The 57,671-nt window shown below is 65.0% G+C and carries 47 protein-coding genes, 1 tRNA gene and 1 pseudogene (1 of these 49 running past the window's edge); 29 read left to right on the forward strand and 20 right to left on the reverse strand.

Going from position 1 to position 57,671, the window contains the following annotated elements:
- Nucleotides 1-431: 431 nt before the first annotated feature.
- The gene (locus tag QX121_RS18335; protein ID WP_315812678.1) at nt 432-2,210 is read right to left on the reverse strand and encodes an acyl-CoA dehydrogenase; all 1,779 of its coding nucleotides are present in this window, start codon (nt 2,208-2,210) and stop codon (nt 432-434) included.
- Between the two features lie 288 nt (nt 2,211-2,498).
- Between QX121_RS18335 and QX121_RS18340 the strand changes: the two genes are divergently transcribed.
- Nucleotides 2,499-2,573, forward strand: a tRNA-Gln gene (locus tag QX121_RS18340).
- 268 nt (nt 2,574-2,841) lie between these two features.
- On the opposite strand, the gene QX121_RS18345 is transcribed toward QX121_RS18340, so the two are convergent.
- Nucleotides 2,842-3,843, reverse strand: coding sequence for a UDP-glucuronic acid decarboxylase family protein (locus QX121_RS18345; protein ID WP_315741074.1), 1,002 nt, complete (start codon nt 3,841-3,843; stop codon nt 2,842-2,844).
- Nucleotides 3,844-4,016: 173 nt separating this feature from the next.
- On the opposite strand from QX121_RS18345, the gene QX121_RS18350 reads away from it, so the two are divergent.
- The gene (locus QX121_RS18350) at nt 4,017-5,099 is read left to right on the forward strand and encodes a glycosyltransferase family protein (RefSeq protein WP_315812679.1); all 1,083 of its coding nucleotides are present in this window, start codon (nt 4,017-4,019) and stop codon (nt 5,097-5,099) included.
- Here QX121_RS18350 and QX121_RS18355 read toward each other — a convergent pair.
- Together QX121_RS18355 and QX121_RS18360 are read right to left on the reverse strand one after the other, a co-directional pair.
- The gene (locus tag QX121_RS18355; RefSeq protein WP_315812680.1) at nt 5,044-6,177 is read right to left on the reverse strand and encodes a glycosyltransferase; all 1,134 of its coding nucleotides are present in this window, start codon (nt 6,175-6,177) and stop codon (nt 5,044-5,046) included. The two genes, QX121_RS18350 and QX121_RS18355, sit on opposite strands and share 56 nt — an antisense overlap.
- Nucleotides 6,174-7,316, reverse strand: coding sequence for a glycosyltransferase (locus tag QX121_RS18360; RefSeq protein WP_315812681.1), 1,143 nt, complete (start codon nt 7,314-7,316; stop codon nt 6,174-6,176). Before QX121_RS18360 ends, QX121_RS18355 begins: the two co-directional genes overlap by 4 nt.
- A 353-nt stretch (nt 7,317-7,669) precedes the next feature.
- On the opposite strand from QX121_RS18360, the gene QX121_RS18365 reads away from it, so the two are divergent.
- The 4 genes from QX121_RS18365 to QX121_RS18380 all read left to right on the forward strand — a co-directional run bounded on the left by QX121_RS18365 (nt 7,670) and on the right by QX121_RS18380 (nt 13,138).
- Nucleotides 7,670-8,923 (forward strand): LptF/LptG family permease, encoded by a 1,254-nt coding sequence (locus QX121_RS18365; RefSeq protein ID WP_315812682.1) that lies wholly within the window; start codon nt 7,670-7,672, stop codon nt 8,921-8,923.
- A 44-nt stretch (nt 8,924-8,967) separates the two neighbouring features.
- On the forward strand, nt 8,968-10,173 hold the full coding sequence (locus QX121_RS18370) for a pyridoxal phosphate-dependent aminotransferase family protein (protein WP_315812683.1): 1,206 nt from the start codon (nt 8,968-8,970) through the stop codon (nt 10,171-10,173).
- Between the two features lie 76 nt (nt 10,174-10,249).
- A complete protein-coding gene (locus QX121_RS18375; RefSeq protein ID WP_315812684.1) occupies nt 10,250-11,467 on the forward strand; it encodes a radical SAM protein in 1,218 nt (405 codons plus the stop codon).
- Between the two features lie 135 nt (nt 11,468-11,602).
- Nucleotides 11,603-13,138: a B12-binding domain-containing radical SAM protein gene (locus tag QX121_RS18380; protein ID WP_315812685.1), complete on the forward strand. Its 1,536-nt coding sequence runs from the start codon at nt 11,603-11,605 to the stop codon at nt 13,136-13,138.
- Nucleotides 13,139-13,164: 26 nt separating this feature from the next.
- On the opposite strand, the gene QX121_RS18385 is transcribed toward QX121_RS18380, so the two are convergent.
- The 7 genes from QX121_RS18385 to QX121_RS18415 all read right to left on the reverse strand — a co-directional run bounded on the left by QX121_RS18385 (nt 13,165) and on the right by QX121_RS18415 (nt 19,860).
- Nucleotides 13,165-14,298: a glycosyltransferase gene (locus QX121_RS18385; protein ID WP_315812686.1), complete on the reverse strand. Its 1,134-nt coding sequence runs from the start codon at nt 14,296-14,298 to the stop codon at nt 13,165-13,167.
- Nucleotides 14,299-14,310: 12 nt separating this feature from the next.
- Nucleotides 14,311-15,105, reverse strand: a complete 795-nt coding sequence (locus tag QX121_RS18390; protein WP_315741082.1) for an SDR family NAD(P)-dependent oxidoreductase — start codon at nt 15,103-15,105, stop codon at nt 14,311-14,313.
- A 12-nt stretch (nt 15,106-15,117) separates the two neighbouring features.
- Complete coding sequence (locus tag QX121_RS18395) at nt 15,118-16,068, reverse strand: MaoC family dehydratase (RefSeq protein WP_315741083.1); 951 nt, start codon at nt 16,066-16,068, stop codon at nt 15,118-15,120.
- On the reverse strand, nt 15,974-17,188 hold the full coding sequence (locus tag QX121_RS18400; RefSeq protein ID WP_315741084.1) for a beta-ketoacyl-[acyl-carrier-protein] synthase family protein: 1,215 nt from the start codon (nt 17,186-17,188) through the stop codon (nt 15,974-15,976). Before QX121_RS18400 ends, QX121_RS18395 begins: the two co-directional genes overlap by 95 nt.
- A 1-nt stretch (nt 17,189) precedes the next feature.
- A complete protein-coding gene (locus QX121_RS18405) occupies nt 17,190-17,456 on the reverse strand; it encodes an acyl carrier protein (protein ID WP_315741085.1) in 267 nt (88 codons plus the stop codon).
- A gap of 68 nt (nt 17,457-17,524) precedes the next feature.
- Nucleotides 17,525-18,724 carry a hypothetical protein gene (locus QX121_RS18410; RefSeq protein WP_315812687.1) on the reverse strand — a complete coding sequence of 400 codons (1,200 nt, stop codon included), beginning with the start codon at nt 18,722-18,724 and terminating at the stop codon, nt 17,525-17,527.
- Nucleotides 18,721-19,860, reverse strand: coding sequence for a glycosyltransferase (locus QX121_RS18415; protein WP_315812688.1), 1,140 nt, complete (start codon nt 19,858-19,860; stop codon nt 18,721-18,723). The genes QX121_RS18410 and QX121_RS18415 overlap by 4 nt, the downstream gene beginning before the upstream one ends.
- Before the next feature lie 319 nt (nt 19,861-20,179).
- Between QX121_RS18415 and QX121_RS18420 the strand changes: the two genes are divergently transcribed.
- Genes QX121_RS18420 through QX121_RS18435 form a run of 4 tightly spaced genes read left to right on the forward strand, consistent with a single transcriptional unit; the run spans nt 20,180 to nt 25,248 of the window.
- Nucleotides 20,180-21,442 (forward strand): ABC transporter ATP-binding protein, encoded by a 1,263-nt coding sequence (locus QX121_RS18420; protein WP_315812689.1) that lies wholly within the window; start codon nt 20,180-20,182, stop codon nt 21,440-21,442.
- Nucleotides 21,439-22,317 carry a class I SAM-dependent methyltransferase gene (locus tag QX121_RS18425; protein WP_315812690.1) on the forward strand — a complete coding sequence of 293 codons (879 nt, stop codon included), beginning with the start codon at nt 21,439-21,441 and terminating at the stop codon, nt 22,315-22,317. Before QX121_RS18420 ends, QX121_RS18425 begins: the two co-directional genes overlap by 4 nt.
- A gap of 25 nt (nt 22,318-22,342) precedes the next feature.
- Entirely contained in the window at nt 22,343-23,233 is an 891-nt protein-coding gene (locus QX121_RS18430) for a glycosyltransferase family 2 protein (RefSeq protein ID WP_315776290.1), read from the forward strand.
- A gap of 2 nt (nt 23,234-23,235) precedes the next feature.
- On the forward strand, nt 23,236-25,248 hold the full coding sequence (locus tag QX121_RS18435; RefSeq protein WP_315812691.1) for a hypothetical protein: 2,013 nt from the start codon (nt 23,236-23,238) through the stop codon (nt 25,246-25,248).
- Here QX121_RS18435 and QX121_RS18440 read toward each other — a convergent pair.
- Complete coding sequence (locus QX121_RS18440) at nt 25,207-26,607, reverse strand: hypothetical protein (protein ID WP_315812692.1); 1,401 nt, start codon at nt 26,605-26,607, stop codon at nt 25,207-25,209. The two genes, QX121_RS18435 and QX121_RS18440, sit on opposite strands and share 42 nt — an antisense overlap.
- 130 nt (nt 26,608-26,737) lie before the next feature.
- Between QX121_RS18440 and QX121_RS18445 the strand changes: the two genes are divergently transcribed.
- The 9 genes and pseudogenes from QX121_RS18445 (at nt 26,738) to QX121_RS18485 (ending at nt 37,638) form a co-directional block, all read left to right on the forward strand.
- Nucleotides 26,738-27,586, forward strand: coding sequence for an ABC transporter permease (locus tag QX121_RS18445; RefSeq protein ID WP_315741093.1), 849 nt, complete (start codon nt 26,738-26,740; stop codon nt 27,584-27,586).
- A 201-nt stretch (nt 27,587-27,787) separates the two neighbouring features.
- The gene (locus tag QX121_RS18450) at nt 27,788-28,960 is read left to right on the forward strand and encodes an alpha/beta hydrolase (RefSeq protein WP_315812693.1); all 1,173 of its coding nucleotides are present in this window, start codon (nt 27,788-27,790) and stop codon (nt 28,958-28,960) included.
- A 133-nt stretch (nt 28,961-29,093) separates the two neighbouring features.
- Entirely contained in the window at nt 29,094-30,107 is a 1,014-nt protein-coding gene (galE, locus tag QX121_RS18455) for a UDP-glucose 4-epimerase GalE (RefSeq protein ID WP_315812694.1), read from the forward strand.
- Between the two features lie 55 nt (nt 30,108-30,162).
- Nucleotides 30,163-30,450 (forward strand): annotated as a pseudogene (locus QX121_RS18460) (methyl-accepting chemotaxis protein); the annotation flags it as partial.
- 581 nt (nt 30,451-31,031) lie between these two features.
- Complete coding sequence (locus tag QX121_RS18465; RefSeq protein ID WP_315741096.1) at nt 31,032-32,360, forward strand: dicarboxylate/amino acid:cation symporter; 1,329 nt, start codon at nt 31,032-31,034, stop codon at nt 32,358-32,360.
- Nucleotides 32,361-32,661: 301 nt separating this feature from the next.
- Complete coding sequence (locus QX121_RS18470) at nt 32,662-33,984, forward strand: NAD(P)/FAD-dependent oxidoreductase (protein WP_315812769.1); 1,323 nt, start codon at nt 32,662-32,664, stop codon at nt 33,982-33,984.
- A 139-nt stretch (nt 33,985-34,123) separates the two neighbouring features.
- Nucleotides 34,124-35,926 (forward strand): ATP-binding protein, encoded by a 1,803-nt coding sequence (locus QX121_RS18475; protein WP_315776315.1) that lies wholly within the window; start codon nt 34,124-34,126, stop codon nt 35,924-35,926.
- 12 nt (nt 35,927-35,938) lie between these two features.
- Nucleotides 35,939-37,315 (forward strand): sigma-54 dependent transcriptional regulator, encoded by a 1,377-nt coding sequence (locus tag QX121_RS18480; RefSeq protein ID WP_315812695.1) that lies wholly within the window; start codon nt 35,939-35,941, stop codon nt 37,313-37,315.
- A gap of 86 nt (nt 37,316-37,401) precedes the next feature.
- Nucleotides 37,402-37,638: a hypothetical protein gene (locus QX121_RS18485; RefSeq protein WP_315741100.1), complete on the forward strand. Its 237-nt coding sequence runs from the start codon at nt 37,402-37,404 to the stop codon at nt 37,636-37,638.
- A gap of 20 nt (nt 37,639-37,658) precedes the next feature.
- On the opposite strand, the gene QX121_RS18490 is transcribed toward QX121_RS18485, so the two are convergent.
- A complete protein-coding gene (locus QX121_RS18490; RefSeq protein ID WP_315741101.1) occupies nt 37,659-38,009 on the reverse strand; it encodes a RidA family protein in 351 nt (116 codons plus the stop codon).
- Nucleotides 38,010-38,300: 291 nt separating this feature from the next.
- Between QX121_RS18490 and QX121_RS18495 the strand changes: the two genes are divergently transcribed.
- The 6 genes from QX121_RS18495 (at nt 38,301) to QX121_RS18520 (ending at nt 44,752) form a co-directional block, all read left to right on the forward strand.
- Nucleotides 38,301-39,278: an ABC transporter substrate-binding protein gene (locus QX121_RS18495; protein WP_315812696.1), complete on the forward strand. Its 978-nt coding sequence runs from the start codon at nt 38,301-38,303 to the stop codon at nt 39,276-39,278.
- A gap of 24 nt (nt 39,279-39,302) precedes the next feature.
- Nucleotides 39,303-41,009, forward strand: a complete 1,707-nt coding sequence (gene ilvD / locus QX121_RS18500) for a dihydroxy-acid dehydratase (RefSeq protein WP_315812697.1) — start codon at nt 39,303-39,305, stop codon at nt 41,007-41,009.
- Between the two features lie 288 nt (nt 41,010-41,297).
- Nucleotides 41,298-42,143 (forward strand): ABC transporter ATP-binding protein, encoded by an 846-nt coding sequence (locus QX121_RS18505; protein WP_315782577.1) that lies wholly within the window; start codon nt 41,298-41,300, stop codon nt 42,141-42,143.
- Complete coding sequence (locus QX121_RS18510; protein WP_315812698.1) at nt 42,140-42,916, forward strand: ABC transporter permease; 777 nt, start codon at nt 42,140-42,142, stop codon at nt 42,914-42,916. Before QX121_RS18505 ends, QX121_RS18510 begins: the two co-directional genes overlap by 4 nt.
- Nucleotides 42,913-43,674, forward strand: a complete 762-nt coding sequence (locus QX121_RS18515) for an ABC transporter permease (protein WP_315812699.1) — start codon at nt 42,913-42,915, stop codon at nt 43,672-43,674. Before QX121_RS18510 ends, QX121_RS18515 begins: the two co-directional genes overlap by 4 nt.
- Before the next feature lie 31 nt (nt 43,675-43,705).
- Nucleotides 43,706-44,752: a peptidase M29 gene (locus tag QX121_RS18520; RefSeq protein ID WP_315812700.1), complete on the forward strand. Its 1,047-nt coding sequence runs from the start codon at nt 43,706-43,708 to the stop codon at nt 44,750-44,752.
- A gap of 1,043 nt (nt 44,753-45,795) precedes the next feature.
- On the opposite strand, the gene QX121_RS18525 is transcribed toward QX121_RS18520, so the two are convergent.
- The 5 genes from QX121_RS18525 to QX121_RS18545 are packed head-to-tail and all read right to left on the reverse strand — an operon-like array spanning nt 45,796 to nt 51,523.
- Nucleotides 45,796-46,782 (reverse strand): 3-hydroxybutyryl-CoA dehydrogenase, encoded by a 987-nt coding sequence (locus QX121_RS18525; RefSeq protein ID WP_315812701.1) that lies wholly within the window; start codon nt 46,780-46,782, stop codon nt 45,796-45,798.
- On the reverse strand, nt 46,779-47,873 hold the full coding sequence (locus tag QX121_RS18530) for an NAD/NADP octopine/nopaline dehydrogenase family protein (protein ID WP_315812702.1): 1,095 nt from the start codon (nt 47,871-47,873) through the stop codon (nt 46,779-46,781). The genes QX121_RS18525 and QX121_RS18530 overlap by 4 nt, the downstream gene beginning before the upstream one ends.
- A 19-nt stretch (nt 47,874-47,892) precedes the next feature.
- Nucleotides 47,893-49,407: a long-chain fatty acid--CoA ligase gene (locus QX121_RS18535; protein ID WP_315812703.1), complete on the reverse strand. Its 1,515-nt coding sequence runs from the start codon at nt 49,405-49,407 to the stop codon at nt 47,893-47,895.
- Between the two features lie 2 nt (nt 49,408-49,409).
- Nucleotides 49,410-50,696, reverse strand: coding sequence for an acyl-CoA dehydrogenase family protein (locus QX121_RS18540; protein WP_315776321.1), 1,287 nt, complete (start codon nt 50,694-50,696; stop codon nt 49,410-49,412).
- Nucleotides 50,696-51,523 (reverse strand): alpha/beta hydrolase, encoded by an 828-nt coding sequence (locus tag QX121_RS18545; protein WP_315812704.1) that lies wholly within the window; start codon nt 51,521-51,523, stop codon nt 50,696-50,698. The genes QX121_RS18540 and QX121_RS18545 overlap by 1 nt, the downstream gene beginning before the upstream one ends.
- Nucleotides 51,524-51,691: 168 nt before the next feature.
- On the opposite strand from QX121_RS18545, the gene QX121_RS18550 reads away from it, so the two are divergent.
- The 4 genes from QX121_RS18550 to QX121_RS18565 all read left to right on the forward strand — a co-directional run bounded on the left by QX121_RS18550 (nt 51,692) and on the right by QX121_RS18565 (nt 57,070).
- Nucleotides 51,692-52,453, forward strand: a complete 762-nt coding sequence (locus QX121_RS18550) for an SDR family oxidoreductase (RefSeq protein ID WP_315812705.1) — start codon at nt 51,692-51,694, stop codon at nt 52,451-52,453.
- A 42-nt stretch (nt 52,454-52,495) separates the two neighbouring features.
- The gene (locus tag QX121_RS18555; RefSeq protein WP_315812706.1) at nt 52,496-53,332 is read left to right on the forward strand and encodes an enoyl-CoA hydratase family protein; all 837 of its coding nucleotides are present in this window, start codon (nt 52,496-52,498) and stop codon (nt 53,330-53,332) included.
- An 87-nt stretch (nt 53,333-53,419) separates the two neighbouring features.
- Nucleotides 53,420-55,768: a bifunctional salicylyl-CoA 5-hydroxylase/oxidoreductase gene (locus tag QX121_RS18560; protein WP_315812707.1), complete on the forward strand. Its 2,349-nt coding sequence runs from the start codon at nt 53,420-53,422 to the stop codon at nt 55,766-55,768.
- A gap of 54 nt (nt 55,769-55,822) precedes the next feature.
- Nucleotides 55,823-57,070, forward strand: coding sequence for a flavin-dependent oxidoreductase (locus QX121_RS18565; protein ID WP_315812708.1), 1,248 nt, complete (start codon nt 55,823-55,825; stop codon nt 57,068-57,070).
- Between the two features lie 10 nt (nt 57,071-57,080).
- On the opposite strand, the gene QX121_RS18570 is transcribed toward QX121_RS18565, so the two are convergent.
- Together QX121_RS18570 and QX121_RS18575 are read right to left on the reverse strand one after the other, a co-directional pair.
- A complete protein-coding gene (locus tag QX121_RS18570) occupies nt 57,081-57,539 on the reverse strand; it encodes a cupin domain-containing protein (RefSeq protein WP_008963203.1) in 459 nt (152 codons plus the stop codon).
- Nucleotides 57,540-57,559: 20 nt separating this feature from the next.
- On the reverse strand, nt 57,560-57,671 hold the 3' portion of the coding sequence (locus QX121_RS18575; RefSeq protein WP_315812709.1) for an ABC transporter substrate-binding protein. 1,073 nt of this gene lie beyond the right edge of the window; the window shows 112 of its 1,185 coding nt (coding positions 1,074-1,185); its start codon lies off the right edge, out of view; the stop codon is at nt 57,560-57,562.

The following is a 57,671-nucleotide window of genomic DNA, read 5'->3' on the forward strand; positions in this document are numbered from 1 at the left end:
GGTGGTGTGGGAGGGGTGGAGTCGCGAGACTCCCCCCTATCCCGATCGGCCAGCGCCCGGCCTTCCCTGCGCCCTCCACTCGGTGAGGGCGGGTTTCGAGAGCATAGCTCGGGCGCGGAATGCGTCGCGAGGACGCGGATGCTCATCTCATCGCGACAGGCTGTTCGGATAGATGTTTGAGATGCGGATCAATGAAGCGGCGAACTCGGGACACCCTCCCCTGGAGGGGGAGGGTCGATCGCGCGCGTAGCGCGGGATCGGGGTGGGGTGATCTCTCCGTTGGCACAAGCATCCGCGGAGAGATCACCCCACCCCGCCTCACGCGTCGCTGCGCGCCCCGCGAGGCGACCCTCCAGGGGAGGGTGGGAGCCCGGCAGCGAGCTTTGGTGCGGGAGGCTGAACTCGCTGGTCTGGGTCGCGACGCTCGCCGCTCACGCCACCAGCACGGCCTCCGCCGCGAGCACGGCGTCGGCGCCGTCGGTGACGGTCTTTTCCAGGGACGGGGCCTGCACCGCGAAGGTCTCGGCGAAGAACCGGGCGAGCGCGACGTGACGCGCCCCCTCGGTCTCGTTCTCGCTGCGCGCGGCCAGCGCCTCGTTGGCCAGCATGCAGCCGCCGAGCGCCGAGCCGAACAGGCGCAGGTAAGGCGTGGCGCCGGCGAGCGCATCGTTCGGCGCGGTGCCGAGCTTGTCCAGCAGCCAGCGGCTGGAGCGGTCGAGCGCGCCGAGCGCCTCGCGCAGCTTGGCGCCAGTGGTGCCGAAGGCCGGATCGTTCGAGGCCTCGACGCGGCGGACGATCTCGGTGAGCTCGTCGAGCAGCTTGAACACCGAGGCGCCGCCGTTCGCACCCAGCTTGCGGGTGACGAGGTCGATCGCCTGGATGCCATTGGTGCCCTCGTAGATCGCGGTGATGCGCGCGTCGCGATAGTGCTGCGCGGCGCCGGTCTCCTCGATGAAGCCCATGCCGCCATGGATCTGCACGCCGAGATAGGCGACCTCGTTGCCGATGTCGGTGGAGAACGCCTTTGCGATCGGCGTCAGCAGCGCGCCGCGCGCGGCGGCTTCAGTGCGCACCGCCGGATCCTTGGCGCGCACGGACACGTCGAGCGCGACGGCGGTCGCGTAGCAGATCGAGCGAGACGCGGCGGTGAGGACGCGCATCTGCATCAGCATGCGCTTGACGTCGGGATGGGCGATGATCGCGTCCGAGCCAGTGCCCTTAGCTCCCACGGCGCGGCCCTGTTTGCGCTCCTGCGCGTAGGCCAGCGCCTGTTGATAGGCGCGATCGGCGACGCCGACACCTTCGAGGCCGACGCCGAGCCGCGCCTGGTTCATCATCGTGAACATGCAGCGCATGCCGGCGTTTTCTTCGCCAATGAGATAGCCGATGGCGCCGCCATTGTCGCCCATCGTCATGGTGCAGGTCGGCGAGGCGTGCATGCCGAGCTTGTGCTCGACGCCGGTGGCATAGATGTCGTTGCGGGCGCCGAGCGAGCCGTCGGCATTGACGAGGAATTTCGGGATCAGGAACAGCGAGATGCCCTTGGTGCCGGCCGGCGCATCCGGCAGCCGCGCGAGCACGAAATGCACGATGTTGTCGGTCATGTCGTGGTCGCCATAGGTGATGAAGATCTTGGCTCCGGTGACGCGGTAGCTGCCGTCCGCGGCCCGCTCGGCGCGGGTGCGCAAGGCGCCGACGTCGGAGCCGGCCTGCGGCTCGGTGAGCTGCATCGTGCCGGTCCATTCGCCGGAGATCAGCTTGCCGAGATAGATATCCTTCAGCTCCTCGCTGCCGTGGGCGTCGAGCGCCTCGATGGCCGACAAGGTCAGCAGCGGGCACAGGCCGAAGGCGACGTTGGCCGCGCTCCAGATCTCGGTGCAGGCGGCGTTGATGGCGAGCGGCAGGCCCTGGCCGCCATGCGCCTCGGGACCGGACACCGCGTTCCAGCCGGCCTCGGTCCAGCGCTTGTAGGCGTCCGGCCAGCCGGGCGCGGTGGTGACCTTCTTATCGGCGAGCTTGACGCCGTTCCTGTCGCCGATGTGGTTGAGCGGGGCGAGCACGTCGCTCGCGAATTTGCCGGCTTCCTCGAGCACGGCGGCGGTGATGTCGGGGTCGAAATCGCCGTAATGGCCGGCCTCGACCGCCGCCTTCAGCCCGGCGCCGTGGTTGAGGGCGAGCAGCATGTCGTTGAGCGGGGCGCGATAGGTCATGGCGTGTCCTCGGGGCTCGATGTGGCCGGTTTGGCCGCCGTCATCCCATGAAACCGGCCGGGTCTCAACTTTTTCGCGTGGCGCTGCGGCCGGGCGCCGCGGCGGCTTCCAACGAGCAGGATAAGGGCTTGCCGGCATTGACGAATTGGCCTGGGCGGCGGATCACCGGAGCGGCCTGCAAAATTCCTGCGGCGGCGCGGTTGAAATGGGCGGGCGCGCTCTGTAGACCACGGGCGCCGACCCGGAATCGCATGGCGCCCGCGCGCCACGCCGATCCGCCGGGCCTGATGGGGCGTAGCCAAGCGGTAAGGCAGCGGATTTTGATTCCGCCATTCGGAGGTTCGATCCCTCCCGCCCCAGCCAGATTTCTGAAGCGAAGTCAGTATTTTATATTTTCGCGATTTTGTTGTTCTGAAACTCTCAGGCGTCCCAGGAGTCTGGCCCTCCGAAGGCGGTTGCTGCGAAAAGATTGCCCTGCACTCTCATGATGCCCGCTTGTTTCTGGCAGCCAATTTACTTGGAGCTGAGCGAGAGTCTGTGCTCCGCCCAGCTCGTCTTGCCACTTCTCGCGCAGGCATCAGACGCTGGCGAGCGAGATTCCGTCGACCGATCCACACCGAGGCCCGTCACCTCAATCCGGGTCGTCCAGCAGGGATCGGCGGACAGCATCCTCGGACAGGAGCCGGTCGAAATAGGCGATGGTCCTGGTCAGGCCTTCGGTAAGGCCAATCCTCGGCTGCCATGACAGGACAGCTTCGGCGCACGCTATGTCGGGCCGTCGCCGACATGGATCATCCACCGGTCGCTTCCCGCATACGATGGCAGACCGCGAATTGCACAAGTCGATGATGGTCCTGGCGAGTTCCTGGATCGAGATCTCGGCGGGGTTGCCGAGATTGACCGGTCCGGTCACGTCGTCGGGGGTCGCGGCGAGGCGGACGAGCGCATCGACCATGTCGTCGACATAGCAGAACGATCGCGTCTGCGATCCGTTGCCATACAGGGTGATCGGCTTGCCGAGCAGCGCCTGGACGATGAAGTTCGAGACGACGCGCCCGTCGTGGGGGTGCATGCGAGGCCCGTAGGTATTGAAGATTCTGGCCACCTTGATCTGTAGTCGGTGCTGGCGCCAATAATCGAAGAACAGCGTCTCGGCGCAGCGCTTACCTTCATCATAACAGGACCTCGGACCGATCGGATTGACGTTGCCCCAATAATCCTCCGTCTGTGGGTGCTTCTCCGGGTCGCCGTAGACTTCCGAGGTCGAGGCCTGAAGGATCATGGCCTTGAGCCGCTTCGCCAGCCCTAGCATGTTGATGGCGCCGTGAACGCTGGTCTTGGTCGTCTGCACGGGATCGTGCTGGTAATGGACCGGCGAGGCGGGGCAGGCGAGGTTGTAGATGCTGTCGACCTCGACATAGAGAGGAAACGTCACGTCGTGCCGAAGCAGCTCGAAATTCCTATCGTCGAGAAGGGGCTCGATATTGCGGCGTGTGCCGGTGAAGAAATTGTCGACGCAGACGACCTGATGGCCGTCGGAAATCAGTCGCTCGCACAGATGCGAACCGATGAAGCCGGCGCCGCCCGTAACCAAACTGTTCTCGCTGATGCGCCTGGACGCTCTTCTCGACACGATCCTTGCTCGTTAGAATGTTCAGCAACCAATAACAACCATAAGATGAGTCGAAGGGCAAGGCGACGGTCCTGCGGGACTGTCGGCGCAAGGAATGAACGGGTCGATGGTGAATTGTCTTTCGCGGCGCTGGCCGCCGCTTCACCCGCCTGCCGGCGCGTCGGTCTGAAGTCATGGCGCGCATTCTCTATGGCGTGCATGGGACCGGCCGGGGGCACGCGATCCGCGCCTTGACCCTGGCTCAGCATTATTCCCAGCACGACTTCCTGTTCGTCTGTCATGGAGAAGCGGCGCGCCTGCTCGGGGGCCAATTCCGGGTATTCGAGTGTCCCAATCCGGTTACGCCCGTGGGCTCGCATCGGGTCGATGCTCCGGCGGCGTTGCTGCGTACCGCGGCGACACTCAGCAATGGCGCACATTGGCGCCGCCGGGTCGAGCAGGCGGCCGAGGCCTTCGTCCCGGACTTTGCCATGACCGACTACGAGTTCTTCGTGCCGCGGGTGGCGCGCAGGATAGGAGTGGCCTGCCTGTCGCTCGACAATCAACATGTCATCACCATGGGACGGATCACATGCCCTCTGGGCCAGATGTCGAGCCGGTTAGCGACGGCTGCGGCGGTCCGGCTTCTGTTCAGTTCGGCCGACCAGTACCTCGTCTGCAATTTCTTCGACGTTCCCGCGCGGGCGGCGAGCCCCTGGCTTCGGCAACTGCCGCCGCTGCTGCGGCGCGACGTCGTTGCGCGCCGGCCGACGACGGGTGACCACGTCGTCGCCTATCAGGGCTATCCGACGTTCCCGGCCTTCGTCGAGCATCTCGCCACGCTTGGCCGGCCTGTCCGCGTCTACGGCCTGGGCGAGCGCTGCAGCCTGGGTCGCGTCATCTTCAAGGCATTCGACGAGCAATCGTTTCTCGATGATCTGGCGTCCTGCGCCTTCGTCGTCTGCGGCGGTGGCCATACGCTCATCTCCGAGGCGCTGCATCTCGGCAAGCCGGTGTTGTCGATTCCGGTCCGTGGCGCCTTCGAGCAGTTTCTCAACGCGTACTATCTGGAGCGGCTCGGTTACGGCATGCGTGCCGATCTGGCGACTTTCTCGTCGCGGATCCTGCACGAATTCGAGGTGCGGCTGGAGAGCTATCGCGCCCGGATCGGTCACGGAGATTTCTGCGGCAACGATGCGGCCTTTGCTGCGATCGACGCGTTCATCGACGGCCGTTGGCGCCGCTCCCCGCGCTCCGGGCCTCGAGCACGGACTTGAACAGCGTTTCGTAGGCTTCGACCACGCGATCCGAGCCGTATTGCGACAGCGCGCGGATCGCGCCCGTCGCGGCAACGCGGGCCCGTTCCTCGGGATGGGCTATGACGTGGCCGATGACCTCGGCGAGCGCGTCGGGATTGCCGGGCGGCACCAGCCAGCCGTCGACGCCGGAGGTGATCAGGCTGCGAAGCCCATCGACCGGCGAGGTAATCACCGGTTTGCCCATGGCCATGGCCTCGAGGACCGCGAGCGGCAGACCCTCGAAATAAGTCGGATGAACGAAGATATCCATCGCGGCGATCCAGTCGCGAACGTTGCCGCGGTCGCCGGCGAAGACCACGTGATCGGCGATGCCGAGCGCGCGCGCCTGCTCCATGAGTTGCGCGCGATCGGGTCCGTCGCCGACCAGCCAGAGGCGAACGTCCGAACACGCCAGCTTTGCGAACGCCTCGAGGAGATCGGGGTGGGCCTTCTGTGGGTGCAACCGTGCGACCATGCCGAGGATGGTGGTGGCGCCGCCGCCATGGTCCCGGCGCAGGGCGGATGCTGCAACGGAACGGTCACGGTCGTCCGCATCGACCCCGTTCGGAATGACCTGAACCTGGTCGCGCCGGACACCTTCATGCGCGAGCGAGAAGGGAACGATTTCGGCGCTCTGGAAGGCCACGCGGTCGGCCCAGGCCGCGGTCTTGCGATCGAACCACAATTGCAGCCGCGGCTTGTCCGCGTAGCGGGCGGTCACAGTCGAGACAATCGGGGCGATGCCGGCGACGCGGGCGGCGGTACGTCCGATCAAATCGCCCCACGGGAGTTCGGTGTGGACGAGATCCGGCCGGCGCCGCCGCAATTCCGCGGCGAGGTGCCAAAGACCGATCAGGCCGTACAGGCGCGGCCGCCCGATGATCTCGACGCTGGCTCCGGCGGCGCGCATGGCAGCGACGACCTCTTCGTTGAATATCTCGTTGAGGCAAATGATGTGCTGGATGTGGCCGCGCGCCGTGAGGCCGGCCACCACGCTGCGCAGCATGGTTTGAGCTCCGCCGCGATCGAGATTGTCGAGGATATGAACGATCTTCATCGCAACGGGGCTCCCACGCGCAGTGCCGCGTCCTTCAGGCCGTCGCGATACAATGCCGCGTAGGCATCCGCCATGCCATCCAGTGAGAAATGCTCGCGAACGTGCCGCAAGCCTGCCTGGCCGATGTCGGCTGCCCGGGCGGGATCCGCCAGGATATCCATCATGCAGCGTGCAAGAGCGTCGGCGTCGCCCGGTCTGACCATCCAGCCGGTCTTGCCGTGGATCACCAGTTCGCGGATGGCGTCGACATCGGAAGCGACCACCGGCCGGCTCGCGGCCATGGCCTCCATCAGTGCATTGGGCATGCCTTCCCACAACGAGGGAAGCGCGAAGAGATCGATGGCATCGAGGATGTCGCGCACGTCGCGCCGGGTGCCCGCGAAGCGGACGAACGTCGTTATCCCGAGCTCGTCAGCTTCGCGCTCCAAGGCTGCTCGACACTCACCGTCGCCGACGAGCCACAGAACCGCGCCGGGGTAGCGCTCGCGAACGAGACGGAAGGCGCGCAACAGATATTGTTGTCCCTTGGACGGATGGAGGCGGGCGACGGTCGCGAGCACGGTCGCTTCCGCGGACGTCTGTAGTTCCCTGCGCACGTCGCCGGGTGGCCGGCGCGCCGTCGTGATCGAAACGCCATTGGGAATGTAGACGACTTGGCCTGCGCGTATACCCTCGTGGCGGATCGCAAACGGCACCGCCTCGCGGTCATTGAAGACGACCGCTCTGGCCAGATGTGCAGTGCGGCGATCAAGCCACCTCTGCCAGCTTGGTTTGTCGACGTTCCGGCCGCGGATGGTCGAAAAGATCGCCGGTACCCCCGTCAGCCATGCCAGCAAGCGGCCGATCATGTCGGAGGTCGGCAGTGCCGTCTGCACGACCTGTGCCGGCCAGGTCCGGAGCTCCTGCGCCAGGCGCAGCAATCCGGGTCCTGCCCACAGACGGCCTTCGCCGATGATTTGAACTTCGGCGTAAGGCGCCAGACGTTCGAGGATTTCGGGATGTGCGATTGCACGCATGCCGTAGACGCGCACTGCGAAACCGCGCGCGGCCAGCGCCGGCACCAGGAGAGTCAGCCAGTTCTGGGTCCCGCCGACACCAAGATCGTCGATGAAAATCGCGAGATTGATGAGCTTCTGCATTGCTGCTCAGTGAGCCTACGCTTCGTGACGACAGTACCGCGTCGGTCGGTTCCGTCGGCGGTTGGTCGGGGCGTCCACACGGCGGGGTCGGATGGCTGTGGACGTGGAAAATTGTCCAAAGACGTCATTGCCGCGAACCATTGACCGTATTCGGCCGCTGCCCGCAAGAGCGGCGCGAAATGTGGACGGCCGGCGGCGTTTTCATGACATGCTCGCCAAGATAGTATAATTTTCGTATGTCTAGTGTCGGCGGTAAGAGACAGTCGCCGGCAATACGGCTTTGGGGGCCGTGGTGGGAACGATTCCTAGGAAGGACCGTCCCCCCGGAGTGGAACTGCTGCCAGGGGCGAAGCGTGGTAGTTGGGGTCATTGACAGATATCTGACACGGCAGATTTTGCTCGCTTCGGCAGTCGCCGTTGCGGCTGTCGTCGCGCCGGTGATTCTGATCTCTCTGATCAGCCATCTGGGCGAAGAGGCGCTCTATACCAGCTTGGTGTGGCCCGCGCTCGCCAGCACTGGGCCGATGATCCTCTTCCATGTTCTCCCGGCGCTGGTTGCGATCGCGATCGTCTGGTCCTACGGCAGGTTTGCAGCAGATGGGATCCTGATCGTGATCTATTCGAGCGGTCGCTCGACCTTCGCTGCGCGGTTGCCGGGTTTTGCCGTCGCGTTCGCCGCGGTGGCGCTCGGCTATTTGCTGACCTGTTGGGTCGTTCCGCTAACCTCAGGGCATCTCCACGACGTGCTGTTCTCGCTGCGGCGCGGAGTAAATCCGGCGTTGCTCAAGGTCGGCGTTTTCAATCAGTTCGATCATGGTCGTCAGGTCTTCTATTTCAGGAACTACATCAAGGGCAATGAGCTGGCCGATGTCTTCATCCGGCAGGAGATGTCCGACGGCGAGGAGCGGGTCTTCAAAGCTCGTTACGCGGTGTTCGAAAGGCAGGGGGACGAAAGCGGCTTAGTGCTGCTCGACGGGACCGTTCAGAGCTTGCGGAACGGACAGTCGGAGGTCAGGGGCGTCGCCTATGCTCGTATATTCGTACCACTGAACGAATATGGCTTCGGAGGCGTCAAGCGTGACTATACGATCATCGACGAAGTGCCCCTGCAGGACTTCCTCGATGGCCGCTCCAAGGCCATGGCCGACCCGGGGACGGCGCGCGAATGGATTCATGAGGCTCTCAACCGCCTGGGAATCCCGATTCTCGCGCTCCTCCACACCTGGCTCGGCCTCGAACTGCTTCCCGTCTGGCGCAGCTTCGGCGACCGCCGAGGTCCGCGTGCCTTGCTCGTCTGCGCCGCGATCGGGGCGCTGCATTTCTTCATGGTGCTCACCATCGAGCAGACGCTGGTGGACTTGCGGACGACATGGGCGGTCGGCGGGCTCTTTCTGGCCGAGTTGGCGCTGGCACTCATCCTCGCCCTCAGGCGCCGCGGCGGGGCGATGGCCGCACCGTCCGCCACGCCCGCCGTTTCGATGCGGCTCGGAATGACCGGCGTGCCGGCGCTGCACGCCGGATTAGCTTTGTGGGACGGGGGCGCCGCCGTTCTTGCCAATGGACCGCACGATCAATTGCCGAACGCGATCGCGCCGCCGTGTCCTTGACAGGTAGTTCGGGCGACTCATCGATTACTTGGACGGATCGGCTTATGGACAACGGCGGAAACGGGATATTGGCGCGTGCAGATCGCCTCGGCAACTCGCTGGAGAGGCTGGCCGATTCGCGAACCAACCCGCTGAGCATCGTCGTCGATGATGTCGTGGACACCGTCACCGCTATGGTCGCAGGCCGCCGAACGTTGATGTTCGGTACCAACAGCTATCTTGGGCTCAACTTCAATCCGGCGTGCATCGAGGCCTCGGTCGAGGCTGCGCGACACTACGGGACGGGCTCCACGGCTTCGCGGGTCGCTGCAGGCAATCATCGTCTCCACGTGATGCTCGAGGAGGACATCGCGACCCTCTATGGTCGGCGCGACGCGGTGATTTTCAGCACGGGATTCATGGCCAATCTGGGCGTGACTTCGGCGCTCGCCCGCAAGGGCGACATGATTTTTGTCGATGCCCATTGCCACGCAAGCATATTCGATGCCTGTCGGTTGAGTGGCGCCCAGGTGGAGAGTTTCGCTCACAATGACCGCAGCGATCTCGACAGCCGATTTGTGCGCAGCAACGTCCCCGGACCGCAGACATTAGTGATCTGCGAGGGGCTCTACAGCGTTCGAGGCGACCTTGGCGAGCTCAAGGGGCTGACGGCCGTCGCGCGGCGCCATGGAGCGGTGGTCATCGTCGACGAGGCCCATTCGCTCGGCATCTATGGGCGCTACGGCCGCGGCATCGCCGAACATCTCGGCGTCGAAGCCAATGTCGATGTGATCGTCGGCACCTTCAGCAAGAGCCTTGGCGGAATCGGTGGCTACGCCGTGAGCGATTCGAGTGCGTTGCGCGCGCTGCGCTTCATGAGCAGGCCGTATCTCTACACCGCATCGCTCCCACCTCCGATTGTGGCGGCGGCGCGGCGGGCGCTTCACCTCATCGGAGGGGAGCCGAAATTGCGGGACGACCTCTGGCGCAACGCGCGAGCCATGCATGACGGCCTCGCCGGGATCGGCGTCCGGCCTTGCGCGGACCCCGGCCCCGTGGGGAGCATCCGGATGCCTGGGTTGGCCGCCGGCTATGAATTCTGGAAGGCACTGCTCGATCGCGGCATCTACGTCAATCTGCTGGTGCCGCCGGCGACACCCGACGGAGACGTGGTGTTGCGCTTCAGCGTCTCCGCTGCCCACACGCCGGATCAGATCCGGGCGGCGGTCGACGCCGTGGCCGAGGTGTCGAAGTTGGTGAAGCTGGCTTGATTGGAAGATGATGCTGGCGCCGCACGGCGTCGCGGCTTCGGATCGGGCTTGATGGGACGACGACGGTCGGGAAGTCATGGCAAAGACGAGCAGCCTGGGGATACTAACTGCGGCGCGCTACGCGCGACGAGTCCTTCCGCATCCATGGATCGCAACCAAGCTGATCCAGATGGAGGCTGACAAGCGGATTTTCAGCAAGTTCCGGATCAGTCGTGCGGAAGGCGAGGCCGGCAGGATTCGCCAAGCGAGCTTCCGTCTGACCGACCGCTGCAATCTGCGCTGCCATACCTGCGGCCAGTGGGGCGACAATGGCTATCTGCTCAACTCCAGCCTCCGGAATCTGAAGGAGCGCGAGATCCCGACCGGTCGCTATCTCGAATTGCTGCACGACCTCGTCGACCATGGTCATGGCCCGCTGGTCTACTTCTGGGGCGGCGAGCCGATGCTCTATGACGGCATCCTCGACCTGATCGAGGGCGCTACCGAACTCGGGCTGCCGGTGAGCATCGCGACCAACGGTACGCGGGTGGCTGCCTCCGCCGAACGGCTGGCCAAGGCGCCGCTCTTCCTGTTGCAGGTGTCGGTCGACGGTCATCGCGCTGACCTGCACAATGCGCTGCGACCGGCCGCGGGCGGCGGCGGCGATAATTTCCACGAGCTTTGCCGCGGGCTGGATGCGGTCGCCGAGGCGCGGGCGAAGCATGGCCGCGGGCTGCCCTTCATCGCCGCCTTGACCGTGATCTCGCAGGCCAACTGCAAGCATCTGGTCGACATCTACGATGCCTTTCGGGACAAGGTCGATCTGTTTGTCTTCTATCTGTCATGGTGGATCGACCAGGGTAACGCGGAGGCGCACGAGAAGGATTTCTTTCGCCGCTTCGGCTTCTATCCGACCCGCCACCACGGCTGGGTCGGAAACTGGAAGCCCAGCAGCACGGAGGCGCTGGACGATCAGCTACAGGCGGTGATGGAACGATCGTCCGGCTGGTCATCGCCTGCGGTCGCGTTGATTCCGCCGATCTCCGGCTCTGACAAGCTGACGACGTATTACACCGATCACCAGGAGCACTTCGGCTATGACGAATGCGCGGCGATCTTCCAGGCGGTCGAGATCAACAGCAACGGCGATGTCTCGCCGTGCCGCGACTACCACGACTACGTCGTCGGCAACGTCAAGACGTCGACGATCACCGAATTATGGAATTCCGAGCCATACAGGAAGTTCCGGGCGAGCATCGGTCGCGACGGGCTCATGCCCGTCTGCGCCCGCTGTTGCGGTCTGATGGGATACTGAGCGGCGGCGGTCGGCAGGATCGGGAGGGAATTCATGGCAGCGACACGATGCAACGTCCTCCTCGTCTATCCTCGCTTCGATCTGACGTCGTTCTGGAGCCTGACGACGACGTGCCGGATTGCCGGCAAGCGGCGCATGGAGCCTCCGCTCGGCCTGATCACCGTCGCGGCGATGCTGCCGAAGGAATGGTCGGTCCGCCTCATCGATCGCAATGCGGAGGAGGTCGGCGAATGCGATCTCGCCTGGGCCGACATGGTCATGACCGGCGGCATGATCCCGCAGCGAGCCGACACGCTGCGCCTGATCGAACTCGGTCAATCCCGCGGCAAACCGGTCGTCGTCGGCGGGCCGGACATCACCTCCAGTCCGGATGCCTACAGTCATGCGGACTTTCGCATGCCGGGTGAGGTCGAAGCGACGATGGCCGCCTTCATAGAGTCCTGGAATGCGGGCGAGCGCCGCGGGCTGTTCGAGGCGGAGAAATTCACCGTCGATGTGACCAGGAGCCCGCCCCCGCGTTTTGACCTTCTCAAGCTCGACCATTATCTGGCTTTGTCCGTCCAGTTTTCGCGGGGCTGTCCGTTCATCTGCGAGTTCTGCGACATCATCGAGCTCTACGGACGGGTGCCGCGCGCCAAGACCGTTGAACAGTTGCTCGGCGAGCTGGAGAATCTCTACCGGCTCGGTTATCGCGGCCATGTCGATTTCGTCGACGACAATCTGATCGGCAACAAGAAAGCGGTGAAGCAGTTTCTGCCGCATCTCTGTGCCTGGCAAAAGGCGCACGGCTATCCCTTCACGTTCAGCACGCAGGCCTCGATCAACCTCGCCGACGACGACGTCCTCCTGCACTTGATGCGCGACGCGAATTTCGGGGCGGTCTTCATTGGGATCGAAAGCCCCAACGAGGACGCACTGCTGTCCACCCAGAAGAAGCAGAATATGCGGCGCAATCTCGCCGACTGCGTCCACAAGGTCTACCGTGCCGGAATGTTCGTGACCGCAGGTTTCGTGGTTGGATTCGACAACGAACACGAGCGGATCGCCGACGAGATGGTCTCCTGCATCGAAACGGCCGGGCTGCCGATCTGTATGGTCGGCCTGCTGACCGCGCTGCCGCAGACCCAGCTCTCGCGACGACTCGAACGCGAGGGGCGGCTGAACCCTGACGTCGATTTCAGCTTCGTCAGCAGCGCCGATGGCGGCGATCAATGCACCGAGGGCCTCAATTTCCGAACCGCCCGGGCGCGGCGCGACGTGTTGGGCGACTACCGCTCGATATTGGAACGGGTCAATCGGCCTGCGGCCTTCTTCGGCCGGATCCGGGCGGTCGCCCGCCTGCTGGTCCCGGCTCGCATCAATGCCTCGGTGCCCTGGCGGGTGGTTTTGAACGATGCGGCGACGGTCGTGCGCCTGCTCTGGTTCGTGGCCGCGCGGCGGCCGGACCTCCTGAGCGGATTCCTTGCGACCATCGCCGAATGCGCAATCCGCAATCCGAGGGCGCTCAAACAGGTGGTCTCGCTATTTCTACTCTACCTCCATGTTGGGCCGTTCTCCAAAGAGGTGATCGCAAGCCTGAACCGGCAGATCGGATCAATCGATGCCGGCCTTGCGCGGCGGCATGAACCGCCGGTGGCGATCGGTCAGGCGGCGGTCCGATCGGGCCTCTGATCAGGCGGTCTTGTCAGGTGGTCTAGTCAGGTGGTCTTGGCGGGAACGTCGAACGGCAGTCCGGCCCAGGTCACACGGCGGTCGAGCAGCGCCTTCAGCCACATCACGGGAAGCAGGACTTCCCGGCACAATCCAGAGAGTGGGGACATCCAGGACCAGCCCCAGCCTTTGGCCGCGAAGAAGGTGACGTCGAGCAAGACCCAGCCGAGCAGGGTCCCGCCCGCCATCAGCCACCATGGCATTCCGAAGGCTGCAGCGCCCACGGCGCCGCACAGGGCTGTGAAAGCGCCACTGACCAGCGGCTCGCCGCAGAAGGCCAGCGGCGCCTGGATTCGACGAATGACCATCCAGCGCTGGTGGCGGTCCCAGACTTCGCTGAACGGCCGCCGACCGATCGCCTGACGGATCTCCTTGGCTGCGAACACCGTTCGCAGGCCGAGGCGTGCCAGCCCTTGCGACAGCGCGTGATCGTCGCCGAAGGCCGAAGCCATCAATCCGATGCCGCCCGCCCGCGTCAGATCTCGGCGGTCGAACAGCATGACCTTGCCGAAGCCGACGTTTGCGCCGGCGACGGACAGTGCCAGCGTCAGCGGAGCGGCCTGCCCATTGAGGAATGCTCGCTCGAGTTCGGCGGCGAATCCGGTCGGGGCGACGGCAACCGGGATCGCGCAGACGAGGCCGACGCCGGCGGTCAGGTTCGTCATCAGATCGGCGAGTTGGTCGGGGCTCAGGAGAATGTTCGAATCCTTGATCAGGATCAGGTCGTGTTGCGCCGCTGCGATGGCCGGCGCGAGATTGCTGACTTTCGGGTTCGGAGTGATGCGCTTGTTTCCGATCAGGATCCGCGCGCCGACCGCCGGGAATTGCGCAGCGACCTGCCGGGCGATCTCGATCATCGGCGAGCGGACTTCCGCGGCGGCGACCAGAATCTCGCTTTGCGGATAGACTTGCGCGAAGGCGGACGTGAAGGCCGCTTCGGCTTCGAACTCCAGCCGGCGGATTGGGATCACGATCGAGACCGGCGGTCGATCATGTCGCGTAGCCAACCTGTGCCGCAAGCGAGGGTGCGCCAATGCGGCAGAGATGGTCGTGATGCGAAGAGCACAGGAGATCGCCCACCATGCCGCTGCGGCGACCGGGAGCATCGAGAGCGCGTCCATCGCCGTCGCCTGTCACTCGTTGTAGAGTTCGGTGCGCTCGGGCACGTCGACATGGACTGCGGCGAACGCAAGGTCGGTCAAGCGCCGCGGCAACAGGCGGGTCAAATGCAGACCGAAGGCCAGCAGGCGGGGGAATGCGATGACCGCATCGCCGCGCTCCAGCCGCCGCCGTATGATTGCGGCTGCACGGTCGGCGCTCATGATGAGGGGCTTCGGACAGACGGTGTCGCGGTTGAGCGCCGTGTCGACGAATCCAGGCGCAATGGTGCTGATGGTAACGCCCTGGGCGGCAAGAGTGGGACGAAGCGACTCGGCATAGGCGTGAAGGCCGGCCTTGCTGGCGCTGTATGCGGGACAGGAGGGCAGGCCGCGCAAGGCGCCGATCGACCCGATGACGGCGATCGTCCCGCGCCCGCGCATGCACATCCGCTCCGCCAGGGGATCGATGGTGTTGATGGCGCCGATCAGGTTGATTGCGATCACGTTGCGCACGACGGCCGGATCTTCCCGCAGCCGGCCGATGCCGAGCCCAGCGGTGACCCCGGCGCCGGCGATCGCGAGCCCGATCGGGGCGGCGTCGTCGATGGCGCGGATCCATCCCGCCATTCGATCGCGATCCCGGACATCGATTGATGCGGTCGTGACGGCTGCGCCTTTGGCCCGGCATTGTGCTGCCGTTTCTTCCAGGCGGCCCTCGTCCCGACCGGACAGCGCCATGTGGATCCCCGGCGCGGCATAGTTCATCGCGAGCGCGCGGCCGATGCCGCTGCTGGCTCCCGTGATGACGATCGAGCTGGGGGCGGACATGATGTGCGATCCTCAGCCGTCGTGGCGCGCCGCGATTTCAGCGACGCATGCTGCGTACCCCGCATCGGTCGAGACGATGACGCGCAGGATCAACTGCTCGGCGCGACCGCTACTCGGCACGTCCGATGGCATTCGCTTGACAACACGACCGGAGAAGAGGAGGCGGCTGCCAACTGGAACGGGCAACAGGAAATTGCCATGGATGCGATTGATCCGCAGTGCCGGCATCCAGTCGCGGAGCGCGCCTTCGATCTGCCCCATCGCCAGCATGCCGTGGATTATCAGGCCGTCGAGACCCGCGGCGCGAGCCGTCGCGGGATCGCTGTGGAGCGGATTGTCGTCGAGCGATGCCGCCGCGTAGCTCTCGGTCTGCGCGATGTCGATCGGCCCGGTCTCGATCACCGGAAAGCTCGAGTCCGGCATCGGGCGCGAGCGGAGTGCGGCGTCGCGTGCTGCGTCGGGACGAAACGTGCGCAACAGCGTGTCGAGCGTTGCGACGATCCGCCCTTCGGAATCGCACACGGTCCCGCGCAAGAGCGTCCGGTCCGTTGGGGTCCGCTCGCGACGGGCTTCGACTGCGAAGCCGTAGTCGCGATCGGGGCCGAGGCCTTCATGATAGGTGAAGGTCTGCGATTGCTGCACGACGATTTCATCGGTGAGCCCGAGCCTGCCGATCACGGTTGGTCGGATTGCGGGAAGGCTGAGCCAGCGGATCGGAAAGGCAAACGGTACGGGGCCGAAGCGGCGCTGCAGCCCCAGCGCGGACACGAAGGCAGCGACGTCCGCCCTGTCAGCGCGGACCGCAATCGGACCGATGCTGACCTGATCCTGCGCGCTGTCCGGCCCGCTCACATCAGATCCCTCAGGGTCAATCCGCCCGCGCGACGGCGAGGCATGCGTTGACGCCTCCGAAGGCGAAGGAGTTCGAGATCGCGACGCGGATCGGCATTGCGCGCGCCGCATTGGCGACCGGGTCGATGCCGCATTTCGCATCGGCACCGAGCCAGTTGATGGTCGGCGGCGCAATGTTGTCGCGCATCGCCATGATGGTGATCGCCAGCTCGATCGCCCCGCCGGCGCCCAGTGCGTGGCCGTGGATCGGCTTCGTGGACGACACTGCGAGGCGGGGCAGCCGGTCGCCGAACACGCGCTGCAGCGCCTCGGCCTCGGCGATATCGTTGGCGACGGTGCCGGTGCCATGGGCGTTGACATAGTCGATATCGCCGGGCGTCAGCCCGGCGTCGGCGATGGCCTGTTCGATCGCGGACCGAGCGCCATTGGGGTCAGGACGAACGATGTCGAAAGCATCGCTCGACGTGCCATAGCCGACGATCTCGGCCAGCGGTTCGACGTTGCGTCGGCGCGCGGTCTCGAGTTTTTCGATCACCATGATGGCGGCGCCCTCGCCGAGCACCATGCCGTTGCGGCCGGTGGAGAAGGGCCGACAGGCATCCGGGGTCAGCACCCGCAGCAATTCCCAGGTGCGGATATTCAGCGCGGTCATTGACGATTCGCTGCCGCCAACGATCGCCCGCTCCACCGCGCCGGACCGGACCAGCGAGGTACCTACTCCGATCGCCTGGGCCGATGAGGCGCAGGCGCTCGTGATGGTGAAGGTCGGGCCAGTGCAGCCGTAGCGTATGCTCAGGTGCGAGGTGGCGGCGCTGCTCATGATGCGCGGAATGGCCAGCGGATTGAGACGGGACTTCGTCGCGTAGGCGCTGTAGCACTGCTCGTCGATGGTGGTGATGCCGCCGACGCCGGTTCCGAGAATCACGGCGGTCGTCGGCCCCTGGCGCTCCTCGCGCGCAAGGCCTGCCTGGGACAGGGCTTCGTCCGCAGCGACGATGGCAAGCTGCGCGTATCGGTCGCAGAACGGCAGAACCTTGGCCTCGACATAGCTCTCCGGGGCGAAGGATTTGATCTGCGCTGCGAGCTTGATCTGGTTCGAGCCCGGCCGCTCGAACTCGAGCGGTCCCACGGCGCTTTGTCCGTCGCGGGCTGCGCGCCAGAGGGCGTCAATGCCCTTGCCGGTCGCGCAAGCCGCGCCCATGCCAGTGACGACGACGCGAGGGCGCGACACGTCAGCTGCGCTCCACCAGAATGCGGGCTTCGATCTGTTGCACGAATCCGCTCAGGTCCTTGACGTCAGCGATGCCGCCGTCGATCGGCACATAGACGCCGAACTTCTCCTCGATCGCCATCAGGATCATGACGACGTCGATGGATTGGATCTCGAGACTCTCCAGCGTCGCATCGGGGGTCGTCTTGGCCGGGTCGATCTTCCCTTCGCTGACAATGACTTCAAGGATCTGGTCGGCCAGGGAGGCGGCAGGAGCGGCCTTTTCCACATTCGATTGGGTCAATCGTGCCTCCGATTGCGTGCCAAGTTGCGCTGCCTAGTTACGGCAACTTCAAGTCAGTCTACAATGCTCTTCTCGTAGACTCCATAGGTGTGGGACTGTCGCAATCCGATCCGGGTCAGGGATTGCGCCAGGGGGTTGTTGTCGAGAACCCACCCGGCTATTGCCCGGTCGATGCCCAGCGTCGATCCGCGCTTCCAGAGTTCCTCGACCATGACGGCCGCAATCGCTGCGCGGAGAGCGCTGCTGCGGTATTTCGAGGCCATGCCGAGTAGGACAATTCTGAAGGAACGGTACTTCGCGCGTTTGATGCGGATCAACAGCTTGAGCCAGCCGACGAGGCTCGGGACAGGCCCGAGCCCGGCGGCGACATCGAACAAGTTGGGAATCGCCAGCATGAATGCTGCGGGCTCGCCATCGACCTCGATGAAAAATCCAGCGTCCGAAAACAGCATCGGCTTGAATTGGGCCGTCAGTGCACGCACATCGGACTGCGTGGTCGGGGTGAAGCCCCAATTGTCCTGCCAACCATCATTGAAGATCTGCCTCGCCAGCTCCATGTCGGCGTCGAGGGCGTCGAGATGAATGTCGCGCGTGGTGATGCCGGCGTGACGTCGCATGGAGGAGAATCGTTCGAAACGCCCCTCGGTGCCGACGTCCATTCTATTGTACTCGAAGCAGAGCAACTCTCGGACGAGCGCGTATCCGGCGTCGCGAACGCGACCATCGAGATAGCCGGGATGCCATGGGAACAGCGTCATCGGCGGCTCCTGTTGCCCTTCCAGGAGAAGGCCAGATTCGCCATTGATCGACAGCAGGAACGGTCCCCGAGCCACCTTGCGCCGCTGCCGACGCAGCCAAGCCTCCGCGGCCACGAACAGCGCGTTGACGACGTCGCCGTCGTCGATCGCGTCGAGACACCCGAACAGTCCGATGTCGGCCGCTTCCGGCCCGGTGGCAGCGTGATCGATCTGGGCCGAGATGCGTCCCTGCGGCCGACCATTCCGCATGGCGATCCAATAGGCTGCCTGCCCATGCGTGAAGAATGAGTTGTGCCGGGGATCAAGCATCTGCCGCCGTTCGTAGTCGAGCGGAGCGACGAAACCCGGCATCCCGTTGTAGATCACTCGCGGCAGGACGATGAAATCGTGTAGTTGCGCGCGGGTGTGGACCTGCTCGATCGTCAGCGGCGACGAGGTCGTGCGGCGATGCACCACCGCAGAAGAGGAGCGGCTGTTCTCGCCGGTTGCGGTCATGTGCGGTCTCGGGGCAAGGCAGCGGGATGGGGGCTGCCGTGGCGGTCGGGCCCTTCGGCCCCACCGCCGAGGAACCAAAGCCACTGGGCCGCGGTTCGAGCCGTATTGTAATGCGCGCGCATCTGGGCATGTCCCTGACGCGCAATGCGATCCAGCCGCACATCATCGTTCCAGATCTGCCGAATCGCGTCGCGCCATTGATCCGCGGTCTGCGCCGACGGCATGCCGCAGATCTCGCTGAAGGCGACAACATCCGGCGACCGGGCGTCGCCGATGGCCGGACATCCCCGGGCGAACAGACCACGCATGCGGCCGGCAGACTTGAGATAGGAATCGGGAACTGACGGCCGCGCCGGGACGATGCCCAGCCGGGCCTGGGCTGCCAGCGCGCACAGCGCTTTGGGCGACCAGGCGGCGTAGCGGACTGGCAGAGCACCCCACCGTTCGCTCCGCTCCGGAAGGTTCGTGAGGATGACCAGTTCGGCATCGGTGTCGCGGCCGAGCGAAGCGAGCGCGTCCTTCAGGGCGACGAGACCATCGAGGCTTTCCCGCGTACCATGCCACAACAAGAGTGGCGGTCGTTGCGAGGGTGCCGCAGCGTCGAGCGCGGCGCCGCCGCTTTCGATGAGATCGACCGTTTCGGTCTCCTCGATGAACCAGGTGCGGGAATGGGCAGTCCCTAAGAACGATGCGAATACCGGAGAGGAAACCGAGACGACATGAGCGAAGCGGTCGAGATTCGCCCAGACCCGATCCGCGTCGTCGGGCTGCAGCAGGACGGTACGATGCGGTGAGCACAGGCCACGCGGCGGGACCGCCTTGAGGCAGAGCAGCCAATCCACCGGCGCTGTGGGGAGGCCTCCGGCATCGATCTGCCAAGGCAGACCGAGAGCTGCGACTTGACGGCGCAACTCCGGTACGACCCGATCGACATGGATGGCGGTGCTGGGCCACGGATTGGGTGTCCAGAAGTGAATGCGGAGTGGCGCGCGGCGCGGGTCGGGCGGCGGTTCCTCCGGGACAGGTACGAACCGGCCCGTTGTCCGTCCGCCGTGATGCGCCGCCAGCATGTGCCGGAAGCGAAGCTTGGCCGGCAGAAGCGGCGCCCAGCGGGGCAATGTGTTGTCCCAGATCAAGAAAGAATACCGGTACGAATTGTATTCAACGATTCCGTCGTTCTTCTCTACCGTTCTTCGCCCCGGATTGATAGATATCGGACATCTTCAAGGTTGCAATTGCCAGGGCCTGCTCGTTGATGTTTGATGGCATGGCCTTCGTCCGCAGTCTGCGCAGATGCCATCACTCGCCATCAAAGTCGAGAACGTCTCCAAAGCCTATACGGTCTGGTCGTCGCCGGCGGCGCGCCTACATGGGCCGATGCTCGGGCGGCTTGGCCAACTGCCGTTCCTGCCGGCCGCGGTGCGAGACACCTGCGAGCGATTGTCGCATGGCGCCGTGCGCAACTACTACGCCCTGCATGACGTCTCGCTCGAGGTGCGGCGCGGCGCCAGTGTCGGCATCATCGGCCGCAATGGTTCAGGCAAGAGCACGCTCTTGCAGCTGCTCGCTGGGACGCTGACGCCGAGCCAGGGCGAGATCGCCGTCGTCGGCAGCATTGCCGCCATGCTCGAGCTTGGCAGCGGCTTCGATCCGGACTTTTCGGGGCGTGAGAATGTCTATCTGAATGCGGCCATCCGCGGTATGAGCCGGCGGCAAACCGACGCGAAATTCGACGAAATCGCCGCGTTTGCGGACATCGGCGACTTCATCGACCAACCGACCAAGACCTATTCCAGCGGCATGACCGTCCGTCTGGCGTTCGCCACCTCCGCCTGTCTCAAGCCGGAGGTGCTGCTGGTTGATGAGGCGCTGAGCGTCGGCGACATCTTCTTCCAGCAGAAATGCATCCGCCACATGAGGGAGGCGATGGCCGATGTCACCAAGGTCTTCGTCACGCACGACCTCCAGGCGATCCGCAGCGTGACCGAATACGCCTATGTGCTCGACCGCGGCGAAATCGTCTTCGCCGGAAGCTCCAGGGATGCAGTCGATTTCTACATCAGGATGTCGCACCGCGTCTCCGACGGACGCGACCGTTCCGTGGCGGACGCCGGCTCCGCAGCGCTGGGCAGACGCTCCGCGCCGGGCGCGGACATGGACGCGAACAGGTTCGAGCGGCTGCCATGGATTGATCTCAAATCGTCGCAATTGAGCGGGGCGGGGGACGTTCTGATCAGGCGGGTCGCCGTCACCAAACCTGATCTTGCTCCGGCCGGTATGGTTCAGGCGGGGGACCGGATCAGCGTCGACCTGTTGCTGGGGTGCGCCGCAACGAAGACGCACGTGATCGTCGGCTATCTGCTCAGCGACCGTCACGGCAATCAAATCTGCGGCGAGAACAGTTGTAGCCTCGCTCGCGGCGTCGTCGCACTCGATCCCGGCGAACACCTCGTGCGGCTCGAATTTGTCTGGCCGGAAATCCAGCCGGGCGACTACACCCTTACGGTCGGCATTGGCGAGGGGACGGATCCGCTGCGGCACGTCGTCCAATGCTGGGCTCATAACGTCGTCAAGCTCAACGCCATCAGTCCTGGTCGGGCGATCCACGGCATCTTCAACAACCCGATAACGAAGCTCGACATCGTGCCGCTTGGCGGTTCCACGGCCTGGCCAGCCCCCGGTTCGGCAGCGCCTCCATCAATCCGGTGTGGCGTATGATCGAGCCCGAGCATTCCGCCGACTTGTCGCAGCAACCAGCCTGGGTCGTCAGCGAACCAGCTTACGAGTCGGATGTCCTGAACCCGCAGCTCGCGATATCCCCCTGGCAGGGGCACCGCGACTTCGCCTATGATCTGGTCGGCTTTTCGCGGCCGCGCCTGATCGTCGAACTCGGCGTTCACTACGGCTGCTCCTATTTTGCCTTCTGCCAGGCGGTCAAAGATCGCGATCTGCCGAGCCGGGTCGTCGGCATCGATACGTGGGAAGGCGACGAGCACTGCGGCCGCTATGGCGGCGAAGTGTACGAGACGGCCGCGAAGACGATGGCCGGCTCGTTCGCCGATGATCGCTTTGTGCTGCATCGCGCCCGCTTCGATCAGGCGACGGAAGCGTTCGACGACGATTCGATCGATCTGCTGCATATCGACGGCCTGCACACCTATGATGCGGTTCGCAGCGATTTCACCACCTGGTTGCCAAAGCTTGCCCCGGACGGAATCGTCCTGATGCACGATATCGCGCCGTCATCGGGCTACGAGTCCGCCCGTTTCTGGGCAGAGATCAAGCAGCGCCATCCGCACTTCGAATTCCTGAACCGGTGGGGGCTCGGCATCCTCTTTCCCAAGGGCGAACGCTGGTACCGCGCCGGGCTCGCGGAAGGCGTGCCGGACAAGATCCGCGGCTATCTCTACCGCGGCGAATGGCTCGTCGAGCGCTACCGCGCCGCCATCGACTTGCAATGGCAGAGGGAGCAGACCGACCGCTGGTGGCAGGAAAGCGAGAGATTCAAACAGCGCGTCGGCGAACTGGAAAGACGGCAGCCTTCTGGCTGGTTGCGCGCGATCGGCATCGTTCGTCGCTCCGACGGTGATTGACGGGATGGATTGGGGATATCATCAAATGGATGACACTGTTGCGGTGATCACGCGGACCAGGAACCGTCCGTTGCTGTTGCCGCGCGCCCTGGACAGCGTGTTGGGCCAGAGCTTCGAGAATTGGATTCACGTCGTGGTCAACGACGGCGGCGATCCTGCCACGGTCGACGGACTGATCGCCCAGCGCACGGGCCGCTATGCAGGTCGTTGCCACGTCATCCACAATAATACATCGCGCGGCATGGAAGCCGCGTCAAATCAAGGCGTTGAAGCGACATCCAGCCGCTATATCGTTATTCACGACGATGACGACGCATGGCGACCGGACTTCCTCAGTAAGACTGTGGCCTATATGGAGGCGAATGCGACGTTTCCGAAACTGGCCGGCGTGATCACCCACACGGAGAGAGTCGTCGAGTCCATCAGGGAGGACCGGATCGAGACCGTGCAACGACACGATTTCAATTCCTGGGTGAAGGGGGTGCATTTGTTTCGCATGCTGGCGCAAAACATGTTCCCGCCGATCTCGTTCCTGTTCAGGAGAGATGCGCTGGTGAAGATCGGCCCGTTCCGGGAGGATCTTCCGGTTCTGGGTGACTGGGAATTTAATGTCCGATTCCTGCAATCCTTCGAGATCGGAGTGCTGTGCGAATGCCTGGCCTATTATCACCATCGTTTGCCGGCAGGCGCGGTCGAATACAGCAATTCGGTCGTCGATCAGAGCCACCAGCATGAGAACTACAGCGTCTTCCTCCGCAACGAATGGCTTCGTCAGGAACTGAATAGCGGCCGCACCGGGATCGGCACCCTGGCCAATATTTCGTGGCAGATGTTTCTATTGGAGGCGTGGCTTCGAAAGCGGCGCCAGGACAAGGGCTTTCTTCATCGCGTCTTTCGCCGAAGAAAATTCGATTGAGCATGCAAAGCGACATGGACGCGGAACTCCAATCCAGACTTGATGACGCCGACGTCGTTTCATTCGACGTCTTCGATACGTCGATTCTTCGCGCGTTGGCGGAGCCCGATGATCTCTTTCTGTTGATGGAGCCGGCTGTGCGCCGCAGGCTCGGCGCCGATTCAATTCAGTTCGCGGCGGCGCGGCGCGATGCGGAGCGGTTGGCGCGCGAACGCGCCTGGCAAAGCCATCGTGCCCGGGAAGTCACGTTGGACGAAATCTACGACACTCTTTCCGAGTCCCTGGCTATCGATTCGGAGTTGTCTAAGGCCGTTGCTCAAATGGAGATCGAGGCGGAGCTCGACGTCTGCCGGCGCAATCCGTTCATTCATGATGCCTATCGCTGGTGCCGCGATCGCGGCAAGCGAATCGCCTTCATCTCCGATTCGTACCTTCCGGAGCACGTGATCGCCGATCTGCTGCGGAATGCCGGCTACGACGGCCATGAAGCCTTGCTGGTTTCGTCGGTCTCGAAGAAGACGAAGTCAACCGGCGAGCTCCATGCCGAAGCGCGAGCGCGCCTGCCCGGTGAAGGTCAGCGCTGGCTCCACATCGGCGACAATGTCCGCGCGGATATCGAGATGGGACGGAAGCATGGAATGTCGACCTGGCATTACCGGCGCTGCATGGACGCGTATATGAGCTCTCATCGCGCCTCGAAGGTGTGGAAGACATCGGAGCCTGCATCTGCGGCAAGGTCGGTCGCGCAGGGGCTGATCGCCAACCGGATCACTCATGCAAGGCGGAACGCCGTGCCGGTCTCGCGCGAGGAGAGCTTTTGGGAGGATTTCGGCTATGTAACGGCCGGTCCGCTGTTTGTCGGCTTCACGGAATGGTTGATTGAGCAGGCTAAGGCGCGCCAGTTGGACGCCCTGTATTTCCTGGCCCGTGAAGGGCTCGTTATGCAGCAGGTCTATGACAAGCTGGCCGCCGCGACAGATGGAGCGGTCAAAGAGACTCACTATCTTTATGGTTCGAGGCGTGCGCTTAACGTGGCGGCGATCAAGGACCTCAATGAGGATGTCATCCGGTTTCTGTCGGGCGGGACATCGGTGCTTACAGCGGCGCAATTCATCGAGCGCGCTGGCGTCGACTGGCGCAAACATGAGGGAGCTTTCGGTGCGGCTGGATTTAGCGGCCCCGACCACGAGGTCAAGACGGAAGCGGACTATGGGCGCCTGCGGCAATTGTTCCTCGGGCTTGCAGGACCGATCTGCGAGAACGCGCGCGAGGAACGTGAGGTTCTGCTGGACTATTTGAGCGCTTCCGGTCTGGTGGGGGGCCGCCGCGTTGGCCTGATCGACGTCGGGTGGCATGGTACGATGCAGCGGTCGATCACCGATATGCTGCGCGAGAGGGGGGATTGCCCGGAGATTACCGGACTCTACCTCGGCACATATGGGTTCGCGCACGAGATCGTTCTGCCCGACGAGAAATATCCCCACGACGCCTATCTTTTCCGGCGAGGCGAACCGGACGACTACCGGCGCTTGATCTGGGAGGGGGTCGAAGTCGTCGAATTGTTGTTTTCGGCGACGGAGGGCACGATCGTTCGTATCGAGCGCGACGTCGACGGCAACTATTTTCCGGTCAGGGCGTCCACCGATCTCGAGCCCTACAGGGTCGAGAGTATCGTGCGCATGCAACAAGGGGCGATGCAATTCGTTGACGATTATCTGGCGCTGAAGGTCCGGTTTCCGGACCTCGCCTTGTCCAAGGACGCGGCGGCGGCGCAATTGAAGCGCTTCCTGCAGTATCCGACCGAAGCCGAGGCGCGTCATGTCGGCGATATTCCGCACGGAGAAGGATTCGGTGCCGTATACGCAAGACGACTGCTGGCCTATCCGCACAGCCTGCGGATGCTGGCGCGACCGCAGTCGTTCCGATGGGTGCTCCGGCACGATTATTGGCACGCCGGCCGCAATCGTCGGGGCTCACCGGTGCAGCGCGCGGTTTATTGGCTTCTGACCCGGTAATCCCGCGGACGTCGACGCCGGCGCGGCCAACCCGCCGGCGACGCCCTCCGCCTTGGTCCCATGGTCATCGCCCACAGTCCGCGCTCGTTCCATCAGCGCGAGATCGCGCGACGTCAACCCAAGGATCAGGAAGAACAGGATCACGCCCGCATATCCGAACCGATAATCCGGCACGACGATGAGGGGAAGCAGCATGACCTGATAGGCGATAGCCACGACCAGATAGACCATCCACTCTGGTCGACGCCGATGCAGCTTCAGCCGCACTATGGCCGCCAGAAGGACGACGGCTCCGATCATCGGCAGCCAATGGCTGGAGAGCCATTGAGGCGCGGCATCGAGATAGGCATTCACCATTCCGTTCGCCTTCGGCCAAAAGAGGTGAATACGAGGATTTGAATCGATGCCGGGATGGTACGTCCAATGCCCGCGCAGGTACTCGCGCACGATGACGCTGCGGGTGTCGAGATATGCGAGCGGATAGGCCACAACGGCGCTCTCCCAGCGGCGACGCAGTTCTGCCAAGTCGTCGCCGACGACGAACCGCACCATTTCGCTTTCGGGATTCGCCCATGCGATCGGAGACAGGCTGTCGCTCCAGTAGTGCCGCTGCAGCACAGCAAGATCGTTGGCGGGAAAGCTCGCGGGAGTCAGCAAGAGCTGATCGGTCCGGATCGAAATGCCGGCGAGGTCGAACAGAAAGATCCCGCCCTCGGCATGCCGGGCTTCAGGCTTGACGACTTTTGCGACGAACAGGCCTAGCGCGGCGGCGGTGAGGAGCAAGACCCCGGCGAAGCGGGCGGCGGGGAGCAATTTTCGTCCGGCCAGGACGTACTCGCCCCAAATGAACAGCGGCAGCAGGAGAACGGTCTCCGGGCGTATCGATGGCGCGAGCGCAATCAGGGCTGCGCGCGTATGGACGAGCCTGGTTGGCGCGGCCGCCGAGGACATCGCGAAGGTCGCGACGAATAGCGCGGCCACCCAGGTGTCCTTCGAGACCGCAACGAGGTGGTTGAGTACGGGTGGGAACAACGCGAATCCGAACGCGGCCAGCAACGCCGCCGGCGACGAAAGGCCATTGGCGCGTAAGGTGAGGACGACCGCATAAACGATCGCAAAGACGATCAGCGTGGTATGCCCCGCGACCAGGGACGGAGAGGCGCCGATCGTTCTCCACAGCCAGGCCACGAGAGGAGCGTGCCAGTCGTGAAAGCGGTCGCCGAGTGCCTGGCCATACAGGTCGAGCGCATCGGCATTCATCCGTCCGGGAAACGAGGGCAACGCGATCAGCGCTGATCCGACGAAGGTCAAGAGCGCCAGAGCCCAAGCCGGAAAGCGATCCTGATGCTCGGTCGTCATGAGCGCTGTGCCTGAGAAGGGTGCGGAATCGTCGCTGTCGGCTTGCGAAATTCAGCTATTTGCTTGCACTCGTTTGGCGCTACTGTCAAACTTGTTGATACTTATGGTTTCGTAGCGGGGGCGACGTAACATGGCGGCCGTGCAGCAATCGCGAGATCATTTTTCCTGGCCGCAACTGCTGTTGCCGTGGGAAATCGTGCGCAGACTGGTCGCGCACGGCACGCTGCTTCGGCAGTTTACCTTGCGGGATATTCTGGCGCGCTACCGCGGCTCGTATCTGGGCGTTGTCTGGTCGCTGTTGCGGCCGCTGGGGATGCTGACTGTTTATGTGGTCGTCTTCGGCTTCATCCTGCAGCCGCAACTCGGCGGTGGCGCGGGCAAGCTGGACTTCGTGCTCTCGATGTTCTGCGGGCTGATCCTATTCGATTTCTTCGCCGAGGCGGTCGGACGCTCGCCCGCTCTGGTCGTCTCGAAACCTAACTTCGTCACCAAGGTGGTTTTCCCGCTGGAGATTCTGTCGCTGTCGGCCGTGGCGGCCGCGCTCGTGCAGATGATCGTCAGCTTCGTCCCATTCTTCTGTGGCGTCCTGCTGGCGCACGGTACGGTTCCGGCCACGGCGACGCTGCTTCCGCTCGTGGTCGCGCCGTTGATCTGCTTTGCATTGGGCTTGAGCTGGCTGCTGTCCAGTCTCGGCGTGTTTGTCAGGGATCTCAACGCGATGGTGCCATTGTTGCTGACAGTGCTCATGTTTGCCAGCGCGATCTTCTATTCGCTGAGCAGTGTCCCCTCGGAATTCCGATGGTTGTTCGATCTCAATCCGATTGCTGCGCTGGTCGATGATGCGCGCAAGGTCGCCGTGCTGGGGCTTGCGCCGGAATGGGGGAGGCTGGGCGCGATGTTCGCCGCTGGCGTCGTTGTCGCTGTTGCTGGCTATGCTTTCTTCATGCGCACGAAGCGCGGCTTCGCCGACGTGGTCTGACGGTCTGCGGACGCGATGAACAGCACAACGTGCGCTTCGGCCGGGGCGATGAAGGCGCCCACACCGTTCCGATTGGCAATTCTGTTCGACGATGCCGACGCGGCATCGCTGGCGCGAGCCGCCACCTTGTGCGACGGTTTCGATCCCACTTGGTTTGCGCCGGAACTCTGGCCGGCCGGACTCACGCGGTTCTCCGGCCTGATGCGGCTGGCTTGGCAGTTGCGTAGCCGTCGGCCCGCGGCTCTCTACGTGCCGTCGTCGCGCGGTGCGAACTGGGGCGCCATTTTGGGCGTCCTGTTCGGCATTCCCGTCGTGACGGACAGTCCCCAATCCGGCATTGCGCGCCTCCTGCGGCTGGTTCGCGGCCGCTATGCCGCTGTGGGCTTGGAGGCAGCGGCGTCGTCAGCCAAGACATCTTCTGCCAAGACATCTTCAGCCAAGACGTTGGCGCTGCCAGCCATCGAGGGCGTCGAGCATGTTCTGCGCGGGGTCCTGCAGATGGGATCGTCGTGGACGACGACGGGCGACGGGCGGCTGCCGATCGAGTTGGCGCTGGGCACCAGGAACGGCGGATCGGCGATGGCCGATCGGATCGAAGAGCGTGGCGTCAGTCGTCCCGACCGGTCGGTGCGCGTCGTCGGCCGGCCGACCTTGACGGTGTTCCTCCCCGAGCGGCGGATCGCGACCGGAACGGCGATCGTCATCTGTCCGGGCGGCGGCTATGCCGGCGTCACCATCGACAAGGAAGGTCATGACGTCGCGCGCTGGCTGGCGGCGCGGGGCATCGCCGGCCTTGTCCTGAAATACCGGCTGCCGCAATCGGATCGGGCGGACGCCGCCCCGCCGTTGCCGATGGCCGATCTCGACGAAGCGCTGGCGGTAACGCGCGCCCATGCGACGGTGTGGGGGATCCGCTCCGATCGGATCGGCGCCATGGGCTTCTCGGCCGGCGGGCATATGGTGGCATGGGCCTCGCGGTCGGCGGGATCGCCGGCCTTTGCCATCCTGGTCTACCCCGTCATCTCAATGGATCGAGCCATTACCCATGCTGGATCACGCAAGGCCCTGCTCGGGAAGTCTCCATCCGATGCCGTGGCCGGACGTTACTCGTTTGAGCGGGCCGTCACGCCAGGCGTCTCTCCGACATTTGTCGTTCACGCTCGGGACGACACCGTCGCCAAGCCAGAGAATAGCTTCGTCTATCTTGAGGCGCTGCGCGCGGCGACCGTGCCTGTGGAGGCCATGATCTGTGACCACGGCGGCCATGGCTTTGGCCTCGGAATTCATGGCGGCGAGGTCGCAAACTGGCCGGATCGCTGCCTTGAATGGATAGCTACGACGACTGCAGCACGTTGGAGGCCGTCACCCGAATGAGCGGGACTCGAGCAAGGCGGTCGACCACAACGATAACCCATGGTATCGATCGAAAGGTGTCGTGTCGATATTTGATCGCACTGGTTGAGATTGCGAGGCGGGAAGGTTTCGGCTGAAGAAAGCGAGTTCTTGCATGGGTGCTGGGCGGCGGATTCTTGTTACGGGCGGAGCCGGATACATCGGGTCACATTGTTGCAAGGCAGTTAGGGAAGCTGGATTTGAGCCTGTCTGCTACGACAACCTTGCAATCGGCCATCGATCGTTTGTGAACTGGGGCCCTCTTGTTACGGGGGACATCCTGGACGAACGGAGCCTCGTTGCAGCGCTGAGGGAGTTTGAGATCCAGGCCGTTATTCATTTGGCGGCATCGAGCCTGGTGGGTGAGTCTGTATCGCATCCTCACATTTATTATCGTAACAACGTGGTCGGCACGCTGACGCTGCTCGACTCCATGCGCAAGGCCGGATGCTCCAACATTGTTTTTTCGAGCACCGGCGCAGTCTATGGCGAAGTACCTCTGATGCCCATCAGAGAAGCCCAAGCAGGGCATGCCGTAAATCCATACGGCAGATCGAAATGGATGGCCGAGCAGATCATCGGGGACTTCGAGGCTTCATATGGGTTCAACGCGATTCGGTTGCGCTATTTCAATGCTTGCGGGGCAGATGATTGCGGGCTCATCGGCGAACTTCGGGACCCCGAAACTCATCTGATTCCGCGGGCGCTGATGGTCATTCAGGGACACCTGGATGAGTTCGCCGTCTACGGGGATGATTACGATACTCCCGATGGATCGGCAGTCCGGGACTACATTCATGTCAGCGATTTGGCAGATGCGCATGTGAGGGCGATCCATGCCTTGATGAGAAACGAAAGGAAAATTGTCGGACGAGCGTTCAATCTCGGAACCGGCAAGGGTTATTCGGTCAAAGAGGTGTTGCACGCCATTGAGCGGGAAACCGGTTCTGCGCCGCCCACAACGATGAAGGATCGTCGCCCCGGTGACCCGTCCACGTTGGTGGCGGACCCCACAGCTGCCAACGACGATCTCCAGTTCCGCCCATTGCGATCGGACCTGCATACGATCATCAGGTCAGCCTGGGCATGGCATACGAAGGCGCATCCTCGCCGGGTCCGCGAGCTTTGACCAAGGGGAGCCGCCGTTGCGTCCTTCTTTCCGGCTGCCGGCCATGTCAAAGTCGCGAACGACGCGGCCCACCGGCGAGATCGGCCAGCAGCTCTCGAGCATCCAGTCCGCCCCCCAGCAATCGGTCGGTGCCATCCGCGAGATCGGCATCACAATCGAGAAGCTGCAGGAGATTTCGTCGACGATCGCATCGGCCGTGGAGCAGCAGGGCGCTGTCACGCAGGATATCTCGCGCAATGTCCAGCACGCGGCGGCGGGAATGCAGTTGGTCTCGGCCAACATTGCGGATGGACAGCGTGGCGCAGTCGATGCCGGAACCGCCACATCCCAGGTTCTGTCCGCCGGGTACTAGGGCTAGAATCTGCGCCAAATTCAGAATTGGCGTTGATTTACAGCGGACGCCCGTAGCTTTTGATCCCGCCATTCGGAGGTTCGATCCCTCCCGCCCCAGCCAGGTCGAGCGCCCGACAGGCAGGGCTGGATATCGCCCGTGGGACAATGTCGCCGGTACGTCCGATGTTTCGGGTGCCTGCGACGGCAAAATTCCGGAAGTCCAGACAAACCGCGCGCTGTGCCTTGACCGCCCGCCGCGTGATGGTTCACAAATCGTAGCAAACTGAAGGACATGCAGGCGCCCCATGCTGCGCCGCTCCGCTGGCACGATTGCTGCTTAATGAGCCGCCAAACGAGCGCCAGCTCCAGAACAACAGATGCGAGGGACGTCCGGATGCCAGCCCACAGCCCATCCCTCACCTGAGATCCGGCGACAGGCGATTCCGCCTGCGCAGCTTCGCGGGTCCGCCCCCCGGCCCGGCCCGCGTCCGGACGCATGACGTTGCTCCGGCATGCAATGGAGCCGGCGCGGAAGCGGGTCATAGGCAGACCAGAGAGATAGACCGAGTAAGATCAGGGAGAGAAGATACGATGTCTGCAACCACCACAGCGGCCGCGGCACCACCGCAGAAGCCGTTCTACCGGGTCCTCTATGTGCAGGTCCTGTTCGCGATCGTGCTCGGTGTCATCGTCGGCTGGCTCTGGCCCGAGCTCGGCAAGAACGAATGGATCAAGGCGCTGGGCGACGGCTTCGTCAAGCTGATCAAGATGGTGATCGCGCCGGTCATCTTCTGCACCGTCGTGTCGGGCATCGCGCACGTCTCCGAGGTGAAGAAGGTCGGGCGCGTTGCCGTCAAGGCGCTGATCTATTTCGAGATCGTCTCGACCTTCGCGCTTGCGCTCGGGCTCATCGTCGGCAATTTCATTCAGCCGGGGGCAGGGTTCCAGGGCCAGAGCAACGCCGGCACCGCCGCCGTCGCCAACTACGCCAAGCAGGCGAGCGAGATGAAGTCGGTCGACTTCGTGCTTCACATCATCCCGGACACGGTGGTCGGAGCGTTCGCGCAGGGCGATATCCTGCAGGTGCTGCTGTTCTCGATCCTGTTCGGCATCGCCCTGATGACGCTCGGTGAGCGCGGCCATACGATGCGCGCCTTCATCGACGACGCCGCGCACGCGATCTTCGGCGTCATCGCCCTCGTGGTGAAGGCCGCTCCGATCGGTGCCTTCGGCGCCATGGCCTTCACCATCGGTCGCTACGGGCCGCAGGCGCTCGGCAACCTCGCCGGCCTGATCGCGACCTTCTATCTCACGTCACTCGCTTTCGTCGTGATCGTGCTCGGCATCATCGCCCGCATCGCCGGATTCTCGATCTTCAAGTTCCTCAAATACATCAAGGACGAGCTGCTGATCGTGCTCGGCACCTCGTCATCCGAGAGCGCGCTGCCGCAGATGATGGAGAAGCTGGAGCGGCTCGGCTGTTCCAAGCCGGTCGTCGGCCTGGTGGTTCCGACCGGCTACTCGTTCAATCTCGACGGCACTAACATCTACATGACGCTGGCGACGCTGTTCATCGCGCAGGCGATGAACGTTCACCTCTCCTTCGGCGAGCAGATCACGATCCTGCTGGTCGCGATGCTGACCTCGAAGGGCGCCTCGGGCATCACCGGCGCCGGCTTCATCACCCTGGCCGGAACGCTTGCGGCTGTGCGGCCGGAGCTCGTTCCGGGCATGGCGATCGTGCTCGGCATCGACAAGTTCATGAGCGAGTGCCGCGCACTGACCAATCTGTGCGGCAACGGCGTCGCCTGCGTGATCGTGGCGTGGTGGGAAGGCGAGCTCGATCGCGACAAGCTGCGCATCGCGCTCGATCGCGATATCGATCCCGCCGATGTCGAAGTCGCAGTCACCACGGGATAGGCCTGCGGTCGCGGTGGGCGCTGCTGTCGCATTCCAGCGTCGGTAGCGCCGGCCGCGGCCCTGCCCAATCGCGATGCCGCCAACATCTCGGATAATCTGCTAAGGTGGCGGCGGGCAGGGGTTTACCGTGGAGGCATCCTGCCTGGTGCCGCAAGGCCGGCATGGTCTGACCATCGCGACGATACGGCCTATCGTGAACATGGTCGCGCTGGCTGGGGCGGCGGTGCCGAAGTGATGACGCAGCCGGAGTGACATCGCAGTCATTCCGTCGCGCCGCGGTCACCCTCGGGGAGATTGGATGATGGCCGTTGCGCAGTCTGGTGTTCCTCGCATCGTGATCGTCGGCGGTGGCGCCGGCGGCTTGGAGCTCGCGACCCGGCTCGGAGACAGATACGGCCGCAAGGGCAAGCTCGACGTCACGCTGGTCGAGCGCAACCGTACCCATGTCTGGAAGCCGAAGCTGCACGAGATCGCGGCCGGCAGCATGGACATCTCCGCGCACGAGGTCGACTATCTCGCCCAGGCCTATTGGCACGGCTTTCACTACCGCATCGGCGACATGATCGGCCTCGACCGCGACAAGCGCGAGGTGCTGGTGGCTCCCTACCTCGACGCCGAGGGGCGCGAGGTCACGCCGCAGCGGACCATCCCCTATGACGTGCTCGTCATTTCCATCGGCAGCCAGAACAACGATTTCGGCACGCCCGGCGTCGTCGACCACGCCATCAAGCTGGAATCGCAGCGCGACGCCAGGCGCTTCCACGAGCGCATGGTCAACGCCTGCATCCGCGTCCATTCGCAGTCGTCGCCGATCGCGCCGCACCAGCTGAAGGTCGCGATTATCGGCGCCGGCGCGACCGGTGTCGAATTGGCCGCGGAGCTGCATCGCACGACGCGCGAGGTGGTGGCCTATGGTCTCGACCAGGTCGACGCCGAGAAGGACATCAGGATCACGCTGATCGAGGCCGCGGGCCGGGTGTTGCCGGCATTGCCTGAGCGGGTCTCGCGCGAGACCGAGAAGCTGCTCGCAAAGCTCGGCGTCGAGGTCCTGGTTGGCGCCAAGGTCGCCGAGGTCGGCGCCGACAAGGTCAGCCTTGTCGACGGCCGTGTCATCCCGGCCGAGTTGATCGTCTGGGCCGCGGGCGTCAAGGCGCCCGACTTCCTGAAGGACATTGCGGGCCTGGAGACCAACCGCATCAACCAGCTCGTGGTCAGGCAGACCCTGCAGACCACGCGCGACGAGCGCGTCTTCGCGATCGGCGATTGCTCGGCCTGCTCCTGGGGCGAGCGCGGCAACGTGCCGCCGCGGGCGCAGGCGGCGCATCAGCAGGCGTCGCATCTCTACAAGCAGATTCCGCGCTTCGTCAGGGGCGAGCCGCTGGCGGACTACCGCTATCACGATTTCGGCTCGCTGGTGTCGCTCGGCGAGTTCAGCACGGTCGGCTCGATGATGGGCGCGCTGGTCGGCGGCAATCTGGTGTTCGAAGGCCTGTTCGCGCGGATGATGTATCTGTCGCTCTACAAGATGCACGAATACGCGCTGCACGGGCTCGCGAAGGTGTCGCTGGACACGCTGGCGCGCCTGATCACCCGCCGCACCGAGCCGCACGTCAAGCTGCACTGACGAGGGCGCCTTGGCGTCGGCCCGGCCGATTTTGTTGTCGCCTATTGCCCGGCAAGACCTTAGACTTGCAGCACAATTACGGATACGGCAGCCGCGGCCCGGTACACGGGCCTGGGAAGTGATGGGCCTGGAAAAGGGAATGACGGACCTTCCATTCCGGATCGGCCTCGAGGGACATCCCGACGTCACCGCGGTGGTCCGCAGGCGCGTGGGCTGGGTCGCTCGCGGAGTGATGGCGGCTGCGCTGGTCGGCGTCGCGGCATGGCTCGGCTATGCCATTGCCTTTTCCCGCGGGCTCGATCAGCGGCACGCCGCGGCCCAGCAGCGGCTGGCGGTCGAGGCCGCGCAGCTCGACGGCTACCTCTCGCGCTTCGAATATCTGCCCTCGCTGCTGGAGACCTCGCCCGATGTCTTCCGGCTGCTCGGCACGCCGGACGATCGCGCGCTGCAGCAGAGCGTCAGCCTGCATCTGAAGTCGATCAATCTGCTGGCCGGCGCCGACAACCTCTATGTCCTGACCGTCGCCGGTGATGCGATCGCCGCCGCCGACTTCGATCAGCCGGGGACGCCGGTCGGCAGCAACCTGTCCTACCGCCCCTATATGCGCCAGGCGCTCGCGACCGGCCGCGGCGTGTTCTTCGGCATCGGTATCACCAGCGCGCGCGCCGGCTATTACCTGTCCTATGCCGTCAAGCAAGAGGGACGGACGATCGGCGTCGCCGTCGTCAAGGTCAATCTCGATGCCTTCGAGCGCGAATGGCGCAACCGCGGTGCCGACATGCTGCTGGTCGACGCCCGCGGCGTCACCATTCTCGCCTCGCGCGAGGAATGGCGTTTCCGCCCGCTGACGCCGCTCTCGGTCGACGCGCTCGAGGAGATCGCGACGTCCAAGCCCTATGGCAGCTCCAGCCTCGCGCCGCTCGGCTGGAGCTTCATGGAGAGGACCGATCGCGGCGGCCAGGTCGCGACCGAGCGCGGCGCGGTCTACAGCGTCGACGAGCGTCCGCTCAACGGGCGACAATGGCAGCTGCTGCTGCTCGACGACGAGGCGCCGATCCGGCGGACGGCCTTGATCATCGGCACGCTCTCGGGTCTCGCCAGCATCGTGGCGCTGCTGGCGTTCGGCCTGCTGGCGCAGCGACGCCGCGAGATCCGGCAGCGGCTGGCGAGCCAGGCCGCGCTGCAGGCCGCCAATGACAGGCTGGAAATGCGGGTGCAGGAGCGCACCGCCGAATTGCGCGCCGCGCAGGACGAACTCGTCCATGCCGGCAAGCTCGCCGTGCTCGGCCAGATGTCGGCCGGCATGGTGCACGAGATCAACCAGCCGCTGGCGGCGCTGCAGACCGCCTCCGACAATGCCGTGCAATTCGTCGATCGCGGCATGATCGGCGAGGCCCGCGGCAATCTCATCCGCATCGGCGAGTTGGTCCGCCGGCTGGCGCGCCTGACCGGCCAGCTGCGCGTGTTCGCCTACAAATCGAACGCGCCGCTCGATGCCGTCTCGGTCGAGCAGGCGCTGTCCGAGACGCTCAAGATCCTCGGCGCGCGGGTGAAGGACGGCAATGTCGACGTCACCATAGATCTCGCGCCCGAGCTTCATGTCAGGGCCGATCAGATCCGGCTCGAGCAACTGCTCTGCAACATCATCGCCAACGCGCTCGATGCCGTCGAGGGCGCCGCGCGGAAGTCCATCCACATCCGCGCCGTGCGTGAGGAGGGCCAGTGCCGCATCACCATCGCCAACAGCGGCCCAGCGATCGCCGCCGATGTCCTGCCGCGCCTGTTCGAGCCCTTCGTGACGACCAAGCCGGCCGGCAAGGGTCTCGGACTTGGGCTCGTGATCGCCAATCACATCGCGCGGTCGTTCGGCGGCGAGCTGCGGGCGCGGAATCTCGAGCCGTCCGGCGCCGAGTTCATTGTGCTGCTGCCGCTTGCCGATTGAAGAGGTTCCCGCATGACTCCTGAGCAACCGGTCGGCGTGATCTATGTCGAGGACGACGAGGATGTCCGCATCGGCGCAGTCCAGGCGCTGCAGCTCGCCGGGCTCTCGGTCACGCCGTTCGCCTCCGCCGAAGCCGCAGGCACGACCGTTCGCGCCGACATGCCGTTCGTGGTGGTCTCCGACGTGCGGCTGCGCGGCAAGAGCGGCACCGAGTGGCTGTCCGAGCTGCACCGGCTCGATCCGGACCTGCCGGTCATCCTGGTCACCGGACACGGCGATATCTCGATGGCCGTGGAAGCGATGCGCAACGGCGCCTATGACTTCATCGAGAAGCCGTGCTCGTCGGAGCAACTCGTCTCCGTCGTTCGCCGCGCGCTCGACAAGCGCCGCCTGACGCTCGAAGTCCGCGCGCTGCGTTCGGCGCTCGCCGACCGCCAGGGCATCGAGGCGAGCCTGCTCGGGCGCTCGCCGCAGATCCAGGAGGTGCGCCGCCTGGTCTCGACCCTGGCCTCGACCAATGTCGACGTGACGATCTATGGCGAGACCGGCACCGGCAAGGACGTCGTCGCCCGCTGCCTGCACGCTCACAGCGCCCGGCGCGGCGGCAACTATGTCGCGGTGAATTGCGGCGGCCTGCCGGAGTCGCTGGTCGAGAGCGAATTGTTCGGCCACGAGGCCGGCGCCTTCACCGGCGCGACCAAGCAGCGGATCGGCAAGATCGAATATGCCCATGGCGGCACGCTGTTCCTCGACGAAATCGAGAGCATGCCGCTCAGCGTGCAGGTGAAGCTGCTGCGGGCGTTGCAGGACCGCTCGGTCGAGCGCGTCGGCTCCAACAAGCCTGTGGCGGTGGATTGCCGCGTGGTGGCGGCCAGCAAGGCCAATCTGTTCGAGCTCAGCGAGCAGAAGCTGTTCCGCGCCGATCTGTATTATCGTCTCGGCGTCGCGTTCATCGAGCTGCCTCCGTTGCGCGAACGCCGCGAGGACATCCCGATCCTGTTCGAGCACTTCACCCTCGAGGCTGCCAAGCGGTTCGAGCGCGACGCGCCGATCGTGAACGAGCAGACCATGTCGCTGCTGCTCGGCTACTCATGGCCGGGCAACGTGCGCGAGCTGCGCAACGTCGCCGACCGCTTCGTGCTCGGTGTGCTCGACCGCAAGGTCCTCGACCGCTCGGGCGCCGCGGCCTCGGAGCTGTCGCTGCCACGGCAGCTGGAGAACATCGAGCGCTCGATCATCGAGGATGCGTTGCGCCGCAAGCTCGGCGACGTGCCGGCGACTGCGGCGCTGCTGAGCATTCCGAAGCAGACGCTTTACGACAAGATCAAACGGCTGGCCGTGAAGGTCGACGGCATCCGCGAGAGCGCGCCGCTGCGGCCGCAGTCCTGACCGTGGCTGGTCCTGCGGCGGCAGGAGGGCATCTGTTCCATGCCGGCGATCAGGAACGAATGCTGGACACCGCTTGTTGAAAGATCATGACAGGCAGAGACACCCGCGACCTGCGCTCCGGCGCCTACGACCCCGTCAGCAAGGACGGTCTGCCGCAGTCGCACCAGGTCAAGGACAAAACGACGCCCCGCCAGCAGGAGCAGTGGGGCGCCGACGTGCGGGCCGAGCCGTTGCCCGGCACCGAGCCGGTGCTTCCGGAAGGGCTCATGCGCGAGCGGCGTGGTCCGCTCAATCGCAATACTGGTCGCCGCGACACTGACTAGTGCGCGGCGACCCAGCGCGCCTACTTCGCCGCGATCACCATGATCTCGACGGTGTATTGCGGCGCAGCCAGCTTGGCTTCGACCGTGGCGCGCGCCGGGGTATTGCCGGCCGAGACCCAGCCATCCCACACGGCGTTCATTTCGCCGAAGGTCTTGATGTCGGTGAGGTAGATCGTCGCGGACAACAGCTTCGACTTGTCGGTGCCGGCCTTGGCGAGGTGGCCGTCGATGATCGAGAGAATCTCCTCGGTCTGCTTGGTGACGCTTTCACCGGCCGTCTTCTGCGCGACGACTCCCGCGAGATAGACGGTATTGCCGTGAACGACGACCTGGCTCATGCGCGGGCCAATTTCGAAACGCTGGATCGACATCGAAGAACTCCTCAAAAGGTCAATTCGGGGCTTCTCCCTAGCGCGTGCGACGCGGCGACGCCAGTCGGCTGAACGGCCACTTTCGCCAGCTTGGAGCATGCGACCTTGCGTTGTCGACCGCGCCGCGGCACACGGACCGCGGGGCGTTTCACGATGACCCGGCCTTGTCGCGCTGCAAAGCGGGCTTGCCCATGGGGCAGGCAAAGGCGGGGCGTTTTCCGCGCTTGCACAGATATTTGAGACATGAAACATTCTCCGCGAGGTTCCTTTTTGAAATGGCGGAGGGGCGTGATGCGGAAACGATCGATGCTGGCGGCACTCGCGGCGATGGCTTTGGTGACGAGCGCGGGGCCGACATTCGCACAGCAGACGATCCGCGTCGGCTGGACCATCCCGGCGGAAGAATCCAAATACTGGATGATGAAGCGGCCGAGCGAATTTCCGGATCTCGGCAAGACCTACAACATCGAATGGACCCAGTTCCAGGGAACGGCACCGATGACGCAGGCGCTCGCCGCCGGCGCGCTCGACTGTGCCACGCAAGCGCCGCTGTCACTGGCGAACGGCGTCGTCGGCGGCGGCCTCAAGGCCTACATCGTCGCCCAGCACGTCTATGAGAAGCCGGGCGGCTTCTCGGTCTACTGGGCGGTCAAGGACGATTCCCCGATCAAGACCATCGCCGATCTCAAGGGCAAGACGGTCGGCATTTCCGTGATCGGCGGCGGCACGCAAGGGCCGTTCAACATGTTGCTGAAGCAGGCCGGGCTCGATCCGGCCAAGGACATCAAGCTTGTCGAAGTCGGCTTCGCGGTGTCGGAAGATGCGCTGCGCCAGGGCCGTGTCGACGCCGTCAACATGAATCAACCCTTTGCCGCGCGCGCCGAGGCCAAGGGCGGCACCCGCAAGCTGTTCTCGCTGTCCGAGGCGATGCCGAACATCGTCCACATCCTCGAGGCCTGTCGCGCCGATTTCGTCGACAAGAACCCGGAGCTGGTGAAGGCCTATGTCCGCGACATCACCGCCGGCATGAAGAAGGCGCTCGCCAATCGCGACGAGACCTTGAAGGTGGTGTCGGAGGTCATGAAGGCGCCGGTCGCCGTGATCGACACCTATCTGCTGAAGGACAATGATTTCGGCCGCGATCCGGTGGCCGCGCCGAACTTCCCGGCGATCCAGAAGATGCTCGACATCTACGCCGAGACCGGCATGCTGCCGAAGCTCGACGTCGCCCAGTTCAAGCATCCCACGATCGTCGCGCCGATCCAGTAGGCGGCTTCACGCGGAGCCTTGTCGATGAGGAAGCTGCGATCGCGTGTGACGGTGGAAGGGCTCGATCGCGCTCCGCACCGGGCCTTCATGCGCGCGATGGGGCTGGACGATGCCGACATCGCCAAGCCGATGATCGGTGTCGTCAGCCAGAAGGGCGAGCAGACGCCCTGCAACATGACGCACGATTTCCAGGTCGATGCGGCGAAGACGGGCGTCTCCGAAGCCGGCGGCACGCCGCGGGAATTCGCCACCGTCTCGGTCTCCGACGGCATCAGCATGAACCATGAGGGGATGAAGTTCTCTCTGTTCTCGCGCGAGCTGATTGCCGACTCCATCGAGGCCGTGGTCCATGGCCTGGCCTATGACGCGCTGATCGGCTTCGGCGGCTGCGACAAGACCCTGCCCGGCGTCATGATGGGCATGGTCCGCTGCAACGTTCCGTCGATCTTCATCTATGGCGGCAGCGCGCTGCCCGGCAAGTACCGGGGCAGGACGCTCACGGTGCTCGACTCGTATGAAGCGGTCGGCAGCTACATGACCGGCGAGATCGATGCCGACACGCTCGAGGGCATCGAGCGGTCCTGCCTGCCGACGATCGGCGCCTGCGCCGGGCAGTTCACCGCCAACACCATGGGCATGCTGTCGGAGGCGATGGGCCTGTCGATGCCCAACGTCTCGATGATCCCCGGCGTCTATGCCGAGCGCGCGCACGTCGCGCGGCAGGCCGGACGCATGATCATGCAGATGCTCGCGCGTGGCGGCCCGCTGCCGCGCGACATCGTGACCCGGAAGGCGCTGGAGAACGGGGCGGCCATCGTCGCGGCTACCGGCGGCTCCACCAACGCCGCGCTGCATCTGCCGGCGATCGCCAATGAGGCCGGCATCCGCTTCACCCTCGACGATGTCGGTGAGGTGTTCGCGCGCACGCCGCTGATCGGCAATCTCAGGCCGGGCGGCAAGTACACGGCGAAGGACGTCTACGACATCGGCGGCGCCGCCGTGGTGATCCGCGCGCTGATCGAGAGCGGCCACATCGACGGCTCCTGCATCACTGTCACCGGCCGCACGCTGGCCGAGGAATATGGCTCGGCCAACCCGCCGGACGGCGAGATCGTGTTCAGCCCGGCCAAGCCGATCATGGCGGATGGCGGCGTGGCCGTCCTCAAGGGCAACCTCGCGCCCGACGGCGCCGTCATCAAGATTGCCGGCCTCAAGAACCTGGTGTTCGAGGGCCGTGCGCGGGTGTTCGAGGACGAGGAGGCCTGCGTCGCCGCGGTCCGCGCGCGCAGTTATCAGGCGGGCGAGGTGCTGATCATCCGCAATGAGGGTCCAGTCGGCGGTCCAGGGATGCGCGAGATGCTCGGCGTCACCGCGCTGATCTATGGCCAGGGCATGGGCGAGAAGGTCGCGCTGATCACCGACGGCCGCTTCTCCGGCGCCACCCGCGGCATGTGCATCGGCTATGTCTCGCCGGAAGCCTTCGTCGGCGGTCCGCTGGCGATGGTGCAAGACGGCGATCCGATCCGCATCGATGCCAAGGCGCGCACGCTCGATGTGCTGCTTGATGACGTTGAGCTGGCTTCGCGCCGCAAGCACTGGACGCAGCGGCCGCCGCGGCACCGCGCGGGAGCGCTGGCGAAGTATGCGAAATTGGTCGGGCAGGCGCCGCTCGGCGCCGTCACGCATGAGGGACCGGCCGAATGGCCCTGGTTCGATCAGGAGCAGCAATGAGCGGCGCGCGTGGGACGATTGGCAGAGTTCTTGCTAATCTTTCCAGGTCCCCGTCATTCCGGGGCAATCGTCGAGGCGCAGACGCGAAGCGGTTGCGCTTCGATGATTGAACCCGGAATCTCGAGCTTGTTGAGCATGACGCAAGGCAATCTCGAGATTCCGGGTTCAAGGCCTTTCGGCCTTGCCCCGGAATGACGGCGGATGTGGTTTAAAACGATCGTCTGCGGCAGTCTTCATGCCTGATATCACGGAGCCTCTAAGCGTGCTGCATCGGAAAGAGAAGCCGACATGGGCGTGACCCCGATCCGACCCGGCCAGCTCGCGGGCACTCCGCTCGGCCGCCGCGCGGCCACGCCGATCATCGAGATCGATCACGTGTCGCAGGTGTTCAAGACGTCGTCGCGCCGCGACCACACCGCGCTGTCGGACATTTCGCTTTCGGTCGGCGAGGGCGCCTTCGTCTCCATCCTCGGGCCCTCCGGCTGCGGCAAGTCGACCTTGCTCTACATCGTCGGTGGCTTCGTCAGCCCCACCAAAGGCACGGCGAAGATGAAGGGCAAGCCGATCACCGGTCCCGGCACCGATCGCGGCCCGGTGTTCCAGGAGTTCGCGCTGTTTCCCTGGAAGAGCGTGCTCGGCAACGTCATGTATGGTCCGCTGCAGCAGGGCAAGAAGCCGGCGAAGGCCGAGGCGCTCGCGCGGACTTTGCTCGCCATGGTCGGACTCACCGGCTTCGAGAAGTTCTATCCCAAGGAGCTGTCCGGCGGCATGAAGCAGCGCGTCGCGCTGGCGCGCACGCTGGCCTACGGGCCGGAGGTGCTGCTGATGGACGAGCCGTTCGGCGCGCTCGACGCGCATACGCGTACGCGGCTGCAGAACGACCTGCTCGACATCTGGGAGCGCGACCGCAAGACGGTGCTGTTCGTGACCCACTCGGTCGAGGAAGCCGTGTTCCTGTCCGACAAGGTCGTGATGATGTCGCGCTCGCCTGGCCGCATCCGCGAGGTGATCGACATCGACCTGCCGCGCCCTCGACGCCGCGAGGAGCTTCTGCTGGACCCGCGCTACCAGAAATACATCGTCGACATCGAGCGCATGTTCGACGATTCCGGTGACAACGAGCTGCCGTCATGAACGGCCTGTCGAAGCCGCTCGCGCCGGTGCTGGCTTGCTGCGGTCTGCTGCTGGCGTGGCAGCTCGCCTCGCTCGGACTGAAGAACGACAGCTTTCCGACCGCGCTGGAATCGCTGCGTGCGATCCCGCCGATCCTCACCGACAAGGAATCCCTGATCAACATCCTGGCCTCGCTGCGGCGGATGGCGATCGGCTTCGCGCTGGCGCTTGCGTTCTCGATTCCGCTCGGGTTGCTGATGGGGCGCAGCCGGTCGACCGCCGCCTTCTTCAACCCGCTGCTGATGCTGATCTACCCGGTGCCGAAGGCGGCGCTGATGCCGATCATCATGCTGTGGCTCGGCGTCGGAGACATCTCCAAGACGCTGGTGATCTTCCTCGGCGTCAGCCTTCCGGTGATCTACCACAGCTTCGAGGGCGCCAAGGCGGTCGAGGAGAAGATGCTGTGGTCGGGCGCGGCGATGGGACTCTCGGCCGGCGAGCGCCTGCTGCGCATTGTCCTGCCCGCGGCGCTTCCGGAGATCCTCACCGGCTGCCGCACTGGAATCGTGCTGGCGCTGATCACGATGGTGACGAGCGAGATGATCGCGCGGCAATCCGGCGCCGGCAACATCCTGTTCAACGCGCTCGACATGGGCCAGTACGACACGGTGTTCGCGATGATCATCATCATCGGCGCCATGGGCATCTGCCTCGATGCGGCGTTCGAGGTCGTCAGGCGCTGGCTGGTGCGCTGGTCCGAGCCGCAGTTCGACATGCCGCTGAGCTTCTCATGACGCGCACCTCCAACGACATCCTCCTTGGCGCCGCGCCGATCGTGCTGGTCCTGCTGCTGTGGCAGGGGCTGGTGTCGTTCGGCTATGCGCCGCCGACCCTGCTGCCGCCGCCGGGGCAGGTGTTTTTGCGGATGGGCCAGCAGCTCACCAGCGTCACCTTCCAGCAGGACATCGTGGCAACGCTGTTCCGGCTGTTCGCCGGCTTTGCGATCGCCGTGGTGCTCGGTGTTTCCCTTGGAATTGCCGCCGCGGTGAGCCCGCCTGTCAACGCCGCCGTCAAGCCGATCGTGCGCGTGCTGGCGCCGCTGCCGAAGGTCGCGCTCTATCCGGCGTTCCTGCTGCTGCTCGGCTTCGGCCACGAATCCAAGATCATGCTGGTGGCGGCGGACGCGCTGTTTCCGATCCTGCTGTCGACCTACTACGGCGCGACGACCGTCGAGCAGAAGCTGATCTGGTCGGCGCTCGCGGCCGGCACGCCGCCGCGCGACGTGCTGTGGAAGGTGGTGCTGCCGGCGGCGATGCCGTCGATCCTGACCGGCTGCCGCATCGGCCTCGTGATCTCTTGCATCGTCGTGTTCCTGGCCGAGATGATCACCTCGACCGACGGGCTCGGTCACGTGCTGGTGACCGCCGCGCGCACCTTCCAGGCTGTCGACATGTTCGTGCCGCTGATCACGATCTCGCTGCTGGGTCTCATTCTCAACGCCCTGCTGCAAGGCCTGCGCGCTTATCTGCTGCGCGGCTTTCCCTCAGTCTGATAACAACACAACGACAATCGGGAGAACGACCATGCTGGCGGATCGCATCGAGGCGAAATGGATCGACGCATTCTGCGAGATCTTCGAGCGCTGTGCCGTCAAGGCGGGTGACACCGCCGCGATCCTGTCGGAAACGCAGTCGCGCGCCCTCAACGTCCACCTCGCGGAGTTGGCGCTGTTGCGGATGGGGGCGCGTCCGTTCCATGTCGTGGTGCCGACCCCGCGCAACCGCCATCCGGTGCCGGTGCGCTCGACCGGTGCGTCGGAGGCGATCGGCAAGCTCGGGCCGGTGGTCTCAGCGCTGCAGCAGGCCGGCTTCGTCGTCGACTGCACCATCGAAGGCCTGATGCATGCGGTGGAGACGCCGGAGATCCTGAAGGCCGGCGCGCGCATCCTGGTGATCTCCAACGAACATCCCGAGGCGCTCGAGCGCATGGTGCCTGACTCTGCGCTCGAGAAGCGCGTGCGCGCCGCCGCCAAGATGCTGCGCGGCACCAAGCGGATGCGCGTGACCTCGAAGGCCGGCACCGATCTCGACGTGATCATGGAGGGCGCCTCGACCGTCGGCGTCTGGGGCTGGACCGACCGTCCCGGCACGCTGGCGCATTGGCCGGGCGGCATCGTCGTCAGCTTCCCCAGGAGCAAATCGGTCAACGGCACCATCGTGATGGCGCCCGGCGACATCAACCTCACCTTCAAGCGCTATCTCACGTCACCGGTGACGATGACCCTCTGCGACGACTACGTCACCGGGCTGGACGGCGAGGGTGCCGATGCCGCGATGATGCATTCCTATCTCGCCTCCTGGGGCGACCGCGAGGCCTATGCGGTGTCGCATGTCGGCTGGGGCATGAACCCCGGCGCGCGCTACGAGGCGCTGACCATGTACGACCAGCGCGACACCAACGGCACCGAGTTGCGCGCCGTCCCCGGCAATTTCCTGTTCTCCACCGGCGCCAACGAATTCGCCGGCCGCTACACGGCTGGCCATTTCGACCTGCCGATGATGGGCACCACGATCGAGCTGGACGGTGTGGCCGTGATCAAGGAGGGCGTGCTGCAGGACGTGTTCGGATAGTTCTCGTTGTGGCTCGCGAGCACGCGCCCAGCGGGCAGTGTACTCCCCTCTCCCTTGCGGGGAGGGGAGCGCACCGTCACCGTGGTGGGTAGATCGCCCTAAATGGCGAAGCGTCCGCGATGAGCAACGGAAGATGCCCGGGGCGTATTCCGAAAAAAATAATTTACTTGCTATTTTTCGGAATTCATGGTTCTCTCTCGCCATCCCGCCTCACTGCGGAGGGGCGTTGCGCGCGATCGTCACGACACGCGAGGCGGGGAGCGATGGCCGCGAGAGATCGCAGCGTCCTCTCATGAGAGCGCGGACGAACGATCGATTGCGGACGTGAAGTCGCAGCGTCCTGACACCCCGAAGCTGGTGTCCAGCGCAATGCGCCTAAAGCGCATTGTTGCCATGGTGGCCAACAAGCCCGGCGCACCAGGGAGACTGCGTATAAGCGTGAAGACCGTCGCGCAGGGAAGGCCGGGTGTTTCCGGCTGCACCTGTGGTACCTGCCGCCTGCATTCTTTTTCGCAGGCGGGCCGCAGGCGTCAGCCGACGCCTGGCCTTCCCTGCGCCCTCTGCATTTGAAGAGGGACGAACTGATCGCAACGCTCGGGCGCAAATGCGCCGCGAGAACGAGACGTCATGCCGCCCGCTGTTTGACCCGTGTATCCGATCCCCCCACCATTGTCGTCCTGGGCAAGCCGTGACGCGCAAAGCGCATCGCGGCACCGACCCGGGATCCATACTCCGCGGCAGTCATTGTTTTGCGAGATGGTCGACGCGCGTCCCAAACTCCTCCCTGGGGTTATGGGTCCCGGCGCTCGCCGGGACGACGGCGGAGTTTGTTGATGCAGTTGCAGTTGATACCCGCAAAGGGCCGGCAGCGACGCCGCTGTAGGGTGGGCAAAGCAGCCGCCCGCAGGGCGGTTGCGTGCCCACCGTGCATCCAGGCATGCGGAGCGACATGGTGGGCACGGCGCGCGATGGAGCGCAGCATGAGGCGCGCAGTGTCGCCTGCGCGCCTTTGCCCACCCTACGGCCCGGCGATACGCGTTGCCTCAATCCACCACAGGCGGCCGGGCGAGCTTGAAATGCCGCAGCATGTCGACCAGCGCGCCGAGCCGCTGCTCGCGATAGGCTGCGACATCCATACCGGAATAATCGAGGAATCCGGCGCCGGTGCGCAGGCCGATGCGGCCCTCCGCCATGTTGCGCTCGATCACCTCGGGCGCGCGATAGCGGTCGCTGTGGAGCGCGCCTTCGAGGTAGCGGCTGGCGTAGTAGAGGATGTCGCCGCCGCCCCAGTCGATGAATTCGAGCAGGCCGAGCACGGCGTAGCGGAAGCCGAAGCCGTAGCGGATCGCCTTGTCGATCTCCTCGGCGCTGGCGACCCCTTCGCCGACCATGCGCGCCGCCTCATTCATGGCGAGCGCCTGGATGCGCGGCACGATGAAGCCCGGCGTGGCCGCGCAGACCACCGGCACCTTGCCGATGCCTTCGAGCAGCGCCTTCAGCCGCGCCGTGACATCGGGATCCGTCGCCTGGCCCGGCGAGATCTCGACCAGCGGGATCAGATAGGCCGGGTTGAGCCAGTGCGCATTCAGGAAGCGCTCAGGGCGCTCCACCGCACCGGAGAGATCGTTGACCAGGATCGTCGAGGTCGTCGAGGCGATGATCACGTCGGGCGCGACCGCGCGCGACGCTGCCCCGAGCACCTCGCGCTTGAGGTCCACGATCTCCGGCACGCCTTCGAACACCAGCGTCGTCCGCGCCAGCACATCGCTGCTCGCGCTGGCCGGCGCGACGGCGATATTGCCCATCAGCTTTTCGGCATCGGCGGCTTGCAGCATCCCGAGCCGCGCCAAGGTCGCGAACGTCGCGCCGACCTCGCCGAGCGCGTCGCGCTCGAGCCCGGCGAACTCCTCCGGCGTGCGCGGTTTGACGTCGATCATCGTCACGGGATGGCCGGCATAGGCGAAGGCCACGGCGATGCCGCGGCCCATGCGGCCGGCGCCGAGGCAGGCGATATGACCGCGCGCGCTCATTGAGCAAATCCATCACGCAGCAGCGCCTGCAGCGCGGTCCGGTCGAGACCACCAAGGCCGAGGCGGGCGAGCGTGCGCCCCGTTGCCACGAAATCCTCGCCGCAGATCGCACCGCCGATGGCCAGGAAGGCGCGGGCGAGCGGCGTCGGCGTGCCGCTCAGCTCGGCGGCCGAGATCAGGAACGACAGGCCGAGCCTGAGATCCTCGCGCATGTAGCGGTGCTGCGTCAGCACGAGCTGCTCGCGCCAATCGCCGGAATCGGTGAGCCGGTCGTGCGAGCCGCGGCCGTACATCCAGATCTCGCCCTCCTTGGCGTAGTGATGCGCCAGCGGAAAATGCGGCGCGCCGTAGCCGAGCGCTTCGCGCACCGCAATCCGCTCCGCATCGAGCGCATCGGTGACGCGGCGGATCGAAGGTTGCGTGCCCTCCTTGTGGATGTCCCAGCGCTCGAAATGCTCGATCGGACCTGCATTCATCACGATCAGCGGCGGATGGATGATGCAGCCGGCATTCATCAGCGCGCCCGACAGCGCGTCACCACAGGGCTCGATCACGCCGGGGAAGGCGCGGCCGATCACAGCTAGTGCATGCTCGGCCGTCTTCGAAGGAAACACGCCGACCGGGAGCCGCTTGGCCCGGATGGTGATCGCGACCTCGAACGGGCCGTGCTTGCGCGTCAGCCAGGGCAGCGTGCCGGTCTCGGCGTAGCTGACGTTGGCTTCATTGCCGGCATCACGCGCGGCCGCCGCGAAGATCATCGTGCCGAAGGTCGCCGGCGGCAGGAATACGACCTGACCGTCGACGAGATGCGGCGCAAGTTGGTGCGCGATGGCTGCCTGCGCGAAGGCCGGTGCCGGGCAGAGGATCAGCTCGGCGCCATAGACGGCCTCGCCGATATCCGTCGTGACCAGCGCCAGCCTGGCCTCATGCCGGCCATTGACGTCCTTGACGATGATCGACGAGCCCGCCATTTGATGCTGCGCGACAGCGTCCGCATCGCGGCGCCACAGACGGACCTCGTGACCTCCGAGCGCGAAATCGCCTGCCGCCGCAAAGGAGCCATTGCCGCCGCCGAGCACTGCAATTTTCAAGAGCGCGTCTCCATGCCGATCATTTGGGGCCATCGATCTGGCGCAGCAGATGGTGCTGCACCTTGCCGAGCGCAGTGCGCGGCAGGTCGTCGACGAACACGATGTCGCGCGGCACCTTGAAGCGCGCGAGCTGCGACTGCAGATGCGCCCGCAAGGTCTCCGCGTCGAGCGCACAACCCTGGCGCTTGACCACGAAGGCGACGGGCACTTCGTCCCAGCGCGGATCGGGCCGGCCGATCACGCCGCATTCGACGACGTCGGGATGCTCGCCGAGCACGCGCTCGATCTCGGCTGGGTAGACGTTTTCGCCGCCGGAGATGATCATGTTGTTCTTGCGCTCGAGCACGAAGAAGTACCCCTCGGCATCGCGCTGGGCGATGTCGCCGGTGCGGTACCAGCCGTCATGGATCGCCTGCTGCGTGGCTTTGGCGTTGCCCCAATATTCGAAGAACAGATTGGGCCCGCGCACGGCGATCTCGCCCGCTTTGCCCGCCGAAAGCTCGTCGCCGTCCTTGTCGATGATCTTGGCTTCGCAGCACAGCCCGGGCAGGCCGGTCGAGCCTGCGCGCGAGAGGTCGCCGCCGAGCCGTGTGTAGATCGCGATCGGGCAGGTCTCGGTCGAGCCATAGACCTGCAGCACCGGCACGCCGCGTGCGGTGATGCGTTCGATCAGCGCCGGCGGCACGATGCTCGATCCGGTCGCAACAGCCCTGAGCGAGGACAGGTCCGTCGCATTCCAATCGGGATGCTCGGTGACGGCCTGGATGGTTGCCGGCACCAGCACGGTCAACGTCGGCCGTTCGTTGACGATCGCCGCCAGTGTCGAATCCGGCGTGAAGCGGGCGTGCAGCGTAACGGTGGCGCCGTGATGCAGCGCCGGCGTAGTCTGGATGTTGAGGCCGCCGACGTGGAACAGCGGCAGCACCGTCAGCACGTGATCGTCGGAGGTGAGGCCATGCATGTGCTGGCTCATCACCCCATTCCACAGCAACGCCTCCTGGCGCAGCACCGCGCCCTTCGGCCGGCCCGTGGTGCCCGAGGTGTAGACGATCAGCAGCGGGCAGGAGAGGTCGATGTGCGGGTTGCGATCATCGCCGTGACCGCGGCCCAGCAGATCGTCGATCTGCAATCCGCTCGACGGCGCAAAGTCGATGCCGACCGGCACGGTCTCCGGATGGCTCTCGGCGAGCGCCGGCAGCACCGACGCAAAGGCCTGCTCCAGCACCAGCACCTTGGCGGCAGCATCCGAGAGAATGAAGACCTGCTCGGCCACCGCCAGCCGCCAGTTCAGCGGCACCAGGATCGCGCCGAGTCGCGCACAGGCATAGAGCAAGACCAGATAGTCCGGCCGGTTGAGGCTCAAAATCGCGACGCGGTCGCCGCGTCCGACGCTGAACTCGGATTTCAGCGCCCGCGCTGTCCGCGCTATGCGCTCGCTGAAATCGGCATAGCTCAGCGGCCTGCCTTCGAAGTGGATCGCCGGCTTGTCCGGCGTGAACGCCGCGTTGCGCTCGATCAGGCTGCAGAGGTCCACGCTCAGTCGTCCGTCTCGCCGGGCTCGTACAGTGCCTCGCGGCCGATGCGGTCGAGGCACAATTCCGCGGTCCAGGGCAGCATCAGGGAGCCGCAGCGGCTGTCGCGATAGATGCGCTCCAGCGGCAGCGTCTTCAGCATCGATTGTCCGCCGCATGTGCGGATGGCGAGCGCCGCCAGATCATTGGCGCCCTCCATCACCGAGTACTGCGCCGCATAGGCGCGCAGCACCTGCTCCTTGCTCGGATTGGCTCGCGCCTCGGTGACGGCCTGGAACCAGATTCCCTTGATCTGCTCCAGCTTGATCTGCATCTGCGCGACCGCGATCTGCTTGGTCGGGTACATCCGCCGCTTGACCGGCGGCATGCCCGGCACCTCGCCGCGCAGATATCTGACGGTGAAGTCATACGCAGCCTGCGCAAGCCCCATATAGGTCGGCGACAACGTCATGAACATGTGCGGCCAGCGCATCGCCGCCTGGAAATAGACGCCGCGCGGCATCAAGGCGGCGTCCTCCTCGACGAAGACATCCTTGAAAAGCAGCGTGCGTGACACCGTGCCGCGCATGCCCAGCGGATCCCAGTCGCCGACGACAGAGACGCCCTCCGTTTTCGCCGGCACCGCGAGATAGAGCGTGTTGCGGCGGGACGCCTTCTCGCCCTCGCTGACCTCGGTGCATAGCACACCATAATAGTCCGCGTGTCCGGCGAGCGAGGCGAAGATCTTCTTGCCGTTGACCAGCCAGCCGCCCTTGACCGGCTTGGCCTCAGTACCGAACGCGACGCCGCCCGCTGCCGCCGCGCCACCCTCCGAGAAGGGCTGCGAATAGATCGCGCCGTCGTCGACGATGCGCTTGTAGTGGATCGCGCGCCGCCGCTCGTGCTCGGCGCGGACGTCCTCGTCCATGTCGAGATCGTCGGCGAGCGGTCCGGACCATAAGGTCGAGCAAACGTGCATGTTCCAGGTCAGCGCCGTGGCGCCGCAATAGCGACCGATCTCGGCGGCGGTGAGTGCGTAGGTCTGGTAGCCCGCACCGAGGCCGCCGAGAGCCTTGGGAACGGAGATGCCGAGCAGGCCCGCGCGATGCAGGTCCTTGTAGTTCTCAGTCGGAAAGCTCGCCTCGCGATCCCAGGTCGCGGCGCGGCCCGCCAGCACGCTCTGCCCGAGTTCCCGGGCCCGTGTGATGATGTCGGCCTGCTCGGCCGTGAGCCGATATGCGGCCGGATCGAACATCGGCGCATCGAGGGCTTCGCCGGAGGCCATCGCCGTCTTCTGGACCGGGATCGTCATCATCTCTCCGCTGTCGCTGGTGTTGCATGTGTCGTCAGGAACGTATCGAGTGCGGCGTTGAACTCGCCGGGCCGTTCGAGATTGACGAGATGGCCGGCGCCCTGAAGTTCGACGTAGTCCGACGAGGGAATGAAGCTCGCCATCTTCTCCATCATCGGCGCCGGCGCGTTGCGATCCTTCGAGCCCGAGAGCACCAGCGTCGGCACCTTGATGTCCTTCAAGGCTTGTCGCCGGTCGAAACCGAGTAGGGCCAGCATGCTGGCGCGATAGCTTGCCTCGGGTACGCCGGCCATGCAGGAGGTTGCAATTTCAAGGCCATGCGGATCGGGATCGTCGCCGACCAACTCCTTGACCAGGTCCGGCGCCAGCGACGCCATCGTCGCGCCCCGATCGAGCGGTCCGAGACGTGCCTCGATGAACGACTTCTGCCAGTCGCCGTCGGCCTTGCCGAAGGCCGGGCTGGTCTGAGCCAACACCACGGCCGACGCGGCATGCGGATGCGTCGTCAACCATTCCTGTACGATCATCCCGCCGATGGAATGACCAACGAGGATCGGCTGCTTGGCGCCGATCTGGCTCAGGAAATCTTGAAGCGCAGCGGCGAGCGTGGTGATGCTGGCCGTCTCGAGCCGGGCGGATTGGCCATAGCCTGGCATGTCCCAGGCCACCGCATGGCGGCGCTCGCCGAAATAGTCGAGCTGACCGCGCCAGGCGCGTGCCGCGCCGCCGATGCCGTGCAGGAACACCACGGTCTGCCGCTCGGGCGCCCCCGATGCCTCGTAGCCGAAGCGGCCGTCCTTCGTGGTGGTGATTTGCGACGCAGGCACGCAGACCTCCGAGATATGCCTGATACCGCTACGCTGCTCGCTCCAGGCCCTTGAACGCTAGTCGCGGCAACCGGGGTGTCAAGGCGCTTCGGGCGTGTTGTTGCAAAAATTTGAAGTTTAAAATAACTTCGAGGCCGCGATCGTATTGCAAGAGATGAGGAGGCGCGCGTGTCGGGATTGCCTGCAGCTGCGCATGCGATGGTGACGGGCGGCGGACGCGGCATCGGCCGCGAGATCGCGCAAGCCCTGAAGCTTGCCGGCGCAACCGTGACGATCGTCGGGCGCAACGGCGCAACGCTCGATGAGGCGATCGCAGCCGGCTGCGCCGATTACGCCGCCATTGCCGATGTTGCCGATCAGGCCGCGATGAACGCGGCCGTTGCCGCCGCTGTTGCGCGCCAGCCGATCGACATCCTGATTGCCAATGCCGGAAGTGCCGAGTCCGCCCCGTTCCTGAAATCGGATGCCGCGCTGTTCCGTCGTATGATCGACATCAATTTCATGGGTGTCGTGCATGCCGTGCAGGCAGTGCTGCCGGCGATGAGGGCAAAGTCCTATGGCCGCGTCGTTGCGGTCGCGTCCACGGCAGGGCTCAAGGGCTATCCTTACGTCAGCGCCTACACCGCAGCGAAGCATGCCGTCGTCGGCCTGACGCGCTCGCTCGCGCTGGAGCTGGCTGCGACGCGCGTGACAGTCAACGCAGTCTGCCCAGGCTTCACCGATACGGATCTCGTCGCCGACAGCGTGGACAACATCATGAAGAAGACCGGCCGCAGCCGGGAGCAGGCGATCGCCGAGCTTGCCAAGCATAATCCGCAGGGGCGGCTCATCATGCCGCAGGAAGTTGCTGATACCGTGCTGTGGCTATGCGGCAGCGGTGCCGGTGCGATCACGGGACAGGCGATCGCTGTGGCCGGCGGCGAGGTGTAGACCGTAACGCCCAACGATAAGATTTGAAGGAAGGAAGCTGACATGTCGAGACACGCCAATCCCGTCACCGTGCCGTTGGCGGACTACAAGCCCAGCCATTTCCTGCTCGCGGTCAAGGATCGCGTCGCGACCGTGACGTTGAACCGGCCCGAGCGCAAGAACCCGCTGACCTTCGAGAGTTATCGCGAACTGACCGACTTCTTCCGGGCCTGCGCGTTCGACGATGACGTCAAGGCGATCGTCGTGGCCGGTGCAGGCGGCAATTTCTCGTCCGGCGGCGACGTGTTCGAGATCATCGGTCCGCTGGTGAAGATGGACACCAAGGGTCTGACCGCCTTCACCCGGATGACCGGCGATCTCGTCAAGGCGATGCGGGCCTGTCCGCAGCCGATCGTCGCGGCGGTCGAAGGAATCTGTGCAGGCGCTGGCGCGATCGTTGCGATGGCCTCCGATATCAGGCTGGCTGCAACCGGTGCCAAGGTCGCGTTCCTGTTCAACAAGGTCGGCCTTGCCGGTTGCGACATGGGGGCCTGCGCGATCCTGCCGCGCATCATCGGTCAGTCCCGCGCGTCCGAACTGCTCTACACCGGCCGCTTCATGAGTGCCGACGAGGGCGAGCGCTGGGGCTTCTTCAGCCGCATCGTCGCCCCCGCCGACGTGCTGGCGCAGGCCGTGGTGTTGGCAACCGAGATCGCGAACGGCCCGACTTTCGCCAACACGATGACCAAGCGCATGCTGGCGATGGAATGGGCGATGTCGGTCGAGGAGGCGATCGAAGCCGAGGCAGTTGCCCAGGCCTTGTGCATGACGACGGAGGATTTCAACCGCGCCTTCGAGGCCTTCGCGGCCAAGTCGAAGCCGGTCTTCCAGGGCAATTGACAAGCGGAGGGAACCGAAGGGGCTTGCCAGGAGATATTTTAGGGTTAAAATAATTTTCATTGGCTCGGCTCTCCAGTGGAGGCGCTCATGAAGATCGCGATCATCGGCGGCGGACCTGCCGGTCTCTATGCGGCGATATTGCTCAAGAAGCAGCGGCCCAGCGCCGACATCGCGGTCTACGAGCGCAACCGCGCCGACGACACGTTCGGATTCGGCGTGGTGTTCTCCGATGCCACGCTCGACAATTTCGAGAAGCATGACCTGCCGAGCTACCAGCGGATCACCCAGGAATTCGCCTACTGGGATGATATTGCCGTGCATTTCCGCGGCACGGTCCACCGGGTCGGCGGCAATGGTTTCTGCGGCTGCTCGCGCCGCACGCTGCTGCGAATCCTGCAGGAGCGAGCGCGCGAGCTGGGCGTGACCCTGCAGTTCGAGGTCGACCTCGAGGACGAGTCGCAATTCGCTGATGCGGATCTCCTGATCCTGTCTGACGGCATCAACAGCCGCTTCCGCCAGAAATACGTCGATCACTTCCAGCCCGAGGTCGATCTGCGCGCCAACAAGTTCGCGTGGATGGGATCGACCAAGCCGCTCGACGCCTTCACCTTCATCTTCCAGGAGACGGAGTGGGGCCCGTTCATCGCGCACGCCTATCAGTACGAGACGGGCCATTCGACCTGGATCTTCGAGACCGATCCAGAGACCTTCGAGCGGGCCGGCCTGACCGGGCTCGATGAGCGGCAATCCGCCGACCGCATGAAGGAGATCTTCGGCTGGTTCCTCGGTGATCATCCGCTGCTGATCAACCGCTCGATGTGGCGCAACTTCCCGATGATCCGCAACAAGCGCTGGGTCAAGGACAACATGGTGCTGCTCGGCGACGCCAAGTCGACCGCGCATTTCTCGATCGGCTCGGGCACCAAGCTCGCGATGGAAGACGCGATCGCGTTGGCTGACGCCATGCAGCGCGCGCCCAGTATTCCGGCCGCACTGGATCTTTATGAGCATGGCCGCCGCGAGGAGGTCGAGAAGACGCAGCATGCCGCCGACGTGTCGCTGGTCTGGTTCGAGCACGTCGACCGCTTCTGGGATTTCGATCCGGTGCAGTTCGCGTTCGGCGTGATGACGCGCTCGAAGGCGATCACCTACGACAATCTCACCTTGCGCGCGCCGGATTTCGTGGCCGAGGTCGACAAGGCGTTCGCGCGGCAGGTTCGCGCGAAGGGCTTCGACGTCGACGTCGAGAATCCGGTCGCGCCGATGTTCCAGCCGCTCAAGCTGCGCGAGATGACGATCGCAAATCGCGCGGTGCTGTCGCCGATGTGCATGTACTCGGCGGCGGAGGGTGTGCCCGGCGATTTCCATCTCGTGCACTATGGCTCGCGCGCGATCGGCGGCGCCGGTCTGCTGTTCACCGAGATGACCTGCGTCAGCCGCGAGGCCCGCATCACGCCCGGCTGCGCCGGTCTGTGGAACGACGCGCAGGAGGCCGCCTGGAAGCGCATCGTCGATTTCGTTCACGCCAACTCGCAAGCCAAGTTCGCGCTGCAACTTGGCCATGCCGGACGCAAGGGCGCGACCAAGCTGATGTGGGACGGCATGGACCGGCCATTGGAGCAGGGCGGCTGGGACATCGTGTCGGCGTCGCCGCTGCCGTACTTCCCTGACAGCCAGGTGCCACGCGAGCTCGACCGCGCGGCGATGGACGCGATCAAGGCCGATTTCGTCGCCGCGGCCGAGCGTGGCGAGCGCTGCGGCTTCGACATGCTCGAGCTGCACTGCGCCCACGGCTATCTGCTGGCGAGCTTCATCTCGCCGTTGACCAACAAGCGGACCGACGCGTATGGCGGCGCGCTGGAGAACCGGCTGCGCTTCCCGCTGGAAGTGTTTGCCGCGATGCGCGCGGCGTGGCCGGCGCACAAGCCGATGTCGGTGCGCATCTCGGCCACCGACTGGGCCGAGGGCGGCGTCGCTGGTGACGACGCGGTGCTGATCGCCCGCGCCTTCGGCGAAGCGGGCGTCGATCTCGTCGACGTCTCGACCGGTCAGACGGTGCGCGAGGCCAAGCCGATCTACGGCCGCATGTTCCAGACGCCATTCTCCGATCAGGTCCGCAACGAGGCCCATGTCGCCACCATGTGCGTCGGCAACATCACCTCGGCCGATCAGGTCAACACCATCCTCGCCGCCGGCCGCGCCGATCTCGTCGCGCTCGGCCGTCCGCATCTGGTCGATCCCGCCTTCACCACGAGGGCCGCGGCCTGGTATGGCGCCGACATGTTCTGTCCGCCGCAATATCTGCCGGGCAAAGAGCAGATCGTCCGCAACAGCGTGCGGGATCGGCAGGATTTCGAGGAGCTGAAGATTAAGGCTAAGCCGAAAACGCGGGCGGAGCTGAAGGCCGAGGCGTCGAAGCCGCTTGCGGCGGAGTGAGCCTCCATGCCACGCTGGGGCTCGATACGTCTGGTGCGAGTGGAGTAGGGCGCGATGAAGGCGATCATCGTTGGTGGCGGTATCGGTGGATTGACCACGGCGCTGATGCTGCGGGCGCGCGGCATCGATTGCGAGCTGTTCGAGCAGGCGGATGCGATCCGCGAGCTCGGCGTCGGCATCAACACCCTGCCGCATGCGATCCGCGAGCTCGCCCAGCTCGGGCTGCTGGACCGGCTCGACGAAGTCGCCATCCGGACCTATGAGCTGTTCTACTTGACTCGGCGCGGCCAGGAGGTCTGGCACGAGACCCGCGGGCTCGACGCCGGCCATGACGTGCCGCAATTCTCGATCCACCGCGGCCGGCTGCAGAGCGTGATCCACCAGGCCGTGGTGGAGCGGCTCGGGCCGGAGAAGGTCCACACCGGCTGCCGGCTCGGCGCCTTCACCCAGGACGAGGGTGGGGTCACCGCCTATTTCTTCGATCGCACCGGGTCTCATGTCCACACCGTCCGTGGCGACGTGCTGATCGGCGCCGACGGCATCCATTCTAAGGTCCGGCAGACGCTGTTCCCCAACGAGGGCGCGCCGTGCTGGAACGGCCTGATGCTGTGGCGCGGCGCCACCGACTGGCCGGTGTTTTTGACCGGGCGGTCGATGATCATCGCCGGCGGCCTGAACGCCAAGGCGGTGATCTATCCGATCGCCGAGGGCTCGAGCCCCGCCACCCGCCTCACCAACTGGGCCGTGCTGGTGCGCATCGGCGATGCCAACACCGCGCCGCCGCGGCGTGAGGACTGGTCGCGGCTCGGCAAGACGGACGAGCTGATGCCGCATGTCAACGGCTTCTCCATTCCCCAGGTCGACTTCGCCGCCATGGTGCGGGCGACGCCGGAGTTCTGGGAGTACCCCTGCTGCGACCGCGATCCGCTGCCGACCTGGTCGAGCGGCCGCGTCACCTTGTTAGGCGATGCCGCGCATCCGATGTACCCGGTCGGCTCCAACGGCGCCTCGCAGGCCATTCTCGATGCCCGCGCGCTCGCCGATGCCTTGGCCCGCTCCGAGCATCCGCGCCAGGCGCTGATGGCCTATGAGCAGAAGCGGCTGCCGATGACCGCCGAGATCGTTGCCTCGAACCGCCGCGGCGGCCCCGAGGGCGTCATCGATGCCGTCGAGCAGCTTGCGCCGCAGGGCTTCACCGATATCAACACCATCCTGAACTACGAGGCCCGCGAGGGCATCGTGCGCGGCTATGCCAGCCGGGCCGGCTTTGCCGCGCGGATGGTCACGCGGCAAGCCTCGTAGCATCAGATCCTCACGCCCCCGGAGGCGGGGGCAGGAAGTGGATGTTGTGCTCGGCGGCGAGCTTGACCACGTCGTCGGGGTTCTGCTCGCGCATGTTGTGGATCGCCCAGAACAGCTCGTAGAGCCGCCGCGTTGGCGACACCCAGAACAGCGTCTTGGCCGTCTGCTGCGACTTGTTGAAGATGCCGTGCGGCTTGCCCATCGGCAGCCGCACCGTGTCGCCGGCGGTGGCGTATTCCTCGGCGCCGTCGAGGAAGAAGTCGAGCCGGCCTTCGAGGATGTAGAGATATTCGTCCTGGTCGGGATGGATGTGCGGCGGCACGAAGGTGCCGACCGGGAACGTCGCATGCCAGGAGAAGCTGTGCTCGGTGCGGTTCTTCGGCACATAGATCTGGCCGAGGATGTTCCAGGAGATGCCCTGGATGCCCTCATTGGCCCGGGTGATGCCGGCGATTTCCGGATGGCTCATGTTGGTTTCGCTCCGTGTTTTTACTTGGCCGCACAGTCCTTGGCGTAGCGGTCGGCGTAGTTCTCGAACACCTTCTGCACGATCTCGGTCTGGAACTTGCCGTCCGGACGCTTGGCGACCTTGGTTAGATAG

This window comes from Bradyrhizobium sp. SZCCHNR2028 (assembly GCF_032380995.1).
Classification (GTDB): Bacteria; Pseudomonadota; Alphaproteobacteria; order Rhizobiales; family Xanthobacteraceae; genus Bradyrhizobium.

Excerpts from the sequence above, each read along its gene's own strand:
- QX121_RS18425 (WP_315812690.1), top strand. The coding sequence starts at position 21,439 with ATGATCGAGCCCGAGCATTCCGCCGACTTGTCGCAGCAACCAGCCTGG.
- ilvD (WP_315812697.1), top strand. The coding sequence starts at position 39,303 with ATGAGGAAGCTGCGATCGCGTGTGACGGTGGAAGGGCTCGATCGCGCT.
- QX121_RS18470 (WP_315812769.1), top strand. The coding sequence starts at position 32,662 with ATGGCCGTTGCGCAGTCTGGTGTTCCTCGCATCGTGATCGTCGGCGGT.
- QX121_RS18430 (WP_315776290.1), top strand. The coding sequence starts at position 22,343 with ATGGATGACACTGTTGCGGTGATCACGCGGACCAGGAACCGTCCGTTG.
- QX121_RS18395 (WP_315741083.1), bottom strand. The coding sequence starts at position 16,068 with ATGCGGCGCGCGCAATGCCGATCCGCGTCGCGATCTCGAACTCCTTCG.
- QX121_RS18435 (WP_315812691.1), top strand. The coding sequence starts at position 23,236 with ATGCAAAGCGACATGGACGCGGAACTCCAATCCAGACTTGATGACGCC.
- QX121_RS18350 (WP_315812679.1), top strand. The coding sequence starts at position 4,017 with ATGGCGCGCATTCTCTATGGCGTGCATGGGACCGGCCGGGGGCACGCG.
- QX121_RS18480 (WP_315812695.1), top strand. The coding sequence starts at position 35,939 with ATGACTCCTGAGCAACCGGTCGGCGTGATCTATGTCGAGGACGACGAG.
- QX121_RS18465 (WP_315741096.1), top strand. The coding sequence starts at position 31,032 with ATGTCTGCAACCACCACAGCGGCCGCGGCACCACCGCAGAAGCCGTTC.
- QX121_RS18485 (WP_315741100.1), top strand. The coding sequence starts at position 37,402 with ATGACAGGCAGAGACACCCGCGACCTGCGCTCCGGCGCCTACGACCCC.
- QX121_RS18355 (WP_315812680.1), bottom strand. The coding sequence starts at position 6,177 with ATGAAGATCGTTCATATCCTCGACAATCTCGATCGCGGCGGAGCTCAA.
- galE (WP_315812694.1), top strand. The coding sequence starts at position 29,094 with ATGGGTGCTGGGCGGCGGATTCTTGTTACGGGCGGAGCCGGATACATC.
- QX121_RS18520 (WP_315812700.1), top strand. The coding sequence starts at position 43,706 with ATGCTGGCGGATCGCATCGAGGCGAAATGGATCGACGCATTCTGCGAG.
- QX121_RS18390 (WP_315741082.1), bottom strand. The coding sequence starts at position 15,105 with ATGTCCGCCCCCAGCTCGATCGTCATCACGGGAGCCAGCAGCGGCATC.
- QX121_RS18410 (WP_315812687.1), bottom strand. The coding sequence starts at position 18,724 with ATGACCGCAACCGGCGAGAACAGCCGCTCCTCTTCTGCGGTGGTGCAT.
- QX121_RS18375 (WP_315812684.1), top strand. The coding sequence starts at position 10,250 with ATGGCAAAGACGAGCAGCCTGGGGATACTAACTGCGGCGCGCTACGCG.
- QX121_RS18510 (WP_315812698.1), top strand. The coding sequence starts at position 42,140 with ATGAACGGCCTGTCGAAGCCGCTCGCGCCGGTGCTGGCTTGCTGCGGT.
- QX121_RS18385 (WP_315812686.1), bottom strand. The coding sequence starts at position 14,298 with ATGGACGCGCTCTCGATGCTCCCGGTCGCCGCAGCGGCATGGTGGGCG.
- QX121_RS18495 (WP_315812696.1), top strand. The coding sequence starts at position 38,301 with ATGCGGAAACGATCGATGCTGGCGGCACTCGCGGCGATGGCTTTGGTG.
- QX121_RS18560 (WP_315812707.1), top strand. The coding sequence starts at position 53,420 with ATGAAGATCGCGATCATCGGCGGCGGACCTGCCGGTCTCTATGCGGCG.
- QX121_RS18380 (WP_315812685.1), top strand. The coding sequence starts at position 11,603 with ATGGAGCCTCCGCTCGGCCTGATCACCGTCGCGGCGATGCTGCCGAAG.
- QX121_RS18565 (WP_315812708.1), top strand. The coding sequence starts at position 55,823 with ATGAAGGCGATCATCGTTGGTGGCGGTATCGGTGGATTGACCACGGCG.
- QX121_RS18370 (WP_315812683.1), top strand. The coding sequence starts at position 8,968 with ATGGACAACGGCGGAAACGGGATATTGGCGCGTGCAGATCGCCTCGGC.
- QX121_RS18555 (WP_315812706.1), top strand. The coding sequence starts at position 52,496 with ATGTCGAGACACGCCAATCCCGTCACCGTGCCGTTGGCGGACTACAAG.
- QX121_RS18490 (WP_315741101.1), bottom strand. The coding sequence starts at position 38,009 with ATGTCGATCCAGCGTTTCGAAATTGGCCCGCGCATGAGCCAGGTCGTC.
- QX121_RS18445 (WP_315741093.1), top strand. The coding sequence starts at position 26,738 with ATGGCGGCCGTGCAGCAATCGCGAGATCATTTTTCCTGGCCGCAACTG.
- QX121_RS18515 (WP_315812699.1), top strand. The coding sequence starts at position 42,913 with ATGACGCGCACCTCCAACGACATCCTCCTTGGCGCCGCGCCGATCGTG.
- QX121_RS18505 (WP_315782577.1), top strand. The coding sequence starts at position 41,298 with ATGGGCGTGACCCCGATCCGACCCGGCCAGCTCGCGGGCACTCCGCTC.
- QX121_RS18570 (WP_008963203.1), bottom strand. The coding sequence starts at position 57,539 with ATGAGCCATCCGGAAATCGCCGGCATCACCCGGGCCAATGAGGGCATC.
- QX121_RS18475 (WP_315776315.1), top strand. The coding sequence starts at position 34,124 with ATGACGGACCTTCCATTCCGGATCGGCCTCGAGGGACATCCCGACGTC.
- QX121_RS18540 (WP_315776321.1), bottom strand. The coding sequence starts at position 50,696 with ATGACGATCCCGGTCCAGAAGACGGCGATGGCCTCCGGCGAAGCCCTC.
- QX121_RS18440 (WP_315812692.1), bottom strand. The coding sequence starts at position 26,607 with ATGACGACCGAGCATCAGGATCGCTTTCCGGCTTGGGCTCTGGCGCTC.
- QX121_RS18335 (WP_315812678.1), bottom strand. The coding sequence starts at position 2,210 with ATGACCTATCGCGCCCCGCTCAACGACATGCTGCTCGCCCTCAACCAC.
- QX121_RS18525 (WP_315812701.1), bottom strand. The coding sequence starts at position 46,782 with ATGAGCGCGCGCGGTCATATCGCCTGCCTCGGCGCCGGCCGCATGGGC.
- QX121_RS18360 (WP_315812681.1), bottom strand. The coding sequence starts at position 7,316 with ATGCAGAAGCTCATCAATCTCGCGATTTTCATCGACGATCTTGGTGTC.
- QX121_RS18450 (WP_315812693.1), top strand. The coding sequence starts at position 27,788 with ATGCGGCTGGCTTGGCAGTTGCGTAGCCGTCGGCCCGCGGCTCTCTAC.